Source organism: Streptomyces sp. HUAS MS02 (assembly GCF_055702265.1).
Map to the genome: position 1 here is coordinate 453,915 of NZ_CM146747.1, position 57,118 is coordinate 511,032.

Annotated in this window: 45 protein-coding genes and 1 pseudogene (2 of these 46 only partly in view); 26 read left to right on the plus strand and 20 right to left on the minus strand. The window is 72.9% G+C overall.

Annotated elements, in window-relative coordinates; translation table 11 throughout:
* The 3 genes from ACZ9QC_RS02045 to ACZ9QC_RS02055 form a co-directional block, all read left to right on the plus strand.
* A protein-coding gene (locus ACZ9QC_RS02045; RefSeq protein ID WP_472918501.1) for an RNA ligase crosses the window boundary here: on the plus strand, window positions 1-394 show its end. Its footprint begins 815 nt before the window's first position; the window shows 394 of its 1,209 coding nt (coding positions 816-1,209); its start codon lies off the left edge, out of view; its stop codon occupies window positions 392-394.
* Window positions 395-396: 2 nt separating this feature from the next.
* On the plus strand, window positions 397-1,317 hold the full coding sequence (locus ACZ9QC_RS02050) for a phosphatase domain-containing protein (RefSeq protein WP_472918502.1): 921 nt from the start codon (window positions 397-399) through the stop codon (window positions 1,315-1,317).
* Window positions 1,318-1,473: 156 nt separating this feature from the next.
* Complete coding sequence (locus ACZ9QC_RS02055) at window positions 1,474-2,898, plus strand: DEAD/DEAH box helicase (RefSeq protein WP_472918503.1); 1,425 nt, start codon at window positions 1,474-1,476, stop codon at window positions 2,896-2,898.
* A gap of 136 nt (window positions 2,899-3,034) precedes the next feature.
* Here ACZ9QC_RS02055 and ACZ9QC_RS02060 read toward each other — a convergent pair whose 3' ends face one another.
* The gene (locus tag ACZ9QC_RS02060; protein ID WP_472918504.1) at window positions 3,035-5,944 is read right to left on the minus strand and encodes an ATP-binding protein; all 2,910 of its coding nucleotides are present in this window, start codon (window positions 5,942-5,944) and stop codon (window positions 3,035-3,037) included.
* A 171-nt stretch (window positions 5,945-6,115) separates the two neighbouring features.
* Here ACZ9QC_RS02060 and ACZ9QC_RS02065 point away from each other — a divergent pair, with 171 nt between their 5' ends.
* The 3 genes from ACZ9QC_RS02065 to ACZ9QC_RS02075 all read left to right on the plus strand — a co-directional run bounded on the left by ACZ9QC_RS02065 (window position 6,116) and on the right by ACZ9QC_RS02075 (window position 7,648).
* Window positions 6,116-6,589 carry a pyridoxamine 5'-phosphate oxidase family protein gene (locus ACZ9QC_RS02065; RefSeq protein WP_472918505.1) on the plus strand — a complete coding sequence of 158 codons (474 nt, stop codon included), beginning with the start codon at window positions 6,116-6,118 and terminating at the stop codon, window positions 6,587-6,589.
* Between the two features lie 76 nt (window positions 6,590-6,665).
* A complete protein-coding gene (locus ACZ9QC_RS02070; protein ID WP_472918506.1) occupies window positions 6,666-7,142 on the plus strand; it encodes an iron chaperone in 477 nt (158 codons plus the stop codon).
* A 155-nt stretch (window positions 7,143-7,297) separates the two neighbouring features.
* Window positions 7,298-7,648: a VOC family protein gene (locus ACZ9QC_RS02075; protein WP_472918507.1), complete on the plus strand. Its 351-nt coding sequence runs from the start codon at window positions 7,298-7,300 to the stop codon at window positions 7,646-7,648.
* Window positions 7,649-7,657: 9 nt separating this feature from the next.
* Here ACZ9QC_RS02075 and ACZ9QC_RS02080 read toward each other — a convergent pair whose 3' ends face one another.
* A complete protein-coding gene (locus ACZ9QC_RS02080) occupies window positions 7,658-9,145 on the minus strand; it encodes a long-chain-fatty-acid--CoA ligase (RefSeq protein ID WP_472918508.1) in 1,488 nt (495 codons plus the stop codon).
* Window positions 9,146-9,295: 150 nt separating this feature from the next.
* Here ACZ9QC_RS02080 and ACZ9QC_RS02085 point away from each other — a divergent pair, with 150 nt between their 5' ends.
* Together ACZ9QC_RS02085 and ACZ9QC_RS02090 are read left to right on the plus strand one after the other, a co-directional pair.
* Window positions 9,296-10,495: a PucR family transcriptional regulator gene (locus tag ACZ9QC_RS02085; RefSeq protein ID WP_472918509.1), complete on the plus strand. Its 1,200-nt coding sequence runs from the start codon at window positions 9,296-9,298 to the stop codon at window positions 10,493-10,495.
* 643 nt (window positions 10,496-11,138) lie between these two features.
* The gene (locus ACZ9QC_RS02090) at window positions 11,139-13,358 is read left to right on the plus strand and encodes a SpoIIE family protein phosphatase (RefSeq protein WP_472918510.1); all 2,220 of its coding nucleotides are present in this window, start codon (window positions 11,139-11,141) and stop codon (window positions 13,356-13,358) included.
* 42 nt (window positions 13,359-13,400) lie between these two features.
* Here the strand turns inward: ACZ9QC_RS02090 and ACZ9QC_RS02095 are convergent, their stop codons facing one another.
* Genes ACZ9QC_RS02095 through ACZ9QC_RS02105 form a run of 3 tightly spaced genes read right to left on the minus strand, consistent with a single transcriptional unit; the run spans window position 13,401 to window position 16,418 of the window.
* On the minus strand, window positions 13,401-14,045 hold the full coding sequence (locus tag ACZ9QC_RS02095) for a TetR/AcrR family transcriptional regulator (RefSeq protein ID WP_472918511.1): 645 nt from the start codon (window positions 14,043-14,045) through the stop codon (window positions 13,401-13,403).
* Complete coding sequence (locus ACZ9QC_RS02100) at window positions 14,035-14,973, minus strand: fatty acid desaturase family protein (RefSeq protein WP_472918512.1); 939 nt, start codon at window positions 14,971-14,973, stop codon at window positions 14,035-14,037. The genes ACZ9QC_RS02095 and ACZ9QC_RS02100 overlap by 11 nt, the downstream gene beginning before the upstream one ends.
* The gene (locus tag ACZ9QC_RS02105; RefSeq protein ID WP_472918513.1) at window positions 14,970-16,418 is read right to left on the minus strand and encodes a phytoene desaturase family protein; all 1,449 of its coding nucleotides are present in this window, start codon (window positions 16,416-16,418) and stop codon (window positions 14,970-14,972) included. Before ACZ9QC_RS02105 ends, ACZ9QC_RS02100 begins: the two co-directional genes overlap by 4 nt.
* 494 nt (window positions 16,419-16,912) lie before the next feature.
* On the opposite strand from ACZ9QC_RS02105, the gene ACZ9QC_RS02110 reads away from it, so the two are divergent.
* The 4 genes from ACZ9QC_RS02110 to hemC all read left to right on the plus strand — a co-directional run bounded on the left by ACZ9QC_RS02110 (window position 16,913) and on the right by hemC (window position 23,199).
* Window positions 16,913-17,527 (plus strand): hypothetical protein, encoded by a 615-nt coding sequence (locus tag ACZ9QC_RS02110; RefSeq protein ID WP_472918514.1) that lies wholly within the window; start codon window positions 16,913-16,915, stop codon window positions 17,525-17,527.
* Complete coding sequence (locus ACZ9QC_RS02115; RefSeq protein ID WP_472918515.1) at window positions 17,527-19,908, plus strand: bifunctional serine/threonine-protein kinase/ABC transporter substrate-binding protein; 2,382 nt, start codon at window positions 17,527-17,529, stop codon at window positions 19,906-19,908. The genes ACZ9QC_RS02110 and ACZ9QC_RS02115 overlap by 1 nt, the downstream gene beginning before the upstream one ends.
* Window positions 19,908-22,181: a bifunctional serine/threonine-protein kinase/ABC transporter substrate-binding protein gene (locus ACZ9QC_RS02120; RefSeq protein WP_472918516.1), complete on the plus strand. Its 2,274-nt coding sequence runs from the start codon at window positions 19,908-19,910 to the stop codon at window positions 22,179-22,181. The genes ACZ9QC_RS02115 and ACZ9QC_RS02120 overlap by 1 nt, the downstream gene beginning before the upstream one ends.
* Before the next feature lie 85 nt (window positions 22,182-22,266).
* The gene (gene hemC / locus ACZ9QC_RS02125) at window positions 22,267-23,199 is read left to right on the plus strand and encodes a hydroxymethylbilane synthase (protein ID WP_472918517.1); all 933 of its coding nucleotides are present in this window, start codon (window positions 22,267-22,269) and stop codon (window positions 23,197-23,199) included.
* Between the two features lie 25 nt (window positions 23,200-23,224).
* On the opposite strand, the gene ACZ9QC_RS02130 is transcribed toward hemC, so the two are convergent.
* The 4 genes and pseudogenes from ACZ9QC_RS02130 to ACZ9QC_RS02145 form a co-directional block, all read right to left on the minus strand.
* Window positions 23,225-23,686, minus strand: a complete 462-nt coding sequence (locus ACZ9QC_RS02130) for a GNAT family N-acetyltransferase (RefSeq protein ID WP_472921981.1) — start codon at window positions 23,684-23,686, stop codon at window positions 23,225-23,227.
* A 90-nt stretch (window positions 23,687-23,776) separates the two neighbouring features.
* Entirely contained in the window at window positions 23,777-24,850 is a 1,074-nt protein-coding gene (locus tag ACZ9QC_RS02135; protein WP_472918518.1) for an enoyl-CoA hydratase/isomerase family protein, read from the minus strand.
* A gap of 144 nt (window positions 24,851-24,994) precedes the next feature.
* A pseudogene (locus ACZ9QC_RS02140) lies at window positions 24,995-25,829 on the minus strand (class I SAM-dependent methyltransferase).
* Window positions 25,830-25,886: 57 nt separating this feature from the next.
* Entirely contained in the window at window positions 25,887-26,105 is a 219-nt protein-coding gene (locus tag ACZ9QC_RS02145) for a hypothetical protein (protein ID WP_472918519.1), read from the minus strand.
* Between the two features lie 320 nt (window positions 26,106-26,425).
* Between ACZ9QC_RS02145 and ACZ9QC_RS02150 the strand changes: the two genes are divergently transcribed.
* On the plus strand, window positions 26,426-28,705 hold the full coding sequence (locus ACZ9QC_RS02150) for a M4 family metallopeptidase (protein ID WP_472918520.1): 2,280 nt from the start codon (window positions 26,426-26,428) through the stop codon (window positions 28,703-28,705).
* Window positions 28,706-28,737: 32 nt separating this feature from the next.
* Here ACZ9QC_RS02150 and ACZ9QC_RS02155 read toward each other — a convergent pair whose 3' ends face one another.
* The gene (locus ACZ9QC_RS02155) at window positions 28,738-31,047 is read right to left on the minus strand and encodes an MMPL family transporter (RefSeq protein ID WP_472918521.1); all 2,310 of its coding nucleotides are present in this window, start codon (window positions 31,045-31,047) and stop codon (window positions 28,738-28,740) included.
* A 146-nt stretch (window positions 31,048-31,193) separates the two neighbouring features.
* Between ACZ9QC_RS02155 and ACZ9QC_RS02160 the strand changes: the two genes are divergently transcribed.
* Window positions 31,194-31,559: a cupin domain-containing protein gene (locus ACZ9QC_RS02160; RefSeq protein ID WP_215453523.1), complete on the plus strand. Its 366-nt coding sequence runs from the start codon at window positions 31,194-31,196 to the stop codon at window positions 31,557-31,559.
* Window positions 31,560-31,682: 123 nt separating this feature from the next.
* Here the strand turns inward: ACZ9QC_RS02160 and ACZ9QC_RS02165 are convergent, their stop codons facing one another.
* The gene (locus ACZ9QC_RS02165; RefSeq protein WP_472918522.1) at window positions 31,683-32,660 is read right to left on the minus strand and encodes a hypothetical protein; all 978 of its coding nucleotides are present in this window, start codon (window positions 32,658-32,660) and stop codon (window positions 31,683-31,685) included.
* A gap of 309 nt (window positions 32,661-32,969) precedes the next feature.
* Between ACZ9QC_RS02165 and ACZ9QC_RS02170 the strand changes: the two genes are divergently transcribed.
* Window positions 32,970-33,434 (plus strand): SRPBCC family protein, encoded by a 465-nt coding sequence (locus tag ACZ9QC_RS02170; RefSeq protein ID WP_472918523.1) that lies wholly within the window; start codon window positions 32,970-32,972, stop codon window positions 33,432-33,434.
* A gap of 29 nt (window positions 33,435-33,463) precedes the next feature.
* Here ACZ9QC_RS02170 and ACZ9QC_RS02175 read toward each other — a convergent pair whose 3' ends face one another.
* From ACZ9QC_RS02175 to ACZ9QC_RS02195, 5 genes are all read right to left on the minus strand, one after another.
* The gene (locus ACZ9QC_RS02175) at window positions 33,464-35,044 is read right to left on the minus strand and encodes a type 1 periplasmic-binding domain-containing protein (RefSeq protein ID WP_472918524.1); all 1,581 of its coding nucleotides are present in this window, start codon (window positions 35,042-35,044) and stop codon (window positions 33,464-33,466) included.
* A gap of 207 nt (window positions 35,045-35,251) precedes the next feature.
* Window positions 35,252-36,214 (minus strand): hypothetical protein, encoded by a 963-nt coding sequence (locus ACZ9QC_RS02180; protein WP_472918525.1) that lies wholly within the window; start codon window positions 36,212-36,214, stop codon window positions 35,252-35,254.
* A gap of 216 nt (window positions 36,215-36,430) precedes the next feature.
* Window positions 36,431-37,168: a response regulator gene (locus tag ACZ9QC_RS02185; protein ID WP_472918526.1), complete on the minus strand. Its 738-nt coding sequence runs from the start codon at window positions 37,166-37,168 to the stop codon at window positions 36,431-36,433.
* Window positions 37,165-38,334 carry a sensor histidine kinase gene (locus ACZ9QC_RS02190; protein ID WP_472918527.1) on the minus strand — a complete coding sequence of 390 codons (1,170 nt, stop codon included), beginning with the start codon at window positions 38,332-38,334 and terminating at the stop codon, window positions 37,165-37,167. The genes ACZ9QC_RS02185 and ACZ9QC_RS02190 overlap by 4 nt, the downstream gene beginning before the upstream one ends.
* A gap of 97 nt (window positions 38,335-38,431) precedes the next feature.
* A complete protein-coding gene (locus ACZ9QC_RS02195) occupies window positions 38,432-40,507 on the minus strand; it encodes a DUF1996 domain-containing protein (RefSeq protein WP_472918528.1) in 2,076 nt (691 codons plus the stop codon).
* Between the two features lie 329 nt (window positions 40,508-40,836).
* Here ACZ9QC_RS02195 and ACZ9QC_RS02200 point away from each other — a divergent pair, with 329 nt between their 5' ends.
* From ACZ9QC_RS02200 to ACZ9QC_RS02210, 3 genes are all read left to right on the plus strand, one after another.
* Window positions 40,837-43,614, plus strand: coding sequence for a SpoIIE family protein phosphatase (locus ACZ9QC_RS02200; protein WP_472918529.1), 2,778 nt, complete (start codon window positions 40,837-40,839; stop codon window positions 43,612-43,614).
* A 62-nt stretch (window positions 43,615-43,676) separates the two neighbouring features.
* Entirely contained in the window at window positions 43,677-44,564 is an 888-nt protein-coding gene (locus tag ACZ9QC_RS02205; protein ID WP_472918530.1) for a Gfo/Idh/MocA family protein, read from the plus strand.
* Between the two features lie 106 nt (window positions 44,565-44,670).
* Window positions 44,671-45,465: a hypothetical protein gene (locus tag ACZ9QC_RS02210; protein ID WP_472918531.1), complete on the plus strand. Its 795-nt coding sequence runs from the start codon at window positions 44,671-44,673 to the stop codon at window positions 45,463-45,465.
* Here the strand turns inward: ACZ9QC_RS02210 and ACZ9QC_RS02215 are convergent.
* Window positions 45,446-46,228, minus strand: coding sequence for an alpha/beta fold hydrolase (locus ACZ9QC_RS02215; protein ID WP_472918532.1), 783 nt, complete (start codon window positions 46,226-46,228; stop codon window positions 45,446-45,448). The two genes, ACZ9QC_RS02210 and ACZ9QC_RS02215, sit on opposite strands and share 20 nt — an antisense overlap.
* Window positions 46,229-46,433: 205 nt before the next feature.
* On the opposite strand from ACZ9QC_RS02215, the gene ACZ9QC_RS02220 reads away from it, so the two are divergent.
* Entirely contained in the window at window positions 46,434-47,417 is a 984-nt protein-coding gene (locus ACZ9QC_RS02220; protein WP_472918533.1) for an aldo/keto reductase, read from the plus strand.
* Between the two features lie 54 nt (window positions 47,418-47,471).
* Here the strand turns inward: ACZ9QC_RS02220 and ACZ9QC_RS02225 are convergent, their stop codons facing one another.
* Window positions 47,472-47,957 (minus strand): hypothetical protein, encoded by a 486-nt coding sequence (locus ACZ9QC_RS02225; protein WP_472918534.1) that lies wholly within the window; start codon window positions 47,955-47,957, stop codon window positions 47,472-47,474.
* A 238-nt stretch (window positions 47,958-48,195) separates the two neighbouring features.
* Here ACZ9QC_RS02225 and ACZ9QC_RS02230 point away from each other — a divergent pair, with 238 nt between their 5' ends.
* Together ACZ9QC_RS02230 and ACZ9QC_RS02235 are read left to right on the plus strand one after the other, a co-directional pair.
* Complete coding sequence (locus tag ACZ9QC_RS02230) at window positions 48,196-49,560, plus strand: FAD-dependent oxidoreductase (protein ID WP_472918535.1); 1,365 nt, start codon at window positions 48,196-48,198, stop codon at window positions 49,558-49,560.
* 145 nt (window positions 49,561-49,705) lie between these two features.
* Window positions 49,706-50,326, plus strand: coding sequence for an L-threonylcarbamoyladenylate synthase (locus ACZ9QC_RS02235; RefSeq protein WP_472918536.1), 621 nt, complete (start codon window positions 49,706-49,708; stop codon window positions 50,324-50,326).
* A 21-nt stretch (window positions 50,327-50,347) separates the two neighbouring features.
* On the opposite strand, the gene ACZ9QC_RS02240 is transcribed toward ACZ9QC_RS02235, so the two are convergent.
* Together ACZ9QC_RS02240 and ACZ9QC_RS02245 are read right to left on the minus strand one after the other, a co-directional pair.
* Complete coding sequence (locus tag ACZ9QC_RS02240) at window positions 50,348-51,373, minus strand: DUF6745 domain-containing protein (RefSeq protein ID WP_472918537.1); 1,026 nt, start codon at window positions 51,371-51,373, stop codon at window positions 50,348-50,350.
* 74 nt (window positions 51,374-51,447) lie between these two features.
* The gene (locus tag ACZ9QC_RS02245; RefSeq protein WP_472918538.1) at window positions 51,448-51,774 is read right to left on the minus strand and encodes a hypothetical protein; all 327 of its coding nucleotides are present in this window, start codon (window positions 51,772-51,774) and stop codon (window positions 51,448-51,450) included.
* Window positions 51,775-52,033: 259 nt separating this feature from the next.
* Here ACZ9QC_RS02245 and ACZ9QC_RS02250 point away from each other — a divergent pair, with 259 nt between their 5' ends.
* The 5 genes in view from ACZ9QC_RS02250 to ACZ9QC_RS02270 are tightly spaced (at most 34 nt apart) and all read left to right on the plus strand, a layout consistent with a single transcriptional unit that may run on beyond the window.
* On the plus strand, window positions 52,034-53,002 hold the full coding sequence (locus ACZ9QC_RS02250) for an STM4015 family protein (protein ID WP_472918539.1): 969 nt from the start codon (window positions 52,034-52,036) through the stop codon (window positions 53,000-53,002).
* Window positions 53,003-53,036: 34 nt separating this feature from the next.
* The gene (locus ACZ9QC_RS02255) at window positions 53,037-54,212 is read left to right on the plus strand and encodes an STM4014 family protein (protein WP_472918540.1); all 1,176 of its coding nucleotides are present in this window, start codon (window positions 53,037-53,039) and stop codon (window positions 54,210-54,212) included.
* Between the two features lie 31 nt (window positions 54,213-54,243).
* Complete coding sequence (locus ACZ9QC_RS02260; protein WP_472921982.1) at window positions 54,244-55,050, plus strand: STM4013/SEN3800 family hydrolase; 807 nt, start codon at window positions 54,244-54,246, stop codon at window positions 55,048-55,050.
* A complete protein-coding gene (locus ACZ9QC_RS02265) occupies window positions 55,047-56,387 on the plus strand; it encodes an STM4012 family radical SAM protein (protein ID WP_472918541.1) in 1,341 nt (446 codons plus the stop codon). The genes ACZ9QC_RS02260 and ACZ9QC_RS02265 overlap by 4 nt, the downstream gene beginning before the upstream one ends.
* A 7-nt stretch (window positions 56,388-56,394) precedes the next feature.
* Window positions 56,395-57,118: the 5' portion of an STM4011 family radical SAM protein gene (locus tag ACZ9QC_RS02270; protein WP_472918542.1), read on the plus strand. 155 nt of this gene lie beyond the right edge of the window; the window shows 724 of its 879 coding nt (coding positions 1-724); it begins with the start codon at window positions 56,395-56,397; the stop codon falls past the right edge of the window.

Consider the following 57,118-nt stretch of genomic DNA (forward strand, 5'->3'; position numbering starts at 1 on the left):
TCACGGCATCCAGCGGTTCGCCGGCCTGCCCGCCAAGCAGGTGGCGCAGGCGCTGAACTGCTCGCCCGAGGACGTCGTCGCGTCCGGCGGCCGGCCCCTGGACGCGCTGCTGGAGCAGGTGCCCGACGAGTTCGACGCCTGGGTGCGCGGCGTCGTCGCGGGCATCGAGAAGCAGGTCGAGGACCGTGAGCGGGCGATCGACGAGGCGTTCCGGTCGCTCGCGCATCTCGCGGGCGACCGGGGCGCGTTCGCCCGCGCGGTGCGGGAACTGCCCGACGCGGCCGTGCGCCCCGCCATGTTCCAGCGCCTGGACGGGCGTTCGACCGTCCTCGTGACGTACCGGTCCACCCGGCCGGAGGCGTCCGACCCCTTCAAGAACGACGAGGAGAACTGACCGTGCCCGTGGTACACGTCATGACGGGGCTGCCCGCCTCGGGGAAGACGACGGCCGCGCGCGAGCTGCAGGCGGAGTCCGGGGGCCGGATGCGCCGCGTCAACCTCGACGATCTGCGGCAGATGCTCGACATCCCGCTGCCCGAGGGCGCCGAGCGCCGGTCGTACGCGCACGAGCAGACCGTGCTGGCGATCCAGGACGCGGCGGTGCGGGCGGCCGTCGACGGCGGTTTCGACGTCGTCGTGGACAACACGCACATGACGCCGCACATCCCGAAGCGGCTGAAGGCGGCCGTGGCGGGGCTGGCCACGTTCGTCGTGCACGACTTCACCGACGTCCCGGTGGAGGAGTGCCTGCGGCGGGACGCCGCGCGGGAGCGGCCGGTCGGTGAGGAGATCATCCGGATCCTCGCCGACAAGCACGAGAAGTCCCGCAGGGGCGGCTGGCGGCTCACGGCGGAGTGGCTGAACGACGAGCCCGCCGTCGAGCCGTACACCGCCGACCCGGCGCTGCCCTCGGCGGTCATGTGCGACATCGACGGCACGCTCGCGATCCGGGGCGACCGGGGCGCGTACGACTTCACGCGCTGCGAGGAGGACCTGCTCAACGTGTCGGTGCGCGGCGCGCTGCGCTCGTTCCGCAGCGCCGACGGCGATGTGATCGTCCTGCTCTCCGGGCGCGGGGAGGAACACCGGGACCGGACAGAGGCGTGGCTGCGGGCGCACGAGGTGCCGTACGACGAGCTGTGGATGCGGGCGGCCGGTGACCAGCGTCGCGACGACGTGGTGAAGGCGGAGCTCTTCGACCGGCATGTGCGGGACCGCTTCGCCGTGCGGGTCTCGCTCGACGACCGGGACCGGGTCGTCGCCGTGTGGCGGCGGATGGGACTGCCGACCTGGCAGGTCAACTACGGCAACTTCTAGACCGCGCCACCGGCTGCCGGGCGGGGGTGAACGGGCCGGTCGGCCCGTGGGCGCCCGCTGGTAAAATGGGGGCACGCTTCGACACCGCCGGGGCCCGTACCGAGGGGTACGGGCCCCGGCGCGTTCCGGGCGACCACACCAGGAAAGGTTCCCCTTGTGAACGCGAAGCCGTCGTCCTCGGCCCCCGGGCCCTCCCCCGCCGACGCGTCCCGGCAGGCCGGCGAGCCGCGCGGCGAGTCCCCGACGCCGGAGGCGGTGTCCGGGCAGCTGCCGCCGGCCGAGTCCTTCGACGCGCTCGGGCTGCCGCCGGAGCTGCTGCGGACCATGACCGAGCTCGGGGTGCGCGAGCCGTTCCCGATCCAGGCGGCGACGCTGCCGAACGCGCTGGCCGGCCGGGACGTCCTCGGCCGGGCGCGGACCGGTTCGGGCAAGACACTGGCGTTCGGGCTCGCGCTCCTGGTCCGGACGGCGGGGCAGCGGGCGGAGTCGAAGCGACCCCTCGCGCTGGTCCTGGTGCCGACCCGGGAACTCGCGCAGCAGGTGGACGACGCGCTCACGCCGTACGCGCGGACCCTGGGGGTGCGGCTGGCGACGGTGGTCGGCGGGCTGTCGATCAACAAGCAGCAGGCGCTGCTGCGGGCGGGTGCCGAGGTGGTCGTCGCGACACCCGGGCGGCTGGCCGACCTGGTGTCGCGTCGGGACTGCCTCCTCGATCGGGTCCGGATCACGGTGCTGGACGAGGCGGACCAGATGTGCGACCTGGGGTTCCTGCCGCAGGTGTCGGAGATCCTGGACCAGGTCCGGCCCGACGGGCAGCGGCTGCTGTTCTCCGCCACCCTCGACCGCGACGTCGACCAGCTGGTGCGCGGCCATCTGCACGATCCGGTGCTCGCCTCGGTCGACCGGGTCGCCGGCTCGGTCACCACGATGGAACACCATGTGCTGAACATCCACCCCGCCGACAAGTACGCGACGGCCACCGAGATCGCCGCCCGGGACGGCCGGGTGCTGATGTTCCTCGACACCAAGGCCGGGGTGGACCAGTTCACCCGCCATCTGCGGGCCAGTGGCGTACGGGCCGCCGCCCTGCACAGCGGCAAGTCGCAGCCCCAGCGCACGCACACGCTCGGGCAGTTCAAGGACGGCGCGGTCACCGTGCTGGTGGCCACCAACGTCGCGGCCCGGGGCATTCACATCGACGCGCTCGACCTCGTCGTCAACGTGGACCCGCCCGCCGACGCCAAGGACTATCTGCACCGCGGCGGGCGCACGGCGCGCGCCGGGGAGTCCGGGAAGGTGGTCACCCTGGTCACCCCCAATCAGCGGCGCGACGTCAACCGGATGATGTCCGAGGCCGGGATCCGGCCGACGGTCACCCAAGTGCGGTCCGGCGAGGCGCGGTTGACCGCCATCACCGGGGCGAAGCGGCCACCGGCCGGGACGGGGTCCAGCGGCGGCAACGCGCCCTTCCGGGGCCTCGGCAGCCGGCCTGGGCGCCCCGCGAAGGAGTCCCGCAAGGCCGCCGAGGCCCGGAAGACCGCGGAGGCCCGCGCGGCCGCCCGGGTGCGCAAGGGGCGCTGACACCCGCGCACCGGTCGGCCCGGGGCCTGTCGCTCGGATCACGCCGGCTTCGGGCGACGGCGCCTGACGGCTCGCGGCCCAGGCGTGATCCGAACGACAGGCCCCGGGTGAGCGGGCCGCGGACGGACCGGCTCGTTCAGGAGCCGGGGGCGAGGCCGAGGGCGGTGAGGGCTTCCCTGCCGGTGGCGGTGTGGTCGCCCCCGGCGAGGAGGAGGGCGCGGGCCGACTGGTAGGGGCAGCCCGCCGCGTCGAACGCCTTCGCGGCGGCGAGCAGGCCGGGCAGGTCGCCGTCCAGGAGCGCCTGCGCCCGGTCCACTTGGGCCGTGACGACCGGGTTGCCGGCGACCGGTCGCCGGGCGGCGGCGACCCGCGCGCGGGCCTCCGGGTGGCCGGAGAGGACCGAGGCCTCGGCGCGCAGGCCCACGTACCAGTGGTGCCAGATCCAGGAGACCCACTTCCACACCTGGTCCGGTTCCGGTGCCACCCGGGCCAGGGCCGCGTCCGGGTCGCCGAGGTGGAGGAGGACCATGGCGTCGAAGACCGCGCCGTAGCCGTGGTGGTGCTCCGCCGCCGTACCGGCCTCCTCGACGATCGTCAGCCAGGTCGACCGTGCGTCGTGGTCGCCGCGCAGTCCGTGGATCATCGCGACGGCCGCGGCGGCGGGGCCGAGCGAGAACGACCGCTGACGGCCACTCCTGTGCCAGGAGTCGAGGAACCGTTCGCTGCCGCTGAGCACGTCCCTGCCGTGGCCCGCGAACGCGTCCGCGACCATCAGCCAGGACGTGGCGTGGTGGGTCACCTCGGCGAACAGCGGCTGGTCGGCCAGCTGCCCGCCCCATCGGCGGGCCTGCGCCAGCTCGCCGACGCCGAGGGCGGTGCCGGCGGCCATGGCGAGGGCGTCCATCCGTTCCTGTGTGGCGGCCGGGGTGGGCGGCGCGGGGGCCAGGACGTCGATCCGGCGCCGGGCGGCCTCCGCCGCGCCGAACGGGTCACCGGCCCAGGTCCGGGCCCCGGACAGCGCGTCGAGAGCGGCGGACTCGGCGACCGGGTCCCCCGCGCACCGAGCCAGCCGGACGGCCCGCTCGGCATGACGGACGGTCTCCCGTGCACTGTTGTCCACGTCCCCCTGAACGGCCCCGAAGGCGTCCACGACCACGGCGGCTTCGGCGAGAGCGAGGGCGGCGGCCGTACCTGCGACCGCCGGCTCGGCGGCCGGGCCGGGGGGCGGGGAGGCCGACGGACCGTGCGGCGTACGGGGCACAGGCTGCGGGCCGCCGGGCTGCGGAGCGGCGGCGCCGGGCGGCAGGTCCATGGCGCCGGAGAGTTCGCGAGCCGCCGTGAGCAGGGCGGTCGCCTCGTCCGCTGTGGGGAGCTGGGCGAACTCGCTGGAGAAGCGGTACGCGACAGTGGCGGCGGCTGCCAGGTCGCGGGCCGCGCCCATGGGGTCGCCCGCCCGGAGGGCCGCCTCGGCGGCGGCACGGTGCAGGCGGTACATGTCATCGCCGAGCCGTCGGCAGCCGGCCACCCCGGCGGCCTCCCGCAGGGCTTCGGCAGCGGCGGCGGCACCGGCCACCCCAGCCAGCGTCGCCGCCTGTTCGTATCGTTGTTGGCTTTCGCAGAGCAGGTTGCGGGTGAAGGTCAGGCCCGCCAGGGCGAGGGCGAGGTGGTGGGCGGGGGTGCGGTGGTCCGGGCGGGCGGTCGCCCAGGACAGGGCCGCTCGGAGGTCGTCGGCGACGGCGTCGAAGCGTGCGCGCCAGTCGGGGACCTCGGCCCCGGCCAGGGCGGCCGCCCCGGCCAGACACCAGGCCACGTGGCGCGACCGCACCCCCGTCAGCTCGTCGGCGTCGGCGAGCCGCTCGGTCCCGTACTGGCGGATGGTCTCCAGCGCCTGGTAGCGGGTGCCGGTCGCGGTCGGTGTCGCGGTGAGCAGGCTCTGTTCGGCGAGTCGGCCGAGCCCGTCGGCCACCGCCGCCGGGTCCAGCGGCGCGAACCCGGCGATCACCCCGGCCGCCTCGGCGGTGAACGGCATGGCGAACACCGAGATCCGCCGCAGCAGCGCCCGGTCGGGCGGTTCCAGCAGATCATGGCTCCAGTCGAGCGCGGCCCGCACCGACCGGTGCCGGTCGTCCGCGCGGGGGCCGCCCGCGAGGATCCGCAACTGGTCGGAGAGGCCGGCCGTCAGACCGTCCGGTCCGAGCGTGGGCCAGCGTGCCGCCGCCAGTTCGATCGCGAGCGCCATGCCGTCGAGGCGTTCGCAGATGGCCGCGACCCGGTCGAGCAGGGCCGCTTCGGGTGGCCGGCCGACCGCCGCCACCCGGTCCAGGAAGAGCGTCACGGCCTCCGAGTCGGCGCCGCCGTCCGACGACAGCGGCGGCACCGGGAAGACCCACTCGAACGGCACCAGCATCCGGGCCCGGCTCGTCGCGAGCACCCGTAGCCCCGGGCAGGCGCCCAACAGCCGTTCCAGGAAAGGGGCGACCCCGTCGCGTATCTGCTCGCAGTTGTCCAGGACCAGCAGTGCCTCGCGGTCCGCCAGGGCGGTGAGCACCGAATCCTCGACACCGCGCCCGGGTTGTTCGCCCAGCCCGACGGCCTCCGCGACCGCGGCGCCGACCCGCGCCGGATCGGTGACCGGGGCCAGGTCGACGAACCACACCCCGTCGGCGAAGTCACCGGCCGCGTCCGCCGCCACCGCCAGCGCGAGCCGGGTCTTGCCCACCCCGCCCGGACCGACCGCCGTGACCTGCCGACGCGTCTTCACCGCCTCGGCCAGTTCGGCGCGTTCGCGCACCCGGCCGACGAACGCCGTCAGCGGTACGGGGAGGACGGGCACCGGGCGGGGCCGGTCCGTACGGACCGACTCGGCCGCGCGCCGCGAGAGTGCCCGCCGGTCCGGTTCGTCGAGCTTGCGCAGCAGGGCGGAGACATGGGACTCGACCGTGCGCACGGAGATGAACAGGCGCGCGGAGATCTCCGCGTTGCTGAGGTGTTCCCCGAGCAGCGCGAGCACTTCGGTTTCCCGGGCCGAGATCACTGGAGTGGACACCGGGTCATTATCCGCTGCTCCGTGGCCTCTCCGTGGTGGATTCCGTGCTCACCACGGAGGCGGGCCGTGGCCCCCTCGGGGGAGGCTGTGACCACGGCGATCGCACCCGGCGGACACCTCGGGCCGGTCGCGGCCACCGTCCCCGCAAGCCTCAGCGACACAGGAGTGACCATGACCGGTTCGCCCGCAGCCCCGACCGCCGGCCCCCGCCCTCGCGCGGTGCGTCGCGGCGACACGGAGCACCGGCTCGCCCACGACGCCGATGTCTGGGTGGCCAGTGCCTCGGCGGACGGTGTGCCGTATCTGGTTCCGCTGTCCTTCGACTGGGACGGCGAGACGCTGTTGATGGCGACCCCGGGCGACAGTCCGACCGGCAGGAACCTGGCCGCGACACGGACCACCCGGCTCGGGCTGGGCCCCACCCGCGACGTGTCCATGATCGAGGGCGTGGTGGAGGTGCTCCCGGTCGACGCGCTGCCGACGGAGCAGGCCGACCGGTTCGCCGCGCGCGCCGGCTTCGACCCCCGGGTCTCCGCCACGTCCTACCTCTGGTTCCGCGTCACCCCGGTCCGGGTTCAAGCCTGGCGCGAGGCGGACGAGTTGAGGGGGCGTGAGCTGATGCGCGACGGCCGCTGGCTGGGCTGAACCGCCCCCGCCCACACACACCCACACCCACACCCACACGAACAACAAGCAGACGGTACGAGGAAGGCAGACCGCCATGACGAACACCCGGAAGTCCACCCCGAGCAGCAGCACGGCCGAGAAGAAGTTCGACGGGTTCACCGCCGAGGAGCGCGAGGCGATGCGGGAGCACGCGCGGGACCTGAAGACGACCGCCCGTCGCGGAGCACGTGCCACCCGGGCGGACGGGGAGAGCGACGTGCTCGCCAAGATCGCCGCGATGGACGACGCGGACCGTGCTCTCGCCGAGGGGATCCACCGGATCGTCGGCGGGGCCGCGCCCGACCTCGCGCCGAAGCTCTGGTACGGCATGCCCGCGTACGCCAGGAACGGCAAGGTCGTCTGCTTCTTCCAGAGTGCGCAGAAGTTCAAGAGTCGGTACGCCACCCTCGGCTTCAGCGACCAGGCCCACCTCGACGAGGGCCCCCTGTGGCCGACCACGTACGCCCTGACGGAGCTGACGGACGACACGGAGGCACGGATCGTCGAGCTCGTCCGCAGAGCGGCGGGCTGAGCACGAGGAGCGCCTGCGCCCAAACAGCCGACCCACAAGGTCCGCGCCGCGCATCCGCCGGGCCCCGCTCGGTGCGCCGCCGTCAAGGTCACCGGGCGGGGCCGCGACATGATCACGTACGTCCCGTCAGAGCCGTCGCCCCCTACGATGGCCGCATGGCCGTCGTCCTCTTCGCAGGTATCCCGGTGAACGACTACACAGCGGCGCTCTCCTGGTACGAGCGCCTGCTGGGCTCCCCGCCGACGTTCTTCCCGAACGACACGGAGGCGGTGTGGGAGCTGGCGGAGCACCGCTACGTGTACATCGAGCACCGGCCCGGACGGGCCGGCCACGCGCTGCACACCGTCTTCGTGGACGACCTCGACGCCCGGGTCGCCGGGATCACCGGGCGGGGGCTGGAGCCCAGCAGCCGCGAGACCTACGCCAACGGCGTCCGCAAGTTCACGTACCACGACCCGGACGGGAACGAGATCGGGCTCGGCGGCGGTCCGGCCCTGCGGCAATGAGGCGTCGGGTCATCCGATCGGTGCGGTGATCTCCCGCTTGAGGATCTTGCCGCTGGGGCCGGTCGGCAGGGTGTCCATGAGCCACACCTCGCGCGGGTACTTGTACGCGGCGACCCGGTCCTTGACGAACTCCCGCAGCTCGTCGGGGGTGGCGTGGGCGCCGGGCCGCAGGACGACCGCGGCCGCGATCTCCTCGCCCAGGTGGTCGTGCGGCACCCCGACGACGGCGGCCAGGGCGACGGCCGGGTGTTCGTGCAGGGTCTCCTCGATCTCGCGCGGGTAGACGTTGTAGCCACCGCGGATGATCATGTCCTTCTTGCGGTCGACGATGTACAGATAGCCGTCCTCGTCCTGCCGCGCGAGGTCGCCGCTGCGCAGCCAGCCGTCCGGGATCGCGGCCGCCGTCTCCTCGGGCCGGTTCCAGTACCCCTTCATCACGTTCGGCCCCCGTACGGCCAGTTCACCGACCTCGCCGGGCGCGACGTCCTGGCCCTTGTCGTCCAGCAGTCGCACCTCCACGTCCTTGATCGGGGTGCCGATGGAGCCGGCCTTGCGGGGTCGGTCGGGGTGGTTGAAGGTGACCACCGGGCTGGTCTCGGACATGCCGAAGCCCTCCAGCACCGCGCAGCCGAAGCGCCGTTCGAAGCCGTGCAGGATCTCCACCGGCAGCGAGGCTCCGCCGGAGACGCACATCCGCAGCGTCGACACGTCGGTCCGCGCCGGATGCTGGAGCAGCGCCGCGTACATCGTCGGCACGCCCTCGAAGACCGTGGCCCCGTCCCGCGCGATGGCCTCCAGCACGGCTTGCGGCTCGAAGCGCGGGATGAGGGTGAGCGAGGCGCCGGCCCGCACGGCCACGCTCATGGTGCAGATCTGGCCGAAGATGTGGAACAGCGGCAGACAGCCCACCACCACGTCCTGCGGTGTCATCCGCTGCACATGGACCGTGTTGACCTCGGTGTTGTGCCGCAGTCCGCCGTGGGTGAGCGTGGCGCCCTTGGGGCGGCCGGTGGTGCCGGAGGTGTACAGCAGCACGGCCACGTCGTCGTCCGCCGTCTCGGCGACGCCGGGCAGCGGCTCGTGTCCGGCCAGCGCCCGCGCGAACGCCGCGGGCTCGACGGCGGCGTGCCGCACACCCGCGTCGGCCGCGCCTCGCGCGCCCTCGCCCGGCGCCTGGTGCCATTCGAACAGCAGCACCGCTCCGGAATCGGTCAGGTGGTACGCGGTCTCTCGCGTCTTCAGCAGCGGGTTCATGGGGACGACGACGCCTCCGGCGCGCAGCACGCCGTAGTACAGGACGACGAACTCGGGCACGTTCGGCAGCATCAGGGCGACGCGGTCCCCCGGCCGTACACCCTCGGCCCTCAGCAGCGCGGCGGCGCGGGCACTGCGCTGGTCCAGCTCCGCGTAGCCGGTCACCTGGTCGCCCAGCCGCAGCGCCGGACGCCCCGGCTGCCGCTGTGCCGTCTCCACCAGGTACTCCGCCAGATTGGCCATGCCCCGCCTCCACGAAAGTCGCCGTCGAAATCCGCCGTTCACCTGCCCGACATCGTGCTGCCACACGCGGCGGCGGCCTATGGGCCGTACGACAGCGCCTGCCGCCCGGGGTTGTCCGGGGGAACAAAACAGGGCCGTTAGGCTGCGGAGATGGACATCTCGGGCGTGGCGGCGGCGCTGCATTCCAGACTGCCGGAACTGGGTGAGCGGATCGCGGGGCGCATCCGGTCGGACGTCGACGCCTACGACGACGAGTCGCTGATCCCCTTCGACTCGCTGCGCCGCTCGTGCACGGCCAACGCGGACCTGATCCTCAACCACCTCCGCGCGGGTGCCACCGCGGACCCGAGCCCGGCCCGTGAGACGGGGCGCGTCCGTGCCGAGCAGGGTGTACCGCTGGCGGACACCCTGCACGCGTACCGGGTCGGCTTCGAACTGCTGTGGACGGAGATCGTGGCGGAGGCGCGAACCCATCCGGAGGTGTCCGACGACCAGCTGGTGGCGAAGTCTGCGGAGATCTGGGCGCTGTTCGGCCGGTACGCGGAGGCGGTCGCGGCGGCCTACCGGGAGACGGCGGCCGAGCTGACCGCACGGGGCCAGGCCCGGCGGTCGGCGCTGGTGGAGGCGCTGTTCACGGGTGTCATCGCCGACCGGACCACGCTGTGGGAGGCCGCCCGCGAGCTGGGGCTGCCCGAGCGGGGGCCCTACGCGGTCGCCGCGGCGGCGGCCGGCGCGCCGGGCGAGGAGCCGCTGGCGGGGGTCGAGGCCGGGCTGCGTCAGGCCCAACTCCCCTCCGCCTGGAGGCTGTTGCCCGACCAGCAGATCGGTCTGATCGCCCTGCCCACGGCGACGGCGGAGGGCACCTGCCTGGGCGTCCTGCGCCGGACCCGCGCCCGGGTGGGCGTCAGCCCGAGCTTCCACTCCCTGCGCGACACCCCGCAGGCGCTGCGGTTCGCCCGGCTCGCGCTGGCCGGGCTGCGGGGCGGTGGTCCCGGCGTGGCGCTGTTCGACGACGACCCGCTGGCCATGGTGGTCGCCGCCGCGCCGGCCGAGGCGGCGCACCTGGTGGAGGTGGTCCTGCGGCCCGTGCTCGACCTCCCGGTCGCGGAGCGGGCGCGTCTGCTGCGGACCCTGGAGCACTGGTTCACCGCCGCGGGTTCGGCCACGGACGCCGCCCGGAGCCTGTTCGTGCACCCCAACACCGTGCGGTACCGGCTGCGCCGCGTCGAGGAGCTGACGTCCCGGTCCCTCTCCGACCCACGGGCGGTGGCACACATCGGCACGGCCCTGCTGGCCGTACGCGACCGGGGCACGGAGCCGACGGAACACCCGCCCACCGAGGTGAGCTGAGCGCGCGACCGGGAGGCCGGGGCCCCGACCAGGCGAGAAGGCGGACTGACTGACTGCCGGACCTGCCGGACCTGGGCCGGACCTGCCGGACCTGGGCCGGACCTGCCGGACCTGGGCCGGACCTGCCGGCCGCCGGAACGACGGACCGGGGCGGCGGGCAGGCGGACCGACCGGCCGGCGGATCGACGGGTCGGCGGACCGACCGACCAGGGATCGACGAGGCGGCGGATCGACGGGGCTGCGGACGGGGCCAGCGGGGCGGCGGACAGGGCAGACGGACCAACCGGATGCCGGACCGACCGACCGGCGGATCGACTGGCCGACGGTCAGCGGCGGCGGACAGGGGCACCGGGCCGGGGGAACGACCGGCCGACTCACATGGCCACCGGGCGGCGGACAGGACAGGCGGACCGACCGGCCGGCGGACATGGCCGGCGGGCAAGGGCAGCGGGCCGACGGGTAGGGCGGGCGGGCCGGCTGGTCGGCGGTCGCCACGTCGACGGTCTGCGCGGCAACGCGCGTCGGCGGGCTGCACGGCGACGAGCGTCGGCGTTCTGCGCGGTGCGGCGCCCTGCGGAGCCGTGCCCCGGAGCGGCGGCCGAGCGGCTGCCCCATCCGCGTGCCGTCGCCCCGGCGTGGGCGTATGGTCCGCATATGGGTGACGTTCGACGGCTGCCTGTCCGCTCCGTCGGGCCGGTCCGGGGCGGGTGAGGTTGTGCCTGGTCCCACCACCGTCGGTCCGGAGCCGCTGCAGTCCGCCCTGATCGAGGTCGCCCGGGGGAGCGGCACCTCGGTGGCGGCGGTCTATCTGCTGCGGCCGGACGAGCCCGTGCTGCAGCTGGCCGTGCTGGGCGGTGTCCCGTGGGAGATCTCCATGCCGTGGGCACGGGTGCCGGTGAAAACGTCTTCCCCTGTGTCCGACGCCGTACGGGAGCGGCGGCTGGTGTGGGTGAGCGGCCAGGAGGAGCTGGCGCGTCGCTATCCACGGCTGGCGCTGGTCGTGCCCTACCGCTTCACACTGGCCGCCGCCCCCATCACCACGGGGGACGACATCTGGGGCGGTCTGGTGCTGCATTGGCCGGCCTCGCACCCGCCCCGGCCGAGCCCCCGGGAGCGGGAGGAGATCGCCGGCGCCTGTCACAGGCTGGGACTGCTCCTGCGGAAGGCGGCGGACGACGGTCACCCGGTCCGGCCCGCCGCCGAGCCGGTGATGCTGCCCCCGCTGCGGCGCAGGCTCGCGGGACCGGCCGAGGCGCAGGCGGCGGTCGACTTCGCCGAGCGCCTCCCCGGCGGCAGTTGCTCGCTGGACGTGGACGGGCGGATCTCCTTTCTCAACACCGAGGCCGCCGAGCTGCTCGGCGGCGGCATCCCCGAGCTGCTCGGCGCCAAACCGTGGGAGGCGCTGCGCTGGCTGGGCGCCAACCCGATCGCCGAGGACAGCTACCGGGCGGCCATGTTCAGCCGCGAGACGGTGTCGTTCATCGCCCTGCGCCCACCGGACCGCTGGCTGTCCTTCCGCCTGGTGCCGGACGCCTCCGGCATCAGCGTGCGCATCGCGCCCACCCACTCGGCGCACGCCCACGCACCGACCTCCCCGTCCACCAGGTCGGGTCCGCCCGCCGTTCCCTCCGCGGGGCGGGCCACCAACCTGTACCACCTGATGCACCTGGCCGCGACGCTCACCGAGGCCGTCGGGGTGCGCGACGTGGTCGACCAGGTCGCCGACCAGATCCTGCCGGCGTTCGGCGCGGCCGCCCTGGCCCTGATGACGGCGGAGGACGGCCGACTGCGGATCACCGGCTACCGCGGCTACACCACCGAGCTGATGGAACGCCTGGACGCCGCCCCGCTCACCTCGGACACCCCCGCCGTGCACGCCCTGACCACGGGTGTCCCCGCCTTCTTCGCCACGTTCGCCGAGCTGAAGCGGGCCTATCCCCCGGCCGTCCTCCAGGACGCGATGGGCGCCTGGGCGTTCCTCCCGCTGATCACCTCGGGGCGGCCGGTCGGCTCCCTCGTCCTGGCCTACGAACAGCCCCATCACTTCACGCCGGAGGAGCGCGCCGTCCTCACCTCCACCGCCGGGCTGATCGCCCAGGCCCTGGACCGGGCACGGCTGTACGACACCAAGCACCAGCTCGCCCACAACCTCCAGGCGGGGCTGCTGCCGCACACCCTGCCCCGGGTCGCCGGGCTGGACGTGGCCGCGCGCTATCTCCCGGCCACCCGCGGCATGGACGTGGGCGGCGACTTCTACGACCTCATCCGGCTCGGCCCCACCACGGCCGCCGCGGCCATCGGGGACGTGCAGGGGCACAACGTCAACGCCGCCGCGCTGATGGGGCAGGTCCGCACCGCCGTCCACGCGAATGCCGGCACGGCCCCCGACGGGGTGCTCGCCAGGACGAACCGGCTCCTGACCGACCTCGACCCCGACCTCTTCACCAGCTGCCTCTACGTCCACCTCGACCTGGGCGCGCACACCGCCTGCCTCGCGAGCGCCGGGCACCCGCCCCCGCTGCTGCGCCACCCCGACGGCCGCACCGAACCCCTCCCCCTGCCCCCGGGGCTCCTCCTCGGCATCGACGCCGACGCCGACTACGCGTCCACCGAGATCCCGCTGCCGCCCGGGTCCGTCCTGGCCCTCTACACGGACGGGCTCGTCGAGGCCCCCGGCATCGACATCGAGGACGCGGTCGACGACCTGGCTCGCGCCCTCGCGCGCTCCGACCTCTCCGGCCCGCACGCCATGGACGCCGTCGCGGATTCCCTCGTCCGGCACGCCCGCCGCTCGGCACCGCGCAGCGACGACATCGCCCTGCTCCTCATCCACCCCACCGCCACAGCCAGTTCACATGCGTGATCACTGGATCACCCAGCCCATTGCCCCGGCGGCGGTCCTTGCTCATCTCGCCCCGCGTGCGCGTCGCTTCATACGGGGCACGCGGTCGAAGATCGCGGCGAGGCGGGCCCCTTGGGCGAACAGGGTCTCCGGACGGGAGCGGTCGCCGTCGAGGTGGGTGAGGGTCTCCATCCCGAGGTAGAAGGCCACGGCCGCGCCGGCCAGGACCCGTACCCGGACCACGGACGCCAGGGGCTTGCCGCGCAGCAGGGCCGTCAGCAGTTCCTCGGCCAGGTCCTCCCATTTGCGGGTCTCCAGGGCCAGTTGGGCGGCCAGCCGCGTCCCCGGCCGCGCCCCGGCGTACAGCTCCTGGACGGCGGCGATGTGCCCGGTGCCGCCGTCCTCGTCGTACAGCTCGCGCAGCCGCGCGACCACGGGCACGGCACGGTCCAGGCCGGACAGTTCGGCACGGTAACGGTCGATGCGGTCCCCGCTGGTCCGTTCCAGCGCCGCCACCAACAGGTCGTCCAGGTCCGCGAAGTGGTAGTAGATCACCCCGGGCGCGAAGCCGCCGACCTGGGCTATCGCCCGGGCGGTGGTCCCGCCGTGACCGTGGCGGACGAGACAGGACAGGGCGGCCTCCAGGACCCGGTCACGGGTGCCGCGGCCGTCCTGCGTTCCCCGGGGGCCTCGCTGCTCAGACAACACGCACCGGCCGTACCCCGTGCGCGGCGAAGTGGCCTTCGAGCCTGCGGGCCAGCTCCGGCAGCTGGTGACTGGGCACCCTCGGGTACAGGTGGTGCTCCAGGTGGTACGTGAGTTCCAGGAAGACGGCGGGGATGATCCTCCCGCGCAGGGTGCGGGTCTGCGTCAACGGGGTGTCTCCGTAGTCGTGGTGCGGCAGATACACCGTCAGGAGCGGGTACACCCAGCTTCCGACGATCGCCATCACCGTATAGACCAGAAGTCCCGGGTTGTACGGCAGGAGCAGCACTCCCCCGGTGAGCGCGGCGAACGGGGCCGTCGCCTCCGCCAGCAGCCAGCGGCGGTCACGGCCCCGCCGGTAGGACCAGAGCCAGAGACGTACGAGGAAGACGGGGCCGTAGCAGATCGCGCCCACGAGGGACAGTTCGGCGGGGTGGCCCTCCGGGTCGTCGGGGTGCGGGAAGAGCCGGTGGTGCTGGGTGTGCGTGGCCCGGTAGGCGTGCCCGCTCTCCAGCAGGGCCAGCCCCATCGCGAACAGCGCCCAGTCGGTGGCCCGTGGGGACAGGCCGATCGTGCGGTGCACCACGTCGTGGGTGACGGTCACGACCGCGACGAAGATCCCGAACACGATCAGGGGCGTCAGCCACCACCAGCCGAGCCACACCGCGCCCGCGAACAGCAGGACGCCGACGCCCGGCCGGACCAGCGCGACGATCCGCTGCCGCCGCGTGGTGACGAGCAGGTCGTCGCCGAGTTCGGCGAGGGTGGGCAGGCCCGGGGCCGGGGGGTTCTCAAGGCGGCCACGCGAACCGGCCGAACCGGCCGAACCGTTCGCGCCGTTCGCGCCGTTCGCGCCGTTCGCGCCATTGCAGTCGTCCGAGTCGTCCGAGTCGTTCGAGCCGCTCACATCAGGGCTGTCGGATGTGGTCATCCCGCGCGTCTCCTCTCCTTCAGCAGTCCCTCGGCGACGATCCGGCTGCCCAGCACGCAGGCGACCGTGCCGAGGCCGGGCCAGGTCGTGTCGCCGACCAGCCACAGGCCGGGGCCCCCGAGGTCGTGCGGTACGGCGTGCTGGTTGGTGTTGGAGAGGCGCTGGCGTACGCCGCCGACCGCGCCCTCCGGGCGGAAGGCGAACCGCTCGTAGCTGCGGGGTGTCCCCGTCTCGGCGAAGACGGCGCGCTCGCCGAGTCGTGGGTACGCGCGCCGCGCGAGGGAGAGGAGCCGCTCCCCGGCCTCCTTCTTGCGCTGCCCGTACTCGGCCGCGTCGAGGTCTCGCCAGTCGGCAAGGTCGGTGTGGGTCGAGAGCATCACGGCGCGATGGCCGGGCGGTGCGCTGAGGGTGTCTCCGGGCGCGGACACGGAGACGAACATGTTGTTGCCGTCACCCAGGGGGCGGTCGTACGAGTCCAGTAGCTGATGATGCGTCAACTCCTGTACAGAGACCTCGGATTCGGGGACCCCGAGGAAAGCGACCACCGCGCCGCCGAGGGAGTCCGCGTCGCGTTCCAGATAGCCGCGGAGCCGGCGGGCCACCGGCAGCCCCGCGCAGATCGTGGCGGTGGTGGCCGCCGGTACCGCGCACACGATCCGCCGTGCCTGGAAAGGACCTTGACGGGTCGTCACCTCGAAGGCGCCGGGCGCGCCCCGGACCCGCGAGACACGGCAGGCGGTCCGCAGTGTGCCGCCCAGCTCCCGGTAGCGGGTCACCAGCACCCGCCAGAAACCGTGCATGCCGCCGTGGTGTCTGCTGAGGCCCGCGCCCCGGATGGTCACCCCGAGCGCCGCGTTGATGAGGGGCGCGTCGTCGACCCCGGTGTGGACGGTGTCCTCGACCAGCATGGCGAGCAGTCCGACCAGGGCGGCGTCCGCGCGCAGGCCATGGTCGCGCAGCGCGTCACCCAGCGTCCGGTTCAGATGACGGGCGTACGGGAGCCCGGACCAGCCGACCGCCCGGAGGTCGTGGAGGGCGTCGGCGGGACCCCGGATCGGCAGCCGTACGCCCGCCCGGCTGGCCCGCCAGAACGTGTCGGCGAGGCCGTCGAGCAGGTCCCAGAACGCGCGGTGCCGTGCACTGTCACCGAGCCGGCGCAGCCGTTCGGCGTGCCAGGCGGCCCGGTCGCGGTGGAGCACTACCTGACGGTCCGGCAGATGGGCCCGGTAGCCGGGGAGTTCCTCGGCGTCCAGCGGTGGTGTCCCGACGGCGGCAAGGAGTTCGCCGCCGACGCCTCCGGGGCCGAAGTCGACCAGCGTCGTCGCGCCGACGTCGAAGGAGAATCCGCGTTTGCGGTAGTAGCCGGCGCAGCCGCCCGCGTGGCCGTGCGCCTCCAGGACGATCGTGGACAGACCGGCCCGTTGGAGGCGCAGCGCCGTGGCCATGCCCGCCATTCCGCCGCCGATCACCACCACATCGGCGTGGGTGCGTCGACGACCGTCACCACAATCGGCCACCGTCCGGCGCGCGTTCTGAACACTCGTTCTGAACATCCGTTCAGAATGGGGTGGTTCAGCCTCCGCGTCAATGGTTCGGGCATGTGCGAAGAGACTCGCGGGAACCACTCACGCCGGGAATGCGTACCTCTGTACGATCACCGGTCACGCACGGGGTATCGCGGTGGAGGGGGCGGGTGTTGGACGACAAAAGGGCTGGGCGAAGAGGTCGTTGGCGGCTGAGGGCCGCCGCGTCGGGGGCCGTCGCGGCGGTGTTCCTCGGCGGGTGCAGCGCGGGGGCGACGGAGCGGGCGGACACGTCCGAACCCACGGCGTCCGGGTCGGCGACGCCTTCCGCATCCGCGTCCGGGCAGGTCTCGGCGGAGGGCGCGGAGCCGACTGCGTCGGCGTCCGCCACACCGTTCGTGGCGGACCCGGATCGCGTGCCGCGCGCCAGGCGGGACGGCGCCGCGCTGGCGGAGGCGGTCGCGATGCGGCCGAAGGACTGGGGCGCGGGTTTCGAGGCCCAGCCGCTCGCCCGCAGCGCCGAGGGAACCATCGCGCTGCTCGACGACCAGTGCCGGTGGCAGCGCACGGCGCTCCCCGACGACGTACTGGCCTCTCTGTCCCTGTACAGCCAACTGCCCGGCACCGGAAAGCGCGGCACGATCCGGGTGACCGCGACGGTGACGGTGCACACGGCGGTGCTCGATGCCGACGACCATGTGTCCGCGACCTTGGAGGAGGCGCTGCGCTGCCCCGAGCAGCAGGTGCGCGCCGACGAGCGGATCGCGGAACTGATGTCCGTGGGCACCCCTCTCGGGATGCGCGGCAACAACTACGCCGACGACTCGGTCCTGGAGACGGGCGTCTATCTCACCGGCACCGGCAAGGCGTTCTACCGGTGGATGGTGACCCGGCTCGGGCCGGTCACCATGACGGTGTCGATCAAGGGCGCCGAGGGCTACACCGTCGCCGAACTGGAGCAGTTCATGACGCGCGGCACCACCACCATGCTCGACCGGGTGAGGTACGAACTGGGCGGGGGTGAGGGCTGATGGAACGGCTGCGTTCGTCCGACCCGGCGCGGATCGCCGACCACCGGCTGCTCGGCCGGCTCGGCGCCGGCGGCATGGGCGTGGTGTACCTCGCCCGTACGTCGGCCGGTTCGCTGGTGGCGCTGAAGGTGCTGGCGGCGGAGTACGCCGAGGACACGGGCTTCCGGGAGCGGTTCCGGCGCGAGGTGGAGGTGGCCCGGCGCGTCAGCAGTCCCTGGGCGGTCCCGCTGATCGGCGCCGACGCGGACGCGGAGGCGCCGTGGCTGGCGACGGCGTACGTGCCCGGCCCCTCCCTGGCCGAGGCCGTGGCCGCGTACGGACCGCTCGGCGAGCACGGGCTGCGGGTCCTCGGCGGCCGGCTGGCGCAGGCCCTGGGCGAGGTGCACCGGGCGGGGCTGGTCCACCGGGACCTCAAGCCCGGCAACGTCCTGCTGGCGGCGGACGGGCCCCGGCTCATCGACTTCGGCATAGCCAGGGCGCCCGAGGACAGCGGACTCACCGCGACCGGGCTCGTCGTCGGTACGCCCGGCTACCTCTCTCCGGAGCAGGCCGAGGGGCGTGGCGGCCTGGCCGTCGGCGCTCCCAGCGACGTGTTCTCCCTCGGCTGTGTCCTGGCGTTCGCGGCGACGGGCCGGCCGCCGTTCGGCACGGGGGCGCTCGACGCCCTCCTCTACCGGGCCGTGCACGATCCGGCAGACCTCGACGGCGTACCGGCACCGCTCGGCGAACTGCTGTCCCGCTGCCTGGAGAAGGATCCGGCCGCCCGCCCCGAGGTGACGGAGCTGATACGGGAGCTGCTGCCCGAGGGGGCCGCCGAAGCCGACGCCGAGACCGACGCCGTCGAAGCCTCGGCCGAGCCCGCTGATGCCCCCGCCGATGCCCCCGCCGACGCGAGCGGCGCCCCCCTGGGGTCCTGGCTGCCCGACGAGGTGGTCCGGCTGATCGCCCGGCGCTCGACCGAGGCGCTCGCGCTGCCGGACATCGACCGCACCGAGATCTCCACCGCCCCCTCCGGCGCGGACGCCGCCTCGCAGGCCGCACCCGTCTCCGTGTTGTCCACCACCATGCCGGACAGCGGCCTCCCCGGCCCCCGCGATCCCGCGACGCCCGGCTCCAGCTCCAGCTCCGGCTCCGCCGACACCGTGCCTGTCGCAGCCACTGACAGCCGGGCGGCCCCCGCGAGGCGTCGTGTCCTCCTCGGCGGCGCGGGCGCAATGCTCGCCGCGGGCGGCGGCGCGACCTGGTGGACCCTGGGCCGGGACGACGGTTCGGGGGACGGGAAGCCGTCCGCGTCCGCCCCCTCGAAACGACCCGCCTACACCGTCGCGCTGCACGGCGACCTCAGCGGCGACGCGCGGGACACCGGAAAGGCCCAGGAGAACGGACTGCGGCTCGCCGTCGCGGAGTTCAACGCCCGACGCGACGCGCCCTTCCGGGTGGAGGTGCGGGCCGAGGACGACGCCGGCGACCCGGCCGAGTCCGCCCGGGTGGCGAAGCGGCTCGCCGACGATCCCGCCGTCCTCGCCGTGGTCGGCCCGACCACGGACGCGGCCGCCCAGTCCGCGCTGGCGGCCTACGACGCCGCCCTGCTGCCCGTCGTCGCGGTGTCCCCCGGCGCCATCTCCCTGTCCGTGCAGGGCTTCCGTTCGTTCCTGCACGCCCGCCTGCCCGACTCCCTGCTGCCGTTCTACATGGACGCCTTCCTGCGGAGCACCCGGCCCCGCAGGGTCGGTGTGGTCGTCGACCGGGCGGCCGACAACTACGGCTGGGAGGTCAGCGCCAATCTGAGCCAGCAGCTGCGGCGGGCCGGTCAGCCGTACGTACCCCGCGTGGTGAGCACCATGCGGTCGGGTTTCGGGGACACGGTGGACGACCTGCTGGCCGCCGACATCGACTCCTTCGCCTTCGCCGGACTGTCCGACCGGGCCGCCTCGTTCGCCCGGACGCTGCGCGAGCGCGGTTTCACCGGCGCCCGCGCCGCCGGACCGGCTCTGCTCGACCCCCGTTTCCTCACGGCGGCCGAGGAAGCCGCCGACGGGTGGACGATCGTCGCACCGGTCGTCGACCCGTCGGAGGTCCCCGAGGCGAAGAAGTTCGTGGCCGCCTACCGGAAGCGGTGGAAGAAGGTGCCGCCCCGGTACGCGGCGGAGGCCTACGACGTGACGTCGATGGTGCTCACCTCCCTCGCGGGCCTCCCGGCCAAGAGCCGTACCCGCGAGGAACTGCTCGCCGCGCTGCGGGCCGCCAAGTTCCAGGGCGTCACCCGGACGTACGGCTTCCAGAAGAACGGTCTGCCCGTCATCGACGGCACCGGCGGCTACCTCTGGCGCGTGGCGGACGGGGCGTTCGTGTACGGCGGCCCCGCGCCGCTGACCGCCTGATGGAGCCGCTGCGCACCGCCGATCCGTCGCGGCTGGGCGACTACCGCCTGCTGCGGCGGCTCGGCGCCGGCGGCATGGGCGTCGTCTTCCTGGCCCGTGCCCCCGGCGGGGCCTTCGCCGCGGTCAAGGTCGTGCGGGCCTCCCACGCCGACGACGCGGGGTTCCGGGCCCGGTTCCGCCGGGAGATCGACGTGGCCCGGCAGGTGGAGAGCCCCTGGGTGGTCCCCCTGCTGGACGCGGACGCCGACGCGGAGGACCCGTGGCTCGCGACCCCGTTCGTACCGGGCCCGTCGCTCTCCGAGACACTGGAGGAACACGGACCCTGGTCCCCCGAAGCGGTGTCCGTGCTGGGGTCGCGGCTCGCCGAGGCGCTCGACGCGGTCCACCGGGCGGGACTGGTGCACCGCGACGTCAAGCCGGGCAATGTGCTGCTGGCCCCGGACGGCCCGCGCCTGATCGACTTCGGTATCGCGCGCGCACCGGAGGGCACGGCACTCACGTCCACCGGCGTCATCGTGGGCTCCCCCGGCTTCCTGTCGCCCGAACAGGCGCGGGCGCGCGGCGCCGGGATCGGCCCGCCCAGCGATGTCTTCTCGCTGGGCTGCGTCCTGGCGTTCGCCGCGACCGGCGTCCGGCCGTTCGGCACCGGCGCGGCCGCCGGGGTGCTGCTGCGCACGGTCTACGACGAGCCGGAACTCCCCGGGATCCCGCAGGCGCTGGAGCCGGTCGTCCGGGCGTGTCTGGACAAGGACCCGGCGCGCCGGCCCACCGCCACCGAGGTCGGCGCTGCCCTGGACGCGGCCGTGCCGGCCGACCGGGAGCGGTGGCTGCCGGAGCCGGTGACCCGGCTGATCGCGGAGCGGTCGGCGGCGGTGCTGGCGATGGGGGCGATCGAGCCGACCCGGGTGACCGCGCCGGCGTCCCCCGCTTCGGCGTCTCCCGCTTCGGCATCGGCATCCGCACCGGCGTCGGCGAACCCGGACATGGTGACGGTGACGTCGCTCAGCGGGCCGGAAGGCGAGGCGCAGAAGCAGGCGCGGGCCCGGGGCACGAGTCGCCGGGGTTTCCTGGCGCTCGGCTCCACTGGGGCGGCTGCCGGACTCCTCGCGGTCGGCGGCGGGGCCTGGTGGTGGCGTGACCGGGGCGAACGGAAGGCCGGCGCGGGCGGCTCCCCCTCGTCCGGCCCGCGCGCCGAACTCGTCGTGGCCTTCCAGGGCGACCTGTCCGGAGCGACCGGGGAGACCGGGCGAGCCCAGCTCGACGGCGCCCGGCTGGCCGTCGCACACGTGAACGCCGACGACGACCGTCCGCTCCGGCTGACGCTGCGCGCGTACGACGACGGGGGCGAGCCCGACCGGACCCTGGACCGGGCGACCCGGCTGGCGAAGGACCGGCGGGTCCTCGCGGTGCTGGGACCGACCACGGACCCCTGTTTCCTCGCCGCGGAGACCGCGTACACGCGGGCCGTGCTGCCCGTCGTCTCCGTGTCCGTGGGGGTGGGCTCCCAGGTCAGGGACGCGGGTCCGTCCACGCTTCGTTCTCACGCGCAGCTCTCACCGAGTGACGAGTTGCTCGCGGCCCCGTGCAACGTGTATCTGACGGGCGAGGCCGACGCCCGCAAGGTGTTCCTGGTCGAGGACCGGGCCGAGGGCGACTTCGCCTGGACCCTGTGCAACTACATCCAGCGGAGGCTCGGCCGCGACGGCAGGGACACCAGCGTCACGAGTGTCGCCGCCGGGAAGCTCGACCACGCCGCGCTCGCCCGGCGGGTGGTCGCGGCCGGGTCGGACGCGGTCGTGTTCAGCGGAGGGCAGGAACGGGCGGGCGCGTTCGCCGCCGCCCTGCGCGAGGCCGGGTTCTCCGGTGCCCGGGTCGCCACCCAACGGGCCTTCGGCACACGGTTCCTGGAGCGCGCGGGCCCGGCGGCCGACGGCTGGGTCCTCGCCACCGCCTTCATCGATCCGACGGCCGTCCCGGCGGCTCGTTCCTTCACCGAGGCGTACGAGGCCCGGTACGGAAAGCGGCCGGGCCGGTACGCGGCGGAGGCGTACGACGCGGTGCTGTTCCTGGCCGAGGCGTGCGCGAGCGGGGGCACGGCCCTGCGGGAGCGCGGCGCGATCGTGCGGCGTATGCGGGAGGTGTCGTACACCGGCATCAGCCGCACCGTCGCGTACACCGCGGACAACGGATACAACCACGACGCGCTGTTCCTGTACCGCGTGACCGAAGGGGAGTTCGACTTTCTCGGGCAGTACCAGCAGGCGGATGTATGACACAGATGTGCGAGGGCGGCGGTCGGGTCGGGCCCCGGGGCCGTTGTGGTCATGCGGGCCCGTCCCGAGGGGCTATCGTGCCTTCATGTCGCAGGACCTGATTCGTATCGTCTCCCGAGACTCGCCCATGGCTCTGGCGCAGGTGGAGCGCGTACGCGCCGAACTCGCCGTGCTCCACCCGGCGCTGCGCACCGAGGTGGTCCCCGTGAAGACGACCGGGGACAAGTGGATGGGTGATCTCTCCAAGGTCGAGGGCAAGGGGGCCTTCACCAAGGAGGTCGACGCCGCGCTCGTCGCGGGCGAGGCCGATCTCGCCGTGCACTGTGTGAAGGACATCCCCGCCGACCGGCCCCTCCCGGCCGGCACGATGTTCGCGGCGTTCCTGAAGCGGGACGACATCCGGGACGCGCTCGTGGACCCCGCCGGACGCACCCTGGACGAGCTGCCCGCCGGAACCCGTATCGGCACCTCCTCCGTACGGCGTACCGCGCAACTCGCCGCCTCCCACCCGCACTTGGACTGCGTACCGTTCCGCGGGAACGCCAACCGCCGGCTGGAGAAGCTGGCCGCGGGCGAGGCGGACGCGCTGCTGCTGGCCGTCTCCGGGCTGGAGCGGATCGGCCGTGCGGACGTGATCAGCGAGATCCTGTCCGTCGAGACGATGATGCCGCCGATCGGCGCGGGCGTCCTGGCGCTGCAGTGCCGGGAGGACGACACCGACACCATCGACACGGTCAGCGGGCTCGGTGATCCGGACACCCACCGCGAGACGCTCGCCGAGCGGATGTTCCTGCACGTGCTGCAGGGCCACTGCAACAGCCCCATCGCCGGCTTCGCCCGCACCGAGCGCAACGGCGAACTCTCCCTGCGGGCCTCGGTGTTCACACCCGACGGCAAGACGGTCCTCAACGCCCACGAATGGGCGGGCCGCCTCGACCCCGCGACCCTCGGCACCTCCGTAGCGGTGGCACTGCTCCGCCAGGGCGCCCGCGACCTCATCGACGGCATCCCGCACTGATCCGCGTCGGCGCCCGGCCCTGCGGTCAGTCGAGTCTGCGGGCCAGTACCTGGCCCGGCCAGGTGCCGGAGCGGAAGGGCGTGGTCGGGGTGAAGCCGTTGCGTTCGTAGAACGCGACGAGACGGCCGTCGTCGCCCGCCCAGCAGTCGACGCGCAGGAGTCCCACGCCGGCGCGGCGGGTCTCGTCGACGGCGTGGGACAGGAGGGCCGCGCCGATGCCATGGCCGGCTCGGTGGCGGTCGGAGACGAGAAGGCGGACGTACCGCTCGGGCTCGTCGGCCGGGGGGATCGGCATCTGCGGGCTGGGGCCGGAGTCCAGGACCATTGCTCCGACGGGTGTGCCGTCCCACTCCGCGATGTACGGGGAGTTCTCGGTCGTGTAGCGCTCGACGCGTGACGGGCCGTCGGGTCGCCGCGAGTACGGGATCGTGCCCCACTGCTCGGTGTTGCCGCGCGCGTTCATCCACGCCACCGCCGCGTCGAGCATACGGAGGATGGCCGGGGCGTCGGCCGGGCCGCCGGGTCGGATACGGAGGGCCTGGGTGGTGTGGGGGACGTGGGGGGTCACGGTGGCAGCCTAGGTGTTGTCGTGATCGGTGCGGCCGGAGCGGAGGCCCAGCTCACGCTCGCCGAGCGGGCTGAAGAAGCGGTGCACGTCGGCCTCGGTGACGTCGGTGAGCGTCGGCGGGTTCCAACGGGGGCGGCGGTCCTTGTCGACGACCTGGGCGCGGATGCCCTCGACGAGGTCGGCGGTGGCCAGGGCGGCGCAGGAGACGCGGTACTCCTGGTCCAGCGCCTGTTCCAGGGAGCCGAAGCCTCGGGCCCGCCGCACGGCGGTGAGGGTGACCTTGACGGCGGTCGGGGACTTGGCCAGCAGGGTCTCGGCGGTCTCCTTCGCGGCCGGGTCGCCGTGGGCGAGCAGTCGCCGGACGATCTCCTCGGCCGTGTCGGCGGCGAAGCAGGCGTCGATCCATGCCTGTCGTTCCCGCAACTCGGCCGGCGGCGGCTGCCGTACGTGCCGGGCGACGGCGTCCCGGGCGGGCAGTTCGGCGAGGTCGTCGAGGAGCGCGCCGAGTGACGCGGACGGTACGTAGTGGTCGGCGAGCCCGCACAGCAGGGCGTCGCCGGCGCCGATCGCCGTGCCGGTGAGCGCGAGGAGGGTGCCGAGTTCGCCCGGGGCACGGGCCAGGAGGTGCGTGCCGCCGACGTCCGGGACGAAGCCGATGCCGGTCTCGGGCATGGCGATCCGCGAGCGTTCGGTGACGACGCGGACGCTGCCGTGCGCGGAGATGCCGACGCCGCCGCCCATCACGATGCCGTCCATGACGGCGACGTACGGCTTGGGATAGCGGGCGATGCGGGCGTTGAGGTGGTACTCGTCGCGCCAGAACGCCGCCGAGGCGGTGCCGTCCCCGTCGCGGGCGTCGTCGTGGACGACGCGGATGTCGCCGCCCGCGCACAGTCCCCGCTCCCCCGCCCCGGTGACGACGACGGTCTCCACGGCCGGGTCGTGTTCCCAGGCGGTGAGTGCCTCGTCGACGCGGCGCACCATGGCGTGGTTGAGGGCGTTGAGGGCCTTCGGTCGGTTGAGGGTGATGTGGGCGGCCCGCCCGACGGTGTGCAGCAGCACGGGTTCCTGCCCGCCGGTCATCGAACCGCCTCCCTCGCGACTGCCGGTCGTCGCCCCGGGCTTGCCGGCACCCCGAGCGCGCTGGAGAGCCTACCTGTGCCTCCGGCACCCCTGACCGGGCGGCCCCCCGTGCGTAGGGCTGCACAGTGAGCATCGGATGGCGTCTCAGGCGCGTGGCTTCCGCCAGGTCCTGATCTCGGTCGCCGGGAGCCGTTCCGCGAAACGGCCGTCGGGGGCCTCCCGCTCCAGAAGCGCCCGCAGGTCCCGCTCGAACTCCCGCAGCCGGACGCCGAACAGGTGCGGGGCGGAGAAGGAGTTGGAGAACACCCACGCCACGAGGTCGTCGACGGTCCGGGTCACCACTTGCCCGGCGGGCACGACATGCCGTGCGCAGCCCTCGAAACCGGCGCGCGCGATGACGAGTTCCTCACCGCCGGGGGTGCCGTGCACGAGCCGCCCCTGCCCCGCGCGGCGCACCGGTCCCAGGAAGTGGCGTACCAGGTCAGCGATCCGGTCGTACGGCGGCGCGGGCGACGGCAGCGGTGTCGGGTGTCGGGTCCTTGAGGTCGCTGACGTGGACGAACGCGCCGCCGGGCTCCAGCATCCCCCGCACGGTGGCCGCGACCCGGTCACGCTCCGTCCAGTGGAAGGACTGGGCGAACACCACCGCCCGGAAGGTCCCCAGCCCGGCCGGCAGATCCTCGGCGCGCGCGGCCACCCAGCGCGCGTTGGTCACCCCCGAGCGCGTGGCCCGGCGCTCGGCCTCCGTCAGCATGTCCTCGTCGGGATCGACGCCGACGGCCTCCTCGAAGTAGCGCGCCAGCGGCAGCAGCACGATCCCGGGTCCGCAGCCGACGTCGAGGAGTCGGCCGCCTCCGTCCAGGCCGAGGGCCCCGGCGAGGGCCTCGGCGAAGCCGGGGGCGTAGGGAAGCCTGCCCCGCTCGTAGTACGCCGCGCTGCCCCGGAAGAGCGTGGGGTCCCACTGCCATCCGTCCGGCACGCCGCCTCCCCGTCCCCTCCCCTGCGCCGCGCCGTGAGCGGCAGCGGCCAAAGGACCTCAGGCCCCGAAGCCCAGCAGCGCGACCTCCAGGGGGAGGGCGGGGCGCTCGGGGAGGGCGGGGGGATTCTCCCCGTGTCCGGTGTGGGTGGGCGGAACGGCGCGCAGCGCCTTGATCCCGTCGGCGGCCCATCCGGCGTCCGTCGGAGGCAGCGACAGGGTCATGCGCCGGCCGTCGGCCAGCGTGGTCTCGATCGTGCCCGGGTCGTTCGTCGTCATGGCAACCCCCTCCGCGGCGCACCGGATCCGTCCGGCCTCACCCCGAAGACGCGCGACCGGGGCCGAGAAGTTCCCCGGGCGCCGGTGGACATGTCCGCGCATGGCCGGTTGACGGTCGATGATCGATCACTTTCCGGCCAAACACTTGTTGTGCTCCTGACACAAGAGCTCCACATCTGTCACTCTGTGCGCACCCCGTCTCACGACGGCGCACGCGCACCCGCATCGCAGCACTCCCTGCACCACCCGGTGCCTCGACCCGTGCACCGGGTCCTTCGTACGGCCGCTCGTCCAACGTCGGCCGCAGCAAAGGAGTTCGCGTGAGATCCACCCCCCACAGACGCACCACGGCCACAGCCGCCCTCGTGGTGGCGGCGGCGGTACTCGCCGTCGCCGTCCCGGGCTCCCCCGCGATCGCTCGCGGCGACGGCGGCGAAGGCACCGCCCGTCCCGCGGCGGCCAAGGCTGACCGCGGGTCACTGCCCGCACAGCTCACCCCCGCACAGCGCGCGACCCTCGTCCGACAGGCCGAGAAGGCCACGGACCGGACCGCCGACCGCCTGGACCTCGGCAGCCAGGAGGAGTTGCGGGTTCGCGACGTCGTCAAGGACGCCGACGGCACCACGCACACCCGCTACGAGCGCACCTACGCCGGGCTGCCCGTGCTCGGCGGCGACCTGGTCGTCCACGCCGCCAAGTCCGGCGCGGTCGAGAGCGTCACCCGGGCCTACAAGCCCGAGTTGAAGGTGTCGGACCTCAGCCCCGAGGTCAGCAGGGCCACCGCGGAGAAGCAGGCGCTCGCGGCGGCGAAGGAGGAGGGGTCCACCAAGACCGCTCCGGACAGCAGCCGCAAGGTCGTCTGGGCCGCGAAGGGCACGCCGACCCTCGCCTACGAGACCGTCGTCAGCGGCTTCCAGCACGACGACACGCCCAGCGAGCTGCACGTCATCACCGACGCGCAGACGGGGAAGAAGCTGTTCGAGTACGAGGCCGTGCACACCGGCACGGGCAACACCCGCTACAGCGGCACGGTCACGCTCGGCACCAGCCAGTCCGGCTCGTCGTACACGCTGACCGACGCGGACCGGGGCAACCACCGCACGTACAACCTGAACCGGGGCTCCTCCGGCACCGGGACGCTGTTCAGCGGCCCGGACGACATCTGGGGCGACGGGACCACCGGGAACCTGGAGACGGCGGGGGCGGACGCCCACTACGGCGCCGCGCTGACCTGGGACTACTACAAGAACGTGCACGGCAGGAACGGGCTGCGCAACGACGGTGTCGCGCCCTACAGCCGGGTGCACTACGGCAACAACTACGTCAACGCGTTCTGGCAGGACTCCTGCTTCTGCATGACGTACGGCGACGGCTCCGGCAACGCCAACCCGCTCACCTCGATCGACGTGGCCGCGCACGAGATGACCCACGGTCTGACCTCGGTCACCGCGAACCTCGTCTACAGCGGTGAGTCGGGCGGGTTGAACGAGGCGACCTCCGACATCTTCGCCGCCGCCGTGGAGTTCGCCGCGGGCAACGCCAACGATGTCGGGGACTACCTGGTCGGCGAGAAGATCGACATCAACGGCGACGGTACGCCGCTGCGTTACATGGACCGGCCCAGCAAGGACGGCTCCTCGCGCGACTACTGGTCCTCCACGCTCGGCAACATCGACGTCCACTACTCATCGGGCCCGGCCAACCACTGGTACTACCTGGCCTCCGAGGGCAGCGGCGCGAAGGTCGTCAACGGCGTCTCCTACAACTCGCCGACCTTCGACGGGCTGCCGGTGACCCCGATAGGCCGGGACGCGGCCGAGAAGATCTGGTTCCGGGCGCTCACCACGTACATGACGTCCACGACCAACTACGCGGCCGCCCGCACCGCCACCCTCCAGGCCGCCGCCGACCTGTACGGGCTCGGCTCGGTGACCTACAACAACACCGCCAACGCCTGGGCCGCGATCAACGTCGGTTCCCGGATCCTCGACGGTGTGACGGTCGTCCCGCCGGCCGCCCAGTACTCCCTGGTCGGCCAGACGGTCACGCTGGACGTCCAGGCATCCTCCACCAACGCCGGCGCCCTGTCGTACGCGGCCACCGGACTGCCGGACGGGCTGTCGATCGACGCCGCCACGGGCCGGATCTCCGGCTCCCCGACCACGGCGGGCAACTCGACGCCGACGGTCACCGTGACGGACGCGGCCGGCGAGACCGGCACGGCGAGCTTCGCCTGGCGCGTGGACGAGGAGGGGAACCAGTCGGTGTTCGAGAACACCGCCGACTACCAGATCCCCGACAACTCCACCGTGGAGTCGCCGATCAACGTCAACCGGGCCGGAGCGGCGCCCAGCACGCTCACCGTGGACGTGAACATCGTCCACACCTGGCGCGGTGACCTGGTCGTCGACCTCGTGGCCCCGGACGGCACGGCGTACCGGCTGAAGAACTCCTCGGCGTCCGACTCGGCGGACGACGTGATCGCCACGTACACGGTGGACGCCTCCTCGGAGACGGCCGCCGGCACTTGGAAGCTGCGGGTGCAGGACGTGGCCAGCCTCGACACCGGTTACATCAACAGCTGGAAGCTGACGTTCTGACAGATCGTCAACTGACAGCCGTCTGAGGCCCGTCAGTCACCGAGCGGCCGGTCCCGCCCCGTCGGGACCGGCCGCTTCGCCGTGTCCCCCTCCGCGTCGATGTGCGGCATGATCCGGTCCAGCCAGTGCGGGGTCCACCAGGCGTGGGGGCCCAGGAGGGTCATCACCGCGGGGACCATGAGCAGGCGGACGACCGTGGCGTCGATGAGCACGCTGACGGCGAGCCCCAGCCCCAGCATCTTGACCACGATGTTGTCGCTGACGATGAACGCGGCGAAGACACTGACCATGATCAGGGCCGCGCAGGTGATGACCCGGGCCGTGATCTCCAGCGCGTGGGCCACCGAGGCCCGGGCGTCGCCGGTGCGCGTCCAGGCCTCGTGGACGCGGGAGAGCAGGAAGATCTCGTAGTCCATGCTGAGGCCGAAGATGATGGCGAACATCATCATCGGCACATAGCTCTCGATGGGCACCGTGCCGTTGACGCCCAGGGCGGGCCCGCCCCAGCCCCACTGGAAGACGGCGACGACGACGCCGTACGAGGCCGCGATGGACAGCACGTTGAGGACCGCCGCCTTCACCGCGACCAGGAGCCCCCGGAAGACGGCGAGGATGATCAGGAAGGCGAGGCCGACGACCACGGCGATGATGATGGGCAGCCGGCTCGCCACGATGTCACGGAAGTCGACCTGGGAGGCCGTGGTCCCGGTGACATAGCCCTTCGCCTCGGTGCCGGAGACCGAGGCGGGGAGCGTGTCGTCGACGAGGCGGTTCGTCAGGTCCGTGGTGTCGGCGTTCTGCGGGGACTCCTTGGAGTAGACCGTGCCGATGAGCACGTCCCCGTCCTGGGTGGGGGTCAGCGGGGTGACCGCGTACGCCCCCTCGACCGCGTCCAGGTTCTTCTGCGCGGTGCTCTGCAGGCCCTGGCGGTCCGACGACGGCACCGAGGTCTGGTCGATGACGACCGTGAGCGGACCGTTGGAGCCCGGCCCGAAGGCGTCGGTCATCAGATCGTAGGCGCGGCGGTCGGTGAAGGAGGTGGGGTCGGCGCCGTCGCCGATGTGACCGAGCTGGATGGAGAAGACGGGGATGGCGAGGACCGCCACCGTCGTGACACCGGCCGCGAGGAAGCGCCACGGATGGTGCTCCACGCGCTGGGCGTAGCGGTGCCAGGTGCCGGTGATCTCCTCGCCCGCCTCCGCGCCGGTCTCGGCGACGGGCTTGCGGACGTGGTAGCGGTCGATGCGTCTGCCGATGAGGCCGAGCAGGGCCGGGACCAGCGTGACCGCGCCGATGAGCGCGGAGACGACGGTCACGGCGGCGGCGAGTCCCAGGTTGCCGATGAAGCTCACACCGGACGTGTACAGCCCGGCGAGGGCGACGATCACCGTGCAGCCGGAGACCAGGACGGCGTGGCCGCTGGTGGAGGCGGAGCGTCCGGCCGCCCGTACCGGGTCGTCGCCGTCCATGAGGTTCTGCCGGTGACGGGTGGTCAGGAACAGCGCGTAGTCGATGCCGACGCCGAGCCCGATCATCGTCGCCAGGGTCGGGGAGACGGTCGCGAACGTGAACGCGGCGGCCAGCAGACCGAGGCAGGCGAGGCCGCCGATGACGCTCAGCAACGCGCTCACCAGAGGCAGTCCGGCGGCGATGACGCTGCCGAATCCGATCATCAGGACGACGATCGCGACCGCGAATCCGATCAGCTCGCTCACCCGGTCGTCGGCGGCGGGACGGGCCAGTTCGCCGAGCGGTCCGCCGTACTCGACCTCGGCGCCCGCCGACCGCAGCGGCTGGACCGCGTCGTCCACGCCGTCGAGATAGCCGGCTCCGAGGGTCGAGGGCTGTACGTCGAAGCGGATCGTGATGTACGCCGTCTTCTGGTCGGAGGACAGGGGACCGACGTTCGGCTGCTGCGACTGGTCCGACGACTGCGAGGGCTGGGTGGTGGGCGCGGTCAGCGGGTTCTGGACCGACAGCACGTGCGGCAGCTTCTGCAGGTCGTCGACCGTCTCGGACATCTGGGAGCCGAGCGAGGTGAGGGCCTTGTCCTCGTCGTGCAGGACGATCTGGCTGCCGTAGCCGCCGGCGGCCGGATCGTGCTCCTTCAGCACGTCCAGGCCCTTCTCGGACTGCACTCCCGGAAGGGTGAAGTCGTCCGAGTAGTCGCCGCCGTAGGACCGGTTCAGCACCTGGACGGCAGCGAGGGCGACCAGCCAGGAGACGATGACGATCACGAAGTGCCGGGCGCACCATTCGCCGAGCCGCCGCAGCACGCCCCCGGCAACCTCGGACCCCGCTTCCTCGCCCGAACGTTTCCCACCGGAACGACCTGAGCGCATCGTCTCTCCCACGGCAGCGATCTCCGGCCCTCATTACACGACGCTCCCGGTGCCCCGGCACCTCGGGAGATCACGGTCCCCCGGTTGGCGGCCCCGGCTTGACAGGCGGACGATGAGGGGGGTGGGACGGAACGGAAGGAGCCGTCATGCTGGAGATCAAATCGGTCGAGAAGCCGGACGAGCGGCGCGACTTCCCTCGGGGGCACCTCGAGGCCGTGCACCTCACCGGGCTCGACTTCGCCGTGGCCACCTTCGAGCCGGGCTGGCGCTGGTCGGAGTCCGTCGCCCCTCTCGCGGGCACGGAGAGCTGCCAGGTCCACCACAACGGCTATGTGGTCCAGGGGCGCATGCACATCCGCATGGACGACGGCGGTGAGGGCGAGGTCGGACCGGGCGACACCTTCGTGTGTCCGCCGGGGCACGACGCGTGGGTCGTGGGTGACGAGCAGTGCCTGCTGTACGACTTCGCCGGCCAGATGGCCCAGGACTACGCGAAGGCGAAGGGGGACTGAGCCCAAGGTCCGGGTGCGAGAGGGAGTGGAGGCGGGGCACCACACACCCCGCCTCCATCCACGCCACCACACCCACGACGGCCCGCACGCCCACGGCCTCCGCGCGCGTCCGCGTCCGGCGTGCTAGATGCCGTCGGCCCCCCGCAGGTTGTCCAGGGTCGCGTTCGTGTCGTTCTTGAGCCAGTCGACGACGTCGTCCACGTCCGGCATGGTCACGTCGTCGTAGCTGGAGCCGTAGGCGCTCCACCGCATCTCGTACGTCATCCAGCCGTCGCGCACCGCGAGGGTGGCCGACCGGCTGCCGCTGGTGTCGTCGCCCGAGGTGGTGTCCTCGGTGATGACGTACGCCTCGTCCCCGAAGCCGTCGACCTTCTCGACCTCGTAGTCCTCGTAGCGCTGGTCGTACTCGGACCACAAGGCGGTGAACTCGGGGCCGGGGTCGGTCTTCTTGTGCAGGTCGATCTGGACCGAGAAGTACGCGTCGGAGAGGGTGGAGGTCGAGGACTCCTTGAGGGAGATGCTGCAGTAGCTCTGGTCGAGGGCCGCGTGCTCCAGGGAGTTGTTGACCGGGGCGTCGTCCTCCTCCGGGTACTCGTTCTTGAAGGACGAGTAGTCCACGGACGGGCAGATGTCCGACTTGGCCCGGTAGCCGCGCAGGTCGGCCTCCGTCTCGTCCTTGCCGAGCAGGAAGACCCCGCCGGCCCAGGCCGCCGAGGCCACCGCCGCGCCGACCAGCGCCCACAGCACGGCCCGCCCGCCGGCACCCGTGGCGGGCGGCGCCCCGAGGGGCGGGTAGCCCCCCGGCGGGTAGCCACCCGGCGGCTGGCCGTACGGGTTCGACTGGGCGGTCACGGTGGCGGCCGGAGGTCCGTAGCCGGCCGGGGGCTGGGGGCTCGCCGCCGGGGACTGGGGGTGCGGGTAGGGGTAGGCGCTCGGGACGGCCGCCTGCGTCGGGGCCTGCGCCTGCGCGGGCTGGGCCGGTATCTCGGCCTGGGTGGGTGTCTGCGGCGGGGCCTGCCCGGGCGGGGGTGCCGACGGTGACGCGGACGGCTGGTCATGCGGCTGCGGCTGTGCCGGTGCACCCTCGGGGCGTTCGGTCATCGGGTTCTCCTCGGTCGTGGTGGACGGGGTGCGGCGGCGGAGCCGGATCGCCCCGCGGGGCCGTGGGACGGGGCGGCGGGGCGTCGTGGTCGAACGCGTGGAGGAGGGATGCCCACGGCCGGATCCCTTCCACGCGGCCCCACCGCCCCCGGACGCACCGGCGGATCCGAGGCTTCCAGAACGCCTGCCACGTGGTCGTCCGTAGAACTACGCACCCTGGTTACGGAACCTGGCGCGCCGGCCGGAGCGCGTCCCGGCACGGCGGCCGTCCTGGGGCGGCCGTCGCTGCCCGGTGCTTTCATGGGAGGCATGACCAGCAGAAGTGTCGTCGTCGAGCGACGGGTGGCCGCCTCCCAGGGCCGGGTGTGGGAGGCCGTGACGGACCTCGGCGGTATGGATCGGATGCTCAGCGGTGTCATGAGGGTCGAGGTCCTCACGGACGGGGGCTTCGGGGTGGGCACTCGGTGGCGGGAGACCCGTCGTATGTTCGGCACGGACGCCACCGAGGAGATGTGGGTGACCGTCAGCGAGCCGCCCGAGCGCTATGTGGTGGAGGCCGAGTCGCACGGCTCCCGCTATGTCTCGGAGTGGGTGCTGCGGGCCGACGGACCGGGGGCGACGACGATCGTGCTGACCTTCTCCGCCCGGCCGACCGGCACGGTCGCGGGCCTGCTCGCCAGGGTCATGGGCCCCCTGGGCGCCCGGGCCGTCCGCAAGGCGATCGCGAAGGACCTGGACGACGTCGCCGGGTGGGTGGAGGGCCGCAGGGACTGAGCCGCCGCGGCCCTCGGTCACCGGGTGCGTCAGGAGTTCAGGCCGAAGCCCGAGGTCACATAGGCGCACTCTGTGTAGATGTAGCCGGACTCCAGCTTGGCCGTGTCGGAGGCGGCGCTGGAGGCGTTGTCGCCCTTCGGCTTGTGGAGGAAGTACGTGGTGCCGACGGGCAGGCTGATCGTGCGCTGCGGGTACTTGTCGTTGCCGCTGCACGGCTTGAAGCTGGAGGCGAGGGTGCTGCTCCAGTCGTAGCTGGTGCAGGTGGAGCAGCCCTTCAGGGTGAATGTGCCGGTCACCGGGCCGGTGTACATGACCTGGATCTCGTCGGGGCTGTCGTTCTTCACCGTCACGGAGATGCTGCCGCCGGTCCGTGTGGTGGGCAGCTTCTTGCCCGCCTCCGGGACCTCCTGCGCGATCTCGGCGGCGATCGCTATCTTCTTGGCGCGCGGCGCGTTCTTGTGGTTCTTGTTGGCGTCGACGAAGTCGTTCATCGACGTCACCGCCTCGGCGAAGTCGCCGTCCTTGTACTGGTCGACACCGCAGGTGTAGACACCGGCGGAGGCGGACTTCTCGGCCTTTCCGGCGGCCGCGGCGAGCCCGTCGGCCACCCCGGCCTTCTCCCCCGGCAACGCCTTGACCTGGGAGCCGAGCGTCTCCAGCCGGTCCACGGCGGCGCACGGGTCGTCGCCGCCGACGGCCTTGACCGCCTTGTCGACGGCCCGCTCGACGTCGGGTTCGACCTTCGCCGCCTGATCGGAGTCGGGGAAGGTGGTGAGGAGGTCGCTGAACTGGTCCTGCCAGCCGGCGGTGTCGGCCGCCAGGCTCTCGGAGGCGCATTCGTACAGCGAGGTGGCGAGCCGGTCGTCGGGCCAGGCGGCCAGCGAGCCGAGATCCTGCTTGCTCACGGTGCCAGGCACGGTACGCAGGTATTCGAGGGGAGCGACCGCCTCGCAATACTCCTTGTCCTCGTAAGGGGCGCCGACGGTCGTGTAGAAGGTCTTCAACCGGTCGGGCACCTTCTCGGCGGCGCGGGAGTCGGGGTGGTCGGTGCTCAGGTCGTCGTAGGCGGCCAGAGCCCTGCGGTACTCGGACTGGGTGGTCGAGAAGGACTCGCCGGAGGCCTTGTCCACGAGCTCGTCGGCCTTCCCCAGCCGGTCCAGGAGCATCTCCTCGACGGCTTCCTTCCGCGCGGTCTCGTACAGCAGACCGCTCGCGACCGGTACGCCGAGCAGGAGGACGCCGAGCGCGATGGCGATCGGGGACTTCGCCGGCCACACCAGGCGGTTGCGCAGGCCCAGGAAGGCGCCGTGGGCCGCCGCGAGCAGCAGGAAGAGGCCGTAGACGGTGAGGGTGGCGCCCGAGACGCCGTCAGGGTCGGCCGGCAGCACCGAGAAGAGCAGCAGCCCGGTGGCCGCCCAGCACAGCACGGTCAGGAGCGGGCGGCGCATCAGCGCGTAGCCGAGCCCCAGACCACTGAGGTTCAGCAGGCCCACCCCGGCAGCCCGCCAACCGTCCGCGGGGCCGGGGGGCGGCGCCGAGGGCATCGGCGGCACGACGTAGCTGTGACTCCAGCCGTCCTGGTCTCTTACCCCGTACTGATCCCCGGACATCTCGGGTCCCCCCGTCAACTCCACCCGCATGCTTACGAATTGTCAGTGTACGGCCGAAACTCGATGCCGCGACAGGTGATTCTCGGGCGCGGACGGAGATCGATTTCACTTCGTGACCACTGCCCGAGAGGTGGCGCGAAAGCATCGGCAGCACTGCTGGTCGGTGCGTGGAAATCACAGGCTCCACAGCTGGTTGACGCCTCCGGGTCACGTTCCGGTTCGCCCGGCGGGCGACGGGTTCTCCTCGACCGGGGCGGGCGCGGGCACCCGGCGGGCGGGGGACGCCTGGGCGAGGACGACGACGAGGGCCGCACCGGTCGTGAGGACGCCCGCCACCAGCAGGATCGCGTAGGGGGCGGTCGGGTCGTACGGGGCCCGGCCCGCGTAGGCGGTCGCGGTGACCGCCCAGAAGACGGCGGCATAACCGAGCGCCGCCACGGCCAGGACCCGCCCCGCCCGGCGGGGCGACAGTCGGCCCGCCTCACCCAGGATCGCGAGCACGGCGAGGAGTTGGATGCCGTGCAGTCCGGCGGCATGGGCGAGTTTCGCGCTGCCCGCCGCACCGAACAGCACCTCGCGCGGGACGCGTCCGGTGTCGTCGAAGGCGGCCTCCCCGATGGCGGCCATGTCCATGCCGATGTAGCCGGCGACCAGCACGGCCCCCAGCCCCACGAGCGTGGCGACGCGGGAGGGCCCGCCGCCGTCGAACCGGACCAGCGCGGCGACGAACAGCCAGACCAGGCCGAGGATCAGCGGCAGGATCAGGGTGCCGATCACGGACCAGATCGCCGAGTCGGTGTCCGTGGCCTGGTTGAAGTGGGAGGCGACCCCGCGCCAGCGCTGGGCGGTGATCAGCCCGACCTCGAAGAGGGCGACGACCGCGATCAGGCCCGCCGGGAACCGCACCCACCAGCGGGCGGGCAGCTGACGCACGACCCAGACCACGGACCACACCAACAGCCCGAAGGACACTCCGAACGCGACCGGCTTGCGCCAGGAGACCGGCCCCCACCACGGCTGCCAGTCGATCACCGCCACCAGCCCGTGCACCGCACCGGAGACCAGCAGAGCGGTCCCGCACCACCACAGAAGCCGCTGGAAGCGGCCAAGCGGACGCATGGCACGCCACACGTCCGCTGCCAGAACCGCCCCCACGTCCCTCGCGTTCATCCCAGCTCCCCTCCTGGCGACTGGGCTGACCGTAGGAGGACGGAGGGCGGCGGGCGTCCCCCCGAGGGGGTGCCGAAACGTACCCCCGTGGGGGTACTCGGCCGGCGACGGCGTGGGGGTGCGCTTCGGTCGAGGGGTGTGAGGTGTGCGTCGGTCGAGGGGCGTGGGGTGTGCGGAGATCGGGGGCGTGGGGGTCTGCGGGGGGGCGAGGGCCGGTCAGCCGAAGCCGGGGGGCCCGGGCGGCCCGAGAAGGTCCGTGGGCGCGCCACGCGAGTCCATCAGTCCCGACCGGTACGCCAGGACCACGGCCTGGGCCCGGTCGCGGGCATCGATCTTGTGCAGGATGCGTTTGACGTGCGTCTTGGCCGTGGACTCGGCGATCCCGAGCAGCTGGGCGAGTTCCGCGTTGGACAGCCCCTCGGCGATCAGCCGCAGCACCTGGACCTCGCGGGCGGTGAGGCCGCGCAGCCGGGCGCACTCGCCGGAGTCCGGCTCGCGCCGGGCCCTCCGGTCGTCGAGGACGAAGCGCGCGACGAGCGCCCGGGTGACGGACGGGTCGAGCAGGGTGTCCCCGGCGGCGACCGTGCGGACGGCGTCGATGAGCCGCTCGGGCGTGGCGCGCTTGAGCAGGAAGCCACTGGCACCGGCCCGCAACGCCCGCCACACGTACGCGTCGTCGGGGAACGTCGTCAGGACGAGGACCCGCGCGGCCAGACCCGCCTCGACGATCCGCCGAGTGGCCTCGATACCGTCGATGCCCGGCATTCGTACGTCCATCAGGACGACGTCGGGGGTCAGCGCGCGGCACAGTTCCACGGCCCGTATCCCGTCGGCGGCCTCTCCGACGACCTCGATGTCCGCGGCGGTGCCGAGCGTCACCGCGACACCGGTGCGCAACAGGGCGTCGTCGTCAGCGAGGAGCACGCGGACGGTCGGGGCGGCGGGCGCGCTCATGGCAGCGGCAGTTCGACGGTGAGGGCGAAGCCGATGCCGTCGTCGGCCGGACCGTGCGCCACCGATCCGCCGAGCGCGGCGGCCCGTTCGCCGACCCCGCGCAGCCCGCGCCCCGGCCGGTACTCCGGCGGCGGCCCGTCGCCGCCGTCCACGACCCGCACGAGCACCGCGTTCCCCCAGCGCTGTCTGCGGACCGTCACCTCGGCGGACCGGGCGTGGCCGTGCCGCAGCGCGTTGGTCAGCGCCTCCTGGACGATCCGGTGGACGGTCGGCCGCAGCGCGCGCGGCAGGGTGAGCGTCTCCGGCTCGACGCACAGCCGTACGTCCATGCCCGCGTCCGCCATGGGGCGCACCAGGTGGGCCAGGCCGCCCTCGGTGTCCCTGTCCTGCGGGAAGGTCATGACGGTGGCGTCAATGATGTCGGGGGCGTCGGTGGCGTCGGTGATATCGGTGGCGTCGTCGTCCGCGCGCAGGACACCGAGGAGCCGGTCGAGTTCGGCGAGGGCGTCACGGCCGGTGCGTTCGACGCTCATCAGCAGGTCCCGGGTGCGTTCGGGGTCGGTGTCGAGCACCATGCGTCCCGCACCGGCCTGGACCAGCATGGCGTTCACCGCGTGTCCGACGATGTCGTGCAACTCCCGGGCGATGCGGACCCGTTCGGCGACGACCGTCTCGCGGCGCAGCAACCGCCGCAGCTCCTCCGTCTCCCGGCGGCGGCGGGCGGTGGCGCAGCCCGCCACCCACACCAGCAGCCAGACGAGGACCACCGCGGCCTGGGTCACCCACGGATCGTCCTTCGGCGCGAAGTGGGCCAGCACACCGGGCGGTACGAGAAGCGCGCCGAGCACGGCCCTGCGGGGACTCGCGTACAGGCCCAGCGAATGGACGCCGATGAGGTTCGCGACCGGCGTCAACTGGCCGGGCCCCACCCACAGGGCCTCCACGACGAGCCCCGCCGTACCCACCGCGTACCCGGCGAGCGGGGCGCGGCGCCGGACCGCCAGGCCCCCGGCGATCATCGCGCCGAGGGCCAGGACAAGGGGCGGTGAGGCGTCGGGGTCCTCCCCCGCGCCGAGCCGTACGACGGTCATGGCCACGAACAGCACGGCGGCGGCCGCCACGTCGCCCGGTGGCAACCGCAGCCGCCGGGCCCGGCCCTCCGCCATGCTCCGCCCCACCCCGTCAGCTGATGCAGGATCAAGTCCCTTTCAAACTAACAAGGTTGACGGAGCATGGGGATCGCATCCAGGGGGCGGTACGGGATCAGTAGTTCCCGCGCCTGACCCGGCGGAGCAGGACGACACCGGCCAGCACCGCCACACCGCCGATCATCGCGGGCCACAGCTGCGAGCCGGTCTCGGCGAGGCTGCCCGACGCCGACCCGGACCCCTGCGCGCCGGGCTGCCCGGCGGCCGACGGCACGTTCGCCGCGGGCGTCTGCTCGGGGGCCGCGACCGCGTCGCCGCCGTCCCCGGCGTCGTCCGCGCCCTCGCCGCCCTGGTCGCCCTGGTCCGCCTGGTCGCCGCCGGCGGGGTTGCCGCGCTGGGTCGCCTTCACCGAGCCGAGGACCTGGGGCTCCTTGTCGCCGCCCTGGCCGGCCTGCTCGTCGGCGCCGCCGGGTGCCTGGGCGGTCTCGGAGGGCTCGGCCGTGTTCTCGTCCTGGTCCTGGCCAGCGCCCTCGTCCTGACCGTCGTCCGGCTTCTCCTGTCCCTGGTCCTGGTCCTCACCCTGGTCCTGACCGCCGTCCTGGCCCTGGCCCGGGTCCTGCCCCTGGTCGTCACCCTGGCCGGCGTCGCCGCCCTGGTCACCACCGTTTCCTTGGTCGCCACCGTCGCCCTGGTCACCGTCGCCCTGGCCACCGTCGCCGTCGCCCTGGCCACCGTCGCCCTGGCCGTCGCCGAGGTCGGCCGCGTCGCACTCGCGGCCGTCGTTGATGCAGTCCACCATCGCCCGCATCAGGTCCTCGTCGAAGACATTGATGAAGTCACCGTGGTCGGTGACGGCCTTGTGGAGCTGCTCGGGGAAGGAGTCCACGGCGAACAGCGGCGTCGTGCGGCCGCCGTCCTGGAGGCTCGGGGCGTCGACGTCGTAGACGATGCGCTGGACCAGCTGCGGGATGGCCTTGAAGCCGGCCGCGCAGCTGCCGTCCGCGGCGGCGAAGGCCACGTGCGTACGGTGGTTGGCGCTGTCGATGTTGCGGCCGTCCCAGCAGCTCTGGAACTTGAAGGTGCGCACGACGTCGCTGCCGGAGGGGCAGAGCGGGTACTTGTCCTTCAGCTGCCGGTCCTCGAAGCCGGTGCAGCTCCAGGACGCGTTGGCGTTGGCCGGGCCGTTGACGAAGGCCTTGGCGTCGCCGGTGATGATGCGCAGCAGCCGCGGCATCTCCACGACCTCGCCCCGCGGGCTGCCGACGAAGGTCATGGTGACCTCCTTGGGCGTCACGATCTCACCGGCGTTGCCCTCGATGCCGCCGCCGGGCGAGTTGGCGTCCTGCTCGGCGGTGCCGTTCTGCAGCCGGATCACGGGCCAGAAGTACGACGACCTGTCGCCCTGGTTCTCACAACTGGTGTCGGCGGCGGCGAGGTCCTCGTCGCTGGCGAAGGCGTTGTTGCCCTGGTTGCCGATGTAGTCGTGGAAGTGGTGCGCGCCGTTGGAGACGCCGGGGGCCACGATGACGTTGTCCGAGTTGAACACGCCATTGGCGTTCACGCCGCAGTCGGTGCTGAAGGAGCCGGTGGAGCCGTTCTGGCCGCCGCGGTTCCCGGCGTTCGGCTGGACGGACCTGATGTCGGCGTAGTCCGCGGCCACCGGCCCGTTGCCGGCCTGGCCGCCGTTGCCCTGCTGCCCCTGGCCGCCCTGGTCCTGACCGCCTTGGCCGCCCTGGTTCTGGCCGTCGCCGTTCTGCTCCCCACCGTCCTGCTCACCGCCGTTCTGACCGCCGTCCTGGCCGGCGTCCTGGTTCTCGGCGGGACGCAGTTCGCAGGCGGCGAGGGAGTCGAGTCCCTCGGGGCGGTCCCCGACGCGGTCGATGGCGATCGCGATCCGCTCGATCGTCGCCGCCCGCTTCTCCTTCAGCGGGTTCATGATCGCGTTGTCGGCGAACCCGCTGTCCTGCTGCTGGGCCTGGACGGAGTTCTGCAGCCGCTGGTAGGCCTCGGCTATCTGCTGGTCCAGGGCGGCGAGTTCCTTGTCGACGCCCTCCCGTGCCCCCTCGGGCACCTCCGTCAGCTCGCTGCCGACATCCGGGCAGTCGATCGTGCCGGCGGCGGAGGCGACCCGCTCGACCCAGTCGTCGGGCGAACCGTCCTCGGTGGCCGACGCGTAGACGTTGACGGCCACGAGGCCACCTCCGCCCAAGATCAGCGCGATCGCGGCAGAGGTCGCGCGCCGTGCTCCGGATGGGCGTCTGCGCCTGGTGGTGCGTCCCACGGATAGCTCCTACAACGTCGTGGTCGGGTCCGGACATAAAAAACCCCAGCCTTATACGGAGCCGGACCTCGATGTGTTCAAACGCCTCGCAGATTCACAGAAATCCCACAGGTGGCAGGGCATCACACATGGTCAAAGGGGTAGCAAGCGCTCTCGCGACCGAGCTGCCGAATGCCTCGGCCGGGGCAGCGCACGACCCCCTCTCGCCTCCGGGCGCGGGGCAGTGTAGACATGGGCACATGGTCCGTCTCCTGGGTCGATCTCGCTCTCAATCGACCCGCCGTCCCCAGGGTCGGCCTGCGCAGGGCCGGGACGACCGCGCCCGGCGGGTTCCGCACGGATCGGACGGCGGCCCGAGCCGGGAGCCGGAACACGGCCGGGGCCCGCTCTCGGGGTTGCGGTCGGCGCTGAGCGGGCGCAGTGTCGCCGGGCAGGTGTTCCTGCTGCAGGTCGTGATCGTGCTGGTACTGGTCGTGTCGGCCGTGGTGGCACTGGTCCTCCAGGTGCGGCACGACAGCTCCAGGGAGGCGCACAACCGTTCGCTCGCGGTGGCCGAGACGTTCGCCAACGCGCCGGGCACCCGGGAGGCGCTGAACGCCCCCGATCCGACGGCGGTGCTCCAGCCGCGCGCCGAGGCCGCCCGGGTCCAGTCCGAGGTGGACTTCATCGTCGTGATGAACACCGACGGGATCCGGTACACCCATCCGAAGACCGACCGCATCGGCAAGCAGTTCGTCGGCGCCATCGAACCCGCGCTGAAGGGCGAGTCCTTCACCGAGGAGGTGAACGGCACCCTCGGCCCGCTGGTCCAGGCCGTGGTGCCGGTGAAGGATCCCGACGGCAAGGTGGTGGGCCTGGTGTCGGCCGGGATCACCACCGAGAACGTGGGCGGGGCGGCCGAGCAGCAGCTGCCCCTCGTGCTGGCCGCCGCCGCGGCGGCCCTCGCCCTGGCCACGGCGGGCACGGCGCTCGTCAGCAAACGCCTGCTGCGGCAGACCCACGGGCTCGGCCCGTCCGAGATGACCCGCATGTACGAGCACCACGACGCGGTGCTGCACGCCGTACGGGAGGGCGTGATCATCGTCGGCGGCGGAGGCCGGCTGCTGCTCGCCAACGACGAGGCGCACCGGCTGCTGGACCTCCCCGCGGACGCGGAGGGCCAGGACGTCCACTCCCTGGGTCTCGAGACGCACATGGCGGATCTGCTGGCCTCGGGGCGGGTCGCCAACGACGAGGTGCACCTGGTGGGCGACCGGCTGCTGGCGGTCAACCAGCGGCCCACCGACCTCCAGGGCGAGCCCTCCGGCAGCGTCGCCACGCTTCGCGACTCCACCGAGCTGCGTGCCCTCTCGGGCCGCGCGGAGGCCGCGCGGGAGCGGCTGAAGCTGCTCTACGACGCCGGGGTGGGCGTCGGCACCGGCCTGGACGTGACCCGTACCGCCGAGGAACTGGCGGAGGTGGCGGTCCCCCGGTTCGCGGACTTCGTCACCGTGGACCTGTCCCCGGCCGCGCTCAGCGGCGACGAGCCCGAGACGGCCACCACGCTGCGCCGTACGGCGTGCACCGGGATCCGCAAGGACGCGCCGCTGTACAAGGTGGGCGAGCTGATCGACCTGGTCCCCTCCTCGCCGCAGGCCCGCAGCATCGACAGCGGAACCTCGACCCTCGTGGCCGACCTCAGCCGGGCGACCGGCTGGCAGGCCCAGGACCTCGAACGGTCCGCACAGGTCGTCGAGTACGGCATCCATTCGTTGATCACCGTGCCGTTGCGGGTGGGCCAGCTGGTGCTGGGCGTCGCCAGCTTCTGGCGCTCGGAGAAACCCGAGCCGTTCGACCAGGAGGAGCTGGCGCTCGCCGAGGAACTCGTGGCGCGCGCGGCGGTCTCCATCGACAACGCGCGCCGCTACACCCGCGAGCACACGATGGCCGAGACCCTGCAGCGCAGTCTCCTGCCGCGGAACCTGCCCGAGCAGAGCGCGCTGGAGGTCGCCTACCGCTATCTGCCCGCGCAGGCCGGGGTGGGCGGCGACTGGTTCGACGTGCTGCCGCTGTCGGGCACCCGGGTCGCCGTCGTCGTGGGCGACGTGGTCGGTCACGGTCTGCACGCGGCGGCCACGATGGGACGGCTGCGCACGGCGGTCCACAACTTCACCGCGCTGGACCTGCCGCCCGACGAGATCCTGGGGCTGCTGGACGAGATGGTCAGCCGGATCGACCAGGACGAGGCGGCCCTCGACGGCAACGCCCCGATCACCGGGGCGACCTGCCTGTACGCGATCTACGACCCGGTATCACGGCGTTGCACCGTCGCCCGCGCCGGTCATCCGCCGCTCGCGGTGGCCCGGCCCGACGGCACGGTCGACTTCCCCGACGTGCCGGCCGGTCCGCCGCTCGGTCTGGGCGGGCTGCCCTTCGAGACGGCAGAGCTGGACCTCGCCGAGGGCAGCCGCATCGTGCTGTACACCGACGGTCTCGTCGAGGACCGGGAGCGGGACATCGACGACGGGCTCGAACTGCTGCGCGCCGCCCTGGCGGGGGCCGACGGCTCGCCGCAGGGCAGCTGTGAGGCCGTGCTCGACGCGCTGCCACCGAGCCGGGCGAGCGACGACATCGCGCTGATCGTCGCCCGCACCCGGGCACTGGACTCGGGCCGTGTCGTCGAGTGGGAGGTGCCGGGCGACCCGGCCGCGGTCCGCCGGGCGCGCTCCGAGGCCACCCGGCAGCTGGCCGTCTGGGGCCTGGAGGAGCTGGAGTTCACCACCGAGCTGATCCTCAGCGAGCTGGTGACCAACGCCATCCGGTACGGCGGCGGCCCGATCCGGGTCCGGCTCATCCACGACCGGCAGCTGATCTGCGAGGTCACCGACAGCAGTCACACCTCGCCCCATCTGCGGTACGCCGCCACGACCGACGAGGGCGGCCGGGGCCTGTACCTCATCGCCCAGCTCACCCAGCGCTGGGGCACCCGCTACTCCCCCACCGGCAAGACGATCTGGACCGAACAGGCGCTGCCCTGACGGCCGCCGGACAGCCGCGTCCGGAAGGACCCGGCACCCAACGCACAAGGAGAGACCGGAGCATGCGTACAGGACTGCTCGGAACCGGACCGTGGGCCGAGATGGCCTATGCCCCTGCGCTGAGCGCCCACCAGGAACTGGAGTTCGCGGGGGTGTGGGGCAGGCGCCCGGAGGCGGCCAAGGAACTGGCCGACCGGCACGGCGGGCTGCCGGTGTACGAGGACGTCGACGCCCTGTTCGCGGACGTGGACGCGGTCGCCGTGGCCCTGCCGCCCTCCGTGCAGGCACCGCTCGCGGTGCGCGCGGCGCGGGCGGGCTGTCATCTGCTGCTCGACAAGCCGCTGTCGACCGACGTCGAGCAGGGGCGGGCGGTCGTCGAGGCGGTCGAGGAGAGCGGGGTCGCCTCGGTCGTCTTCTTCACCGCCCGGTTCCAGACCGCGATCGACGCGTGGATCACCGAACAGGCCGCCCGGGAGGGCTGGTTCACGGGTCGCGCGGAGTGGTTCGGGTCGCTGTTCGCCGAGGAGAGCGACAGTCCGTTCGCCAACTCGCCGTGGCGGCGGGAGAAGGGCGGACTGTGGGATGTGGGCCCGCACGCCCTGTCCGTGCTGCTGCCGGTCCTCGGGGACGTGGTGAAGGTGGCCGCCGCCGTGCGGGGGCCCCGGGACACGGTCCATCTGGTGCTCCTGCACACCGGCGGGGCGTCCAGCACGCTCACCCTCAGCCTCACCGCCCCGCCCGCGGCCGCCGGTGCCACGGTCGAGCTGCGCGGCCGGGCCGGGACGGCCGTACTGCCCACGACCGACGAAGGGGTCGTACCGGCTCTGGTGCGGGCGGGGGACGCGCTGCTGGCGGCGGTCCGTAGTGGTCGTCCGCATCCGTGCGACGCCGCGTTCGCGCTGCGCGTGACGGAGCTACTGGCTGCCGCGGAAGGGCAGTTGACCGGCTGACGAGCCCGACTCGGGGCCCCGCGTTCGAGTTTGCGTTCGACGTGTGCCGGACATCGTCCGGTGGCGGGCACGCCTTCGCCTCGCGCGTTTCGGTGAGGAGGTGCCCGTGAGCGTGACGGACGGGGACGCCGCCGGGCCCCCGCGGCGTGGGGCGGCGGCCCGGAAGAAGGACCAGGACGCGCGGACGGTCATGCGGCTGCGCCTGGGGGTCGGGGTCATCGGTGTCCTGCTCCCCCTGGCGCTGCCGGCCGGCAACTGGATCGCGGCGCGGATCGACGGGCGGACCGGTGAGGACTCCTGGCCCGGTTCCATGAGCGGCGCGTACTACACGAGCACCCGTGACGTCTTCGTCGGTGCCCTGTGCGCGCTCGGGATCTTCCTGATCGTCTACCGGTTCGACCGGTTCAACGACATCCTGGGCACCGTCGCCGGCGCCTGTGCCCTGGGCGTCGCCCTCTTCCCCACCGCGCCGGGGTCCGGGGGCGACACGGGACAGCGGACGGTCTCGGTGTTCCACCAGGTCTTCGCGGTCGCCCTGTTGACGGCGATGGCGGCCTTCTGCATCTCCATGTACCGGGCGCCCGGCTTCAAGGACCGGCCGTACGCGCGGCGTCCCTATCTGGTGGCCGGTGTGCTGATCCTCGTCTTCATGGCGCTGGCCGCCGTGGCGGCGGCGACCGAGGTGGGCGACGACTGGACGGTCACACCCCTGTACCTGTGCGAGTGGCTGTCGGTGTGGTCCTTCGGCTTCGCGTGGACGGGGGCGGCGCTGTCCCTCGCCGCGGACATCGACCGGCTGTCGCGGACCCGGGCGGTGGTCGACGCGGTGGCCGGGTGGCTCCGCTCCCTCGGTGGCCTCGGCTCCTCGGTCGGCGGCGGGCTCAGACCCGGGAGCCGGTGAGGAAGCGGTCCAGGGTGGCGGTCAGCTCCGCCGGCTTCTCCACGGGCAGTTCGTGGCCGGCGTCCAGGATCCGCACCTCGGCGTCCTGGCAGGCCTTGGCCATGCGGAGCATCTGGGCGACGGGCAGTTGGATGTCGTGGTAGCCGTGGACGAGGAGGACGGGGGTGCTGATCTCGCCGAGGCGGTCGAGGACGTCGAAGGCGCGCATGGCGCCGTACAGGGTCCGCACGACCTCGCGCGGGGTGGCGGCGGAGGCGCGGATGTACTCCCGGATCTCCTCGCGGGGGTAGCCGGGCGCGAAGGCGCGCTGGATGTTGGCGGCGACGAACAGCTTGAACGGGACGCGGGTGGAGACCGCCATCAGCAGGCCGCGGCCACGACTGTAGGTCATGCGGCCGATGGAGTTGACCAGCACCAGGCGCTCCACCCGCTCGGGGTGGGCGAGGGTGATGGTCTGGCAGATCATGCCGCCCATGGAGTGGCCGATCAGGACGAAGCGCTCGACCTCCAGGTGATCGAGGAGGGCGAGCACGTCTCCGGCCAGCTCCTCGATCGTGCGCACCCCGGCGCCGCCGCTCTCGCCGTGCCCGCGCAGGTCGAGGCGGATCACGCGCCGCTTCGCGGCGAAGTGCGCGACCTGGTGGTCCCAGCGGTGCCGGTCGGCGGTCCAGCCGTGGACGAACACCAGGGGCACGCCGTCGCCTTCGCGGGGGCCCTCGTCGTCGTACGTCAGCGCGGCGCCGTCGACTTCGAGCTGCGGCATGAGGGCCTCCTGAGGTGCGGTCCGGTCCGGTCGATCCGGTTACTGGCCGGTACGGTAGCCGTTGACCCGGCCCGCGTAAATCGTTGCCCAGCACGGTGTACGCGCCGTCCCGCAAGGGTGGGCGATGTCCGGTTCACCGACCGGACCCGCGCTGTACTCCCGCGTGAACACACTGACCACGGGAAACAGGTGACAGACTGGCGCCATGGAAGAACGCGCATTCGGTAGGTCGGGTCAGCACGCGTCCGTGGTCGGTCTCGGCACGTGGCAGCTGGGCGCCGACTGGGGAGACGTCGACGACAAGGAAGCCCTCGCGGTGCTGGAGGCCGCGGCCGAGTCGGGGGTGACCTTCTTCGACACGGCCGACGTCTACGGCGACGGACGCAGTGAGCAGACCATCGCCACGTTCCTGCGGAGCAGGCCCGATCTGCATGTCTTCGTCGCGACGAAGATGGGCCGCCGTGTGGAGCAGATCCCCGAGAACTACGTCCTCGACAACTTCCGGGCCTGGAACGACCGCTCCCGCCGCAACCTCGGCGTGGACCGCCTCGACCTGGTCCAGCTGCACTGCCCGCCCACGCCGGTCTACTCCTCCGACGAGGTGTTCGACGCGCTCGACACCCTGGTCGCGGAGGAGCGCATCGCCGCGTACGGGGTCAGCGTGGAGACCTGCGCGGAGGCGCTGACGGCCATCGCCCGGCCCGGCGTGGCGAGCGTGCAGATCATCCTCAACCCGTTCCGGATGAAGCCGCTCCTCGACGTCCTCCCGGCAGCCGAGAAGGCGGGGGTCGCGATCATCGCGCGCGTTCCGCTGGCCTCGGGGCTGCTGTCCGGCAAGTACACCAAGGACACGGTCTTCGCGGAGAACGACCACCGCACCTACAACCGGCACGGCGAGTCCTTCGACCAGGGCGAGACCTTCTCCGGCGTGGACTACGGCACGGGCGTGGAGGCGGCCGTCGAGTTCGCCGCGCTCGCTCCCGAGGACTTCACCCCGGCCCAGCTGGCGCTGCGCTGGATCATCCAGCTGCCGGGCGTCACGACGGTCATCCCGGGCGCCCGCACGCCCGAGCAGGCCCGCGCCAACGCGTCGGCCGCCGCACTGCCGGAGCTGTCCGGCGAGACGCTCACGGCGATCCGGGAGCTGTACGACCGCCGGATCAAGGAGCAGGTGGAAAGCCGCTGGTAGGACGGCGTGCGGGGGTTGTCCGGCGCGGCACGCCGGACGACCCCCGCGGGCACGTCAGATGCGGCCGCCGGTGAGCCGGGTGATCGGGCCGTGGACGTGGCGGCCGGAGCGGCGGCCCGCCGCGTAGGAGGCGGCGGTCAGGGCGGTGAGGCCCGCGCCCACGCCGGCGGCGACGAGCTTGCGGTGGGCGATCACCGTCATGGCGGTCTTCGCGGTGGCGGCCACCTGGCCGGAGGCCTGCACCACCGCCTGGCGCCCCGCCTCGACACCCTTCACGGCGCTGTGCACGGCACCGTTCGTGCTGTCGGCGGCGCGCTTGGCCGCGTCGGCCGCGCGTCCCGCCCCGTCCTTGGCGGACGACGTCGCGTCGTCCACCTTGATCGCGGCCGTCTTCGCGGACGCGGTGGCGGGTGCGGTCGCCTTGCCGGTGGCGCGACGGGCCTTGGCCGCGGCCGTTTCGGCGGACGCGGAGTTCTCGTTCGGGTCTTTGTTCGGTCGAGTCATGGAAACCGCGTTGCCGTTCACCGCCGCGGCAAACACGTCATGTCAGGGCAGAGAGGCCGGGGAGCGGTCGCAGAGGGGCCACAGAAGGACCGTGACGGTCTCCACCGGCCCTTCCCGGCCCTTCGCCAGGGCCTTCCCCGCCGTCCGGCCATTCCCCCGCATGGCATAAGATCGCTTTATGAGGTCATAGACCCGACCCGCGTACCTGGTTAGGGTCACCTTAGTTTAGGGTTCCCGACGAGACGCTTTTCTTCCGCTCGAAGGGAACCTGAACATGCCCCGCCCTCTGCGGGTAGCCATTGTCGGAGCCGGACCCGCCGGGATCTACGCCGCCGACGCGCTGCTGAAGTCCGACGTCGCCACCGAGCCCGGTGTGTCCATCGACCTCTACGAGCGGATGCCCGCCCCGTTCGGACTGATCCGTTACGGCGTGGCCCCCGACCACCCCCGCATCAAGGGCATCATCACCGCCCTGCACCAGGTGCTCGACAAGCCGCAGATCCGTCTCTTCGGCAACGTCGACTACCCGTCGGACATCAACCTGGACGATCTGCGCGCGTTCTACGACGCCGTGATCTTCTCCACGGGCGCGACGGCCGACCGGGCGCTCGACATCCCCGGTATCGACCTCGACGGCTCCTACGGCGCGGCCGACTTCGTCTCCTGGTACGACGGCCACCCCGACGTCCCGCGCACCTGGCCCCTGGAGGCCGAGAAGGTCGCCGTCCTCGGTGTCGGCAACGTGGCGCTCGACGTGGCCCGGGTGCTCGCCAAGACGGCGGACGAGTTGCTCCCGACCGAGATCCCCGCGAACGTCTACGAGGGTCTCAAGGCCAACAAGGCCCTGGAGATCCACGTCTTCGGCCGCCGCGGCCCGGCGCAGGCGAAGTTCTCCCCGATGGAGCTGCGGGAGCTGGACCACTCCCCCAACATCGAGGTCATCGTCGACCCCGAGGACATCGACTACGACGAGGGCTCCATCGCGACCCGGCGCGGCAACAAGCAGGCCGACATGGTCGCCAAGACCCTGGAGAACTGGGCGATCCGCGACGCCGGCGACCGCCCGCACAAGCTGTTCCTGCACTTCTTCGAGTCGCCCACCGAGATCCTCGGCGAGGACGGCAAGGTCGTCGGCCTGCGCACCGAACGCACCGCCCTGGACGGCACCGGCAACGTCAAGGGCACCGGCGAGTTCAAGGACTGGGACGTCACCGGCGTCTACCGCGCGGTCGGCTACCTCTCGGACAAGCTGCCCAAGCTGCCCTGGGACGTCGACTCGGGCACCGTCCCCGACGCGGGCGGCCGGGTCATCGAGGAGACCGGCGCGCACCTGCAGTCGACGTACGTCACCGGCTGGATCCGGCGCGGTCCGGTGGGCCTCATCGGGCACACCAAGGGCGACGCCAACGAGACCGTCGCCAACCTCCTGGACGACTTCGCGAACGGCCGGCTGCACGAGCCGTCGGCGCCCGCGCCGGAGGCCGTCGACGCGTTCCTCGCGGAGCGGAACGTGCGCTTCACCACGTGGGAGGGCTGGTACAAGCTCGACGCGGCGGAGAAGGCGCTCGGCGAGCCGCAGGGCCGTGAGCGCGTGAAGATCGTCGAACGTGAGGACATGCTGCGCGCCAGTGGCGCGTAGCACTCCGCCGACGGGCTGGGGGGAACTGCGGACCGTGGTCGAGCGCGGGTCGTTCGTGGCCGGTCGCGCAGTTCCCCGCGCCCCGTTTCAGGGGTCCGCGGCCCCATCGACGGGTCCGCGGCCCCTTGAGGCATAAGCTCGGACAATGGCCAAGTACTACGACGTCCACCCCGACAATCCTCAGCCGCGTGCCATCGGGCAGGTGGCCGACACCATTCGTCAGGGTGGGCTGATCGCGTATCCGACGGACTCCTGCTTCGCCCTGGGGTGCCAGCTGGGCAGTCGTGACGGCATCGAGCGGATCCGTACGATCCGGCAGCTCGACGACCGTCACCACTTCACCCTGGTGTGCGAGAACTTCGCGCAGCTGGGCCAGTTCGTGCACGTCGACAACGACGTGTTCCGTGCCGTGAAGGCGTCGACGCCCGGCAGTTACACCTTCATCCTCCCCGCCACGAGGGAGGTGCCCCGCAAGCTTCTGCACCCCAAGAAGAAGACCGTGGGTGTGCGCATCCCCGACCACCGGGTGACCCAGGCCCTGCTCGCGGAGCTGGGTGAACCGCTCGTCTCCAGCACGCTGCTGCTGCCCGACGAGGAGGAGCCGCTGACGCAGGGCTGGGAGATCAAGGAGCGCCTGGACTACCTGGTCGACGCGGTGGTGGATTCCGGGGACTGCGGCACTGAACCGACGACCGTCATCGACTTCTCCAGCGGCGAGGCCGAGATCATCCGCAAGGGCGCGGGCGACACCTCACGGTTCGAGTGAGGTCCGGGCCCCTGTCGGGGCTCAGGTCTGCCGCAGCGGCTCGTACACCTCGGGTCGCAGGCCGAACGTCCAGGCCACGCCCTCTCGGGCCGTGGTCGTGGTGGGCGGCACCCGCAGCCAGTAGGTGCGGCTCGTGCCGTCCGGCTCCGGTGTGGAGTTGACGACCTCCACCATCACCACGTCCTCGTCGCCCGGCAGGGCTATCCGCCAGAGCACTCCCGTCTCGTCGCGGTGCACCGGCTTCGCCCCGGACTCCTCCAGGTAGCGGTCGTAGCCGTAGTACTCCAGCATCACGCGGCGCAGCTCGGCGTTCTCCTCCGCCCGGATCTCCTGCGGGGTCAACCCGCCCAATCGGTCGAGGAATTGAGCCGGGACGGGCAGTCCGCGCCAGGCGTGCAGGGCGAAACCGTCGGAGAAGGCGAGCGCGGGCCCGTCCCCGCGGTCCAGGCGGCCCGCCTCGTCGCGGTGCAGTTCCACGGGCCGTTCGGCGACGACCGCGACATGCTCGTACGGCCACCACCAGCCGGCCGTGCGGGCCACCTCGGCGAGTCCGTCCAGCTCGGGGGCCGCGTCGAGGGCGGCCAGCCAGGCCGCGTCGTGCTGGCCCAGGACCGCGTCCAGGAGCAGCAGCCGGACGCCGGTCTCCTGCTTGCGGTCGCCGGGGGCCAGGGCCTCGACGATTCCGGTACGGACGCGGTCGACGAGGGGCCGGGTGGTCTCCCAGAGGTCGGCGCCGGTCGCCCGCCAGTGGTCGCCCCAGCCGGTGGGGCCCAGCCGGGTGTGCAGCCGGGCGCGGGCGGCGGCGACCGGTCGGTTGCGGACGGCGTCACGGACGCTCGCCCCGGTCGCCGGGAGCGCCTCGCCGTCCTCCGGGGCCGCTCCCGAGAGCAGGCGCAGCGCCGCCAGGGGCGAGCGGGCCCACACGATCCGCTGGGGCTCCGCCAGCCCCGCCCGCCGGTACGCCAGACGCACGCCCGCCTCGGTCCGCGCCCGGTCGCCCGCCCCGGTGGCCGCCGCCACCGCCCGCCAACTCGCCTGTTCCGTCACGCCGTTCCTCCTGGATGTCGATGTCTGTCCACACGGCCGCCGCACGTCACGGCCGCCGTCTCCGCCCCACGGCCTCAGTCGGCGACGATCCGCACCGACCCCGGTACGTACTCGCGCTGACGGATCACGCGGTACCAGCCCTTGGGCAGGGAGATCGCGGCGTGCTCCTCGTGGACGACGCGGGCGCCCTCGGGGACGTGCAGCAGCATCGGCCCGAACACGCCCGCCTCGCGGATCAGACGGCCGGGGCCGACCACGGCGTGCGCGTGACCGGTGACCTCGCCGAGGGCGAGGACGAGCCGGCCGCGCCCGTCGCGCGGCTCCGACGTGGCGTCGAGCGCGGCTTCGGGCACCGCGCTCCGCGCCAACGACACAATGAGGACGTCTCCTTGCCGGTACATGGGTCTCCCTCCCGTCGGGCACTTCCAGTGCCACGAGACGACCGTAGGGGCCGCCACTGACAATCAGCCCGGCACGGCGGTTCGCCGGGGCGAGCGCGGGTGTTCGTCCACAGGACGGGGGGTCCGCCGCACGCGGTGTCAGTGGGACTTGGTAGAACTCCCCTACCCGGCGGCGCTGTGTGCTCCGGGTGCGCGACGGGCGGACCGGGCGGGGACCCGGCCTCCGCTCATGGACATGGAACGAAGGGGCGGGGCGCACATGACCATCGGGAGCCATCTGGAGGAGTTCCACGACCTGCCGGTCCACCGCTTCCCCAAGTCGGTGAAGGACCGGCCGGGCGCCGCCGGTCTGCCCGCGCCCGAGTCGGTGGCCTGGAACATCACCGTGGACTCGTACGACACCGAGGAGGGCTGGGGGGAGGCGTTCGGCCGGTTCCTGGCCTCGGTCGACACCGAGAAGGTGCGGGCGCTGGTGGTGGGCGCCTGGAACGAGGTCTACGACAACGGCCCCGAGAAGATCGTCGAGGCCCTGGTGGCGGCGAAGGACCGGCTGCCCTCGCTGCGCGCGCTGTTCCTCGGCGACATCGTGATGGAGGAGTGCGAGATCTCCTGGATCAACCAGGGTGATGTGAGTCCGCTGCTGAACGCCTTCCCGGAACTGGAGGAGTTCGGGGTGCGGGGCGGCCAGGGGCTCGTCTTCCCGGCGTTGCGGCACGAGCGGCTGCGCTCGCTGACGGTGGAGACCGGCGGTATGCCCGCCGAGGCCGTCCGGGGAGTCGCGGGCAGCGATCTGCCGGCCCTCGTCGAGCTGGACCTGTGGCTCGGCACCTCGGAGTACGGCGGCGACAGTGAGGTGGCCGACCTGGCGCCGATCCTCGCGGGCACCCGGCTCCCGGCCCTCAAGCACCTGCGGCTGCGCAACAGCGAGATGCAGGACGACATCTGCGCGGCCCTGGCCGCCGCCCCGGTGGTGGCCCGCCTCGACGTGCTGGACGTGTCGATGGGCGTCCTCACCGACGACGGCGCGACCGCGCTCCTCACCGGTCAGCCGCTCACCCACCTCAAGACGCTGGACCTGCACCACAACTACCTGAGCGCGGCCGTGCGCGACCGCCTGCGGGACTCGCTGGAGGCCGAGGGGGTCCAGGTCGACGTCGACGCCGACGACGCCGAGTCGGACGAGGAGGAGGACGGCACGGTGTGGCGGTTCGTCGCGGTGGGCGAGTGAGCGCGTAGGGGTACGCGGGCGAAGGGGGGGCGGAGTGTCCGGTCGGAGCAGTGCGGCGGGGATGGGACCCGGCCCGTACAGGTGGGTGGTCGTCGGGAACGGGGAGAACCGGCGGGTCGGGCTGTTCCTCGCGGCGGCGGAGGCGGCCGGCGCCGGGAGGCCCCGCGTCGTCGAGTGGCGGGACGTGCTGCGCGACGGCGGCCACGAGTTCGCCGACGACGAGATCGTCCGGCTGGAATCGCCGGGTGAGAACGCCGAGGTGGACCGGCTGCTGCGCGATCTCGGGGACCCGACACGGGTGGAGGGCTCGGCCACCTGGTACGCCCGTTTCCTGGCCGCCGTGGATTCACTGCGGGGCGGGCTGCGGCTGGACGGTCCGGCGGATCTGGCGGTGCTGTTCGACAAGCGGCTGTGCCACGCCCGGCTCGCCGCGGCCGGGGTCCCGGTGCCGCCGTCGCCCACCTCGGGCGGCACGCTCGCGGTGGGCGGCTGGGACGACGTGCGGGCGGTGATGCGGGAGCACGGCATGCCGCGCGTCTTCGTGAAACCGGCCCACGGCTCCTCCGCGTCCGGTGTGCTGGCGGTCGAGACATCGGCGAGCGGACGGCTGCGGGCCACCACCTCGGTGGAGGTGTCCGCGGACGGCGGGCCGCACGCCCCGCCGCGGCTGCACAACTCCCTGCGGGTGCGGCGCTACGCGGACGAGCGGGAGATCGCCGGCATCGTCGACGCTCTCGCGGCCGACGGGCTGCACATCGAGCGCTGGCTGCCGAAGGCGTCCGCGCAGGGCAGGTCCGCCGATCTCCGGGTGCTGGTGGTGGCGGGCCGGGCCACGCACGCGGTCGTCCGCACCAGCCGTTTCCCGATGACCAATCTCCATCTCGGCGGGGCACGGGGTGATCTGACCTCGGTCGTGGACGCGGCGGGCGACCGCTGGCGGCAGGCACTGGACATCTGCGAGCGGGCCGCCGCCTGCTTCCCGGACACGCTGTGCGTCGGCGTGGACCTGCTCCCGGCGATCGGCTGGCGCCGGTTCACGGTGGGCGAGGTCAACGCGTTCGGCGATCTGCTGCCCCGGCTGACCGGACTGCCGGGCGGCCCGGCGGAAGGTCTCGACACGTACACGGCACAACTCGCGGCGGTGCGGAGCGCGATGCTCGCGGCGCCCGCGCACCACCCCCAGGCAAGGAAAGACCATGCACGCTTCTGACCCGGCCGGCACCACCACGGTCGAGCCGGACATGAACGAGGTGGTGGGCCGCGACGACCTGCTGCTGCTCACTCTCGACACCCTGCGCTACGACGTGGCCGTGCAGCTCGCGGCGGAGGGCCGGCTGCCGAATCTGGCCGCCCGTCTGCCGGGCGGCACCTGGGAGAAGCGGCACGCGCCCGGCAGCTTCACCTACGCCTCGCACCAGGCGATGTTCGCGGGGTTCCTGCCCACCCCGGCGAGGCCCGGACCGCATCCGCGGCTCTTCGCGGGCCGGTTCGCCGGCAGCGAGACCACCGAGGAGCGCACCTTCGTGTTCGACAGTCCCGACCTGGTCTCGGGGCTGGCCGCGCGCGGCTACCGCACGGTGTGCGTGGGCGGTGTCGGCTTCTTCAACAAGCAGGGGGCGCTCGGCAGCGCCCTGCCGGACCTGTTCCAGGAGAGCCACTGGGAGCCGGAGTTCTCCGTGGCCTCACCCACGTCGTTCGAGTCCCAGGTGGCCCGCGCCGAACAGGTCGTGGCCGAACTGCCCGCCGACCGGCGGCTGTTCCTCTTCCTCAACGTCTCAGCGCTGCACCAGCCCAACTGGTTCCACCTGCCGGGCGCCACCCGCGAGGCGGGCGACAGCCCGGCCACGCACGCGGCGGCCCTGGAGTACGTCGACCGGCACGTCGGCCGGCTCTTCGCCGCGATGAGTTCACGGCGCCGCTGCTTCGCCGTCGTCTGCTCCGACCACGGGACCACCTACGGCGAGGACGGGTACACCGGACACCGCCTCGGCCACGAGGCCGTGTGGACCGTCCCCTACAGCCACTTCTTCCTGGAGCCGTCCGCATGACCGTGACCGCGCCCCTGGTCCGCCCCTACCAGCACTACGTCTACGCCTACCCGCACAAGACGGCCTACCGGAAGCTGCCCGGCGCCCCGCTGCTCGCGGACCTGTGGGCCGGTGAGTCCCGGCAGGCACTGTCGCTGTACGCGCACATACCGTTCTGCGAGGTGCGCTGCGGATTCTGCAACCTCTTCACGCGGATCGGCGCGCCCGACGGGCTGACCGGCCGCTATCTCGACGCCCTCGAACGGCAGGCGATCGCGGTGCGGGAGGCGCTCGGGGACGCGGAGCCGGTGCGGTTCGCGAACGCGGCGTTCGGCGGTGGCACCCCGACCTATCTGGAGGCCGCGGAGCTTGAGCGGCTGTGCGACATCGCCGAGCGGCACATGGGCGCGGACCTGCGGGCGATCCCGCTGTCGGTGGAGGCATCCCCGGCCACGGCGACCGCCGACCGGCTCTCGGTGCTCGCCGAGCGGGGCACCACACGGCTGAGCCTCGGCGTGCAGAGCTTCGTGCCGGAGGAGGCGCGTGCGGCCGTACGACCGCAGCGGCGGTCCGACGTGGAGGCGGCGCTGTCCCGGATCCGGGACGCCGCGATACCGATCCTCAACATCGACCTGATCTACGGCATCGACGGGCAGACGGCGGCCAGTTGGCGGCTGTCGCTCGACACGGCCCTCGCCTGGCGGCCTGAGGAGATCTACCTCTATCCGCTGTACGTCCGGCCGCTCACCGGGCTCGGCCGGAACACGGACCCGGTGCTCGCGGACCGCGACTGGGACGAGGCCCGGCTGCGGCGCTACCGCGAGGGCCGCGACCACCTGCTCTCCCACGGCTACGAGCAGGTCTCCATGCGGATGTTCCGCCGTGCGGACGCTCCGCCGCAGGGCCCGGACGACCACGCCTGCCAGACGGACGGCATGATCGGCCTGGGTTGCGGAGCCCGTTCGTACACGTCGAAGGTGCACTACTCCTTCGACTACGCGGTGCACATGAGCCAGATCCGCACGATCATCGACGACTACACCGCCACCGAGGACTTCGGCCGGGCCGTCCACGGTCGGGTGGTCGACGAGGACGAGGCGCGGCGCCGCCATCTGCTGCAGTCGCTGCTCCAGGCGCGAGGGCTGCCGGTGGCGGACTACCGGCGGCGGTTCGGGTCGGACCCGTACGCCGACTTCCCCGTGGAGCTGGACCTGCTGGCCGCGCGCGGCTGGCTCGCGGGGACGGGCCCCGGGCTGCTGCAGCTCTCCGCCGAGGGGCTGGCGCACTCGGACGCCATCGGCCCCGAGTTCTTCTCCCCCGCCGTCCGGGCGGCGATGGCCGCGTACGAGCCGAAGTGACGACGCCGTGGACCTGACGATCCTCTACCGGGGCCCGCTCGCCTCCTGCGACTACGACTGCCCCTACTGCCCGTTCGCCAAGCGCCGCGACTCCACGGACCGGCTGCGGGCCGACCGCGCGGCCCTGGAGCGTTTCACCGCGTGGGCCCGGGAACAGACCGGCGACCGGCTCTCGGTGCTGTTCACGCCGTGGGGCGAGGGGCTGGTGCGGTCCTGGTACCGCAAGGCCCTGGTCGAGCTCTCCCACGAGCCGCACATCGGCCGGGTGGCGATCCAGACGAACCTGAGCTGCCGCACGGAATGGCTGGCGGAGGCCGACCCGGACACGGTGGCCCTGTGGTGCACGTACCACCCCGGGCAGACACCGTACGAGAGGTTCCTCGGCAAGGCGCTCCGGCTGGCCGGTGCGGGGATCCGCTTCAGCGTGGGGATCGTCGGACTGCCGGAGCATCTGGAGCACGCGAGGCGGCTGCGCGGGGAGCTGCCGGAGCAGGTGTATCTGTGGGTGAACGCCGCCGAGGGGCACACCTACACCGACGAGGAGGCGGCGCTCTGGACCGAGTTGGACCCCCTGTTCCCGTTCAGCCGCCACCCGCACCGCTCGGCGGGCCGCGCCTGCCGCACCGGCTCCACGGTCGTGTCAGTGGACGGGGAGGGCACGGTACGACGCTGCCACTTCGTCAGAACCGAACTGGGCAACCTGTACGACGGCTCCTTCCGCACGGCGCTGG

Bases quoted from the DNA above. Each gene is read 5' to 3' on its own strand.
- ACZ9QC_RS02065 (WP_472918505.1), top strand. From the start codon at position 6,116: ATGACCGGTTCGCCCGCAGCCCCGACCGCCGGCCCCCGCCCTCGCGCG.
- ACZ9QC_RS02070 (WP_472918506.1), top strand. From the start codon at position 6,666: ATGACGAACACCCGGAAGTCCACCCCGAGCAGCAGCACGGCCGAGAAG.
- ACZ9QC_RS02075 (WP_472918507.1), top strand. From the start codon at position 7,298: ATGGCCGTCGTCCTCTTCGCAGGTATCCCGGTGAACGACTACACAGCG.
- ACZ9QC_RS02080 (WP_472918508.1), bottom strand. From the start codon at position 9,145: ATGGCCAATCTGGCGGAGTACCTGGTGGAGACGGCACAGCGGCAGCCG.
- ACZ9QC_RS02085 (WP_472918509.1), top strand. From the start codon at position 9,296: ATGGACATCTCGGGCGTGGCGGCGGCGCTGCATTCCAGACTGCCGGAA.
- ACZ9QC_RS02090 (WP_472918510.1), top strand. From the start codon at position 11,139: ATGGTCCGCATATGGGTGACGTTCGACGGCTGCCTGTCCGCTCCGTCG.
- ACZ9QC_RS02100 (WP_472918512.1), bottom strand. From the start codon at position 14,973: ATGACCACATCCGACAGCCCTGATGTGAGCGGCTCGAACGACTCGGAC.
- ACZ9QC_RS02105 (WP_472918513.1), bottom strand. From the start codon at position 16,418: ATGGCCACGGCGCTGCGCCTCCAACGGGCCGGTCTGTCCACGATCGTC.
- ACZ9QC_RS02115 (WP_472918515.1), top strand. From the start codon at position 17,527: ATGGAACGGCTGCGTTCGTCCGACCCGGCGCGGATCGCCGACCACCGG.
- ACZ9QC_RS02120 (WP_472918516.1), top strand. From the start codon at position 19,908: ATGGAGCCGCTGCGCACCGCCGATCCGTCGCGGCTGGGCGACTACCGC.
- hemC (WP_472918517.1), top strand. From the start codon at position 22,267: ATGTCGCAGGACCTGATTCGTATCGTCTCCCGAGACTCGCCCATGGCT.
- ACZ9QC_RS02130 (WP_472921981.1), bottom strand. From the start codon at position 23,686: ATGCTCGACGCGGCGGTGGCGTGGATGAACGCGCGCGGCAACACCGAG.
- ACZ9QC_RS02135 (WP_472918518.1), bottom strand. From the start codon at position 24,850: ATGACCGGCGGGCAGGAACCCGTGCTGCTGCACACCGTCGGGCGGGCC.
- ACZ9QC_RS02145 (WP_472918519.1), bottom strand. From the start codon at position 26,105: ATGACGACGAACGACCCGGGCACGATCGAGACCACGCTGGCCGACGGC.
- ACZ9QC_RS02155 (WP_472918521.1), bottom strand. From the start codon at position 31,047: ATGCGCTCAGGTCGTTCCGGTGGGAAACGTTCGGGCGAGGAAGCGGGG.
- ACZ9QC_RS02160 (WP_215453523.1), top strand. From the start codon at position 31,194: ATGCTGGAGATCAAATCGGTCGAGAAGCCGGACGAGCGGCGCGACTTC.
- ACZ9QC_RS02165 (WP_472918522.1), bottom strand. From the start codon at position 32,660: ATGACCGAACGCCCCGAGGGTGCACCGGCACAGCCGCAGCCGCATGAC.
- ACZ9QC_RS02170 (WP_472918523.1), top strand. From the start codon at position 32,970: ATGACCAGCAGAAGTGTCGTCGTCGAGCGACGGGTGGCCGCCTCCCAG.
- ACZ9QC_RS02175 (WP_472918524.1), bottom strand. From the start codon at position 35,044: ATGTCCGGGGATCAGTACGGGGTAAGAGACCAGGACGGCTGGAGTCAC.
- ACZ9QC_RS02180 (WP_472918525.1), bottom strand. From the start codon at position 36,214: ATGAACGCGAGGGACGTGGGGGCGGTTCTGGCAGCGGACGTGTGGCGT.
- ACZ9QC_RS02185 (WP_472918526.1), bottom strand. From the start codon at position 37,168: ATGAGCGCGCCCGCCGCCCCGACCGTCCGCGTGCTCCTCGCTGACGAC.
- ACZ9QC_RS02190 (WP_472918527.1), bottom strand. From the start codon at position 38,334: ATGGCGGAGGGCCGGGCCCGGCGGCTGCGGTTGCCACCGGGCGACGTG.
- ACZ9QC_RS02200 (WP_472918529.1), top strand. From the start codon at position 40,837: ATGGTCCGTCTCCTGGGTCGATCTCGCTCTCAATCGACCCGCCGTCCC.
- ACZ9QC_RS02205 (WP_472918530.1), top strand. From the start codon at position 43,677: ATGCGTACAGGACTGCTCGGAACCGGACCGTGGGCCGAGATGGCCTAT.
- ACZ9QC_RS02215 (WP_472918532.1), bottom strand. From the start codon at position 46,228: ATGCCGCAGCTCGAAGTCGACGGCGCCGCGCTGACGTACGACGACGAG.
- ACZ9QC_RS02220 (WP_472918533.1), top strand. From the start codon at position 46,434: ATGGAAGAACGCGCATTCGGTAGGTCGGGTCAGCACGCGTCCGTGGTC.
- ACZ9QC_RS02230 (WP_472918535.1), top strand. From the start codon at position 48,196: ATGCCCCGCCCTCTGCGGGTAGCCATTGTCGGAGCCGGACCCGCCGGG.
- ACZ9QC_RS02235 (WP_472918536.1), top strand. From the start codon at position 49,706: ATGGCCAAGTACTACGACGTCCACCCCGACAATCCTCAGCCGCGTGCC.
- ACZ9QC_RS02245 (WP_472918538.1), bottom strand. From the start codon at position 51,774: ATGTACCGGCAAGGAGACGTCCTCATTGTGTCGTTGGCGCGGAGCGCG.
- ACZ9QC_RS02250 (WP_472918539.1), top strand. From the start codon at position 52,034: ATGACCATCGGGAGCCATCTGGAGGAGTTCCACGACCTGCCGGTCCAC.
- ACZ9QC_RS02260 (WP_472921982.1), top strand. From the start codon at position 54,244: ATGAACGAGGTGGTGGGCCGCGACGACCTGCTGCTGCTCACTCTCGAC.
- ACZ9QC_RS02265 (WP_472918541.1), top strand. From the start codon at position 55,047: ATGACCGTGACCGCGCCCCTGGTCCGCCCCTACCAGCACTACGTCTAC.